Annotated in this window: 57 protein-coding genes, 1 tRNA gene and 1 pseudogene (1 of these 59 running past the window's edge); 28 read left to right on the forward strand and 31 right to left on the reverse strand. The window is 34.1% G+C overall.

Annotated elements, in window-relative coordinates:
• Positions 1-452: 452 nt before the first annotated feature.
• The 3 genes from H4O20_RS07015 (at position 453) to H4O20_RS07025 (ending at position 1,929) form a co-directional block, all read left to right on the forward strand.
• Positions 453-701, forward strand: a complete 249-nt coding sequence (locus H4O20_RS07015; protein WP_185098740.1) for a hypothetical protein — start codon at positions 453-455, stop codon at positions 699-701.
• Between the two features lie 32 nt (positions 702-733).
• The gene (locus tag H4O20_RS07020; protein ID WP_139856838.1) at positions 734-1,324 is read left to right on the forward strand and encodes a hypothetical protein; all 591 of its coding nucleotides are present in this window, start codon (positions 734-736) and stop codon (positions 1,322-1,324) included.
• 407 nt (positions 1,325-1,731) lie between these two features.
• The gene (locus H4O20_RS07025) at positions 1,732-1,929 is read left to right on the forward strand and encodes a hypothetical protein (protein ID WP_185098741.1); all 198 of its coding nucleotides are present in this window, start codon (positions 1,732-1,734) and stop codon (positions 1,927-1,929) included.
• Between the two features lie 51 nt (positions 1,930-1,980).
• Here the strand turns inward: H4O20_RS07025 and H4O20_RS07030 are convergent, their stop codons facing one another.
• Both H4O20_RS07030 and H4O20_RS07035 read right to left on the reverse strand, forming a co-directional pair.
• A complete protein-coding gene (locus H4O20_RS07030; RefSeq protein WP_139856526.1) occupies positions 1,981-2,703 on the reverse strand; it encodes a LytTR family DNA-binding domain-containing protein in 723 nt (240 codons plus the stop codon).
• Complete coding sequence (locus H4O20_RS07035) at positions 2,696-5,488, reverse strand: histidine kinase (protein ID WP_139856527.1); 2,793 nt, start codon at positions 5,486-5,488, stop codon at positions 2,696-2,698. The genes H4O20_RS07030 and H4O20_RS07035 overlap by 8 nt, the downstream gene beginning before the upstream one ends.
• 134 nt (positions 5,489-5,622) lie before the next feature.
• Between H4O20_RS07035 and H4O20_RS07040 the strand changes: the two genes are divergently transcribed.
• The 13 genes from H4O20_RS07040 to H4O20_RS07100 all read left to right on the forward strand — a co-directional run bounded on the left by H4O20_RS07040 (position 5,623) and on the right by H4O20_RS07100 (position 17,839).
• A complete protein-coding gene (locus H4O20_RS07040) occupies positions 5,623-6,714 on the forward strand; it encodes a hypothetical protein (RefSeq protein WP_139856528.1) in 1,092 nt (363 codons plus the stop codon).
• Between the two features lie 643 nt (positions 6,715-7,357).
• Complete coding sequence (locus tag H4O20_RS07045; protein ID WP_221442765.1) at positions 7,358-8,029, forward strand: hypothetical protein; 672 nt, start codon at positions 7,358-7,360, stop codon at positions 8,027-8,029.
• Between the two features lie 785 nt (positions 8,030-8,814).
• Complete coding sequence (locus H4O20_RS07050) at positions 8,815-9,291, forward strand: hypothetical protein (protein ID WP_139856530.1); 477 nt, start codon at positions 8,815-8,817, stop codon at positions 9,289-9,291.
• A complete protein-coding gene (locus H4O20_RS07055; protein ID WP_139856531.1) occupies positions 9,288-9,752 on the forward strand; it encodes a hypothetical protein in 465 nt (154 codons plus the stop codon). Before H4O20_RS07050 ends, H4O20_RS07055 begins: the two co-directional genes overlap by 4 nt.
• 161 nt (positions 9,753-9,913) lie before the next feature.
• Positions 9,914-10,345, forward strand: coding sequence for a hypothetical protein (locus tag H4O20_RS07060; RefSeq protein WP_139856532.1), 432 nt, complete (start codon positions 9,914-9,916; stop codon positions 10,343-10,345).
• Between the two features lie 304 nt (positions 10,346-10,649).
• Positions 10,650-11,087, forward strand: coding sequence for a hypothetical protein (locus H4O20_RS07065; protein ID WP_185098742.1), 438 nt, complete (start codon positions 10,650-10,652; stop codon positions 11,085-11,087).
• 176 nt (positions 11,088-11,263) lie between these two features.
• The gene (locus H4O20_RS07070; RefSeq protein WP_185098743.1) at positions 11,264-13,192 is read left to right on the forward strand and encodes an ATP-dependent RecD-like DNA helicase; all 1,929 of its coding nucleotides are present in this window, start codon (positions 11,264-11,266) and stop codon (positions 13,190-13,192) included.
• A gap of 158 nt (positions 13,193-13,350) precedes the next feature.
• Entirely contained in the window at positions 13,351-13,725 is a 375-nt protein-coding gene (locus tag H4O20_RS07075; protein WP_185098744.1) for a hypothetical protein, read from the forward strand.
• Between the two features lie 375 nt (positions 13,726-14,100).
• Positions 14,101-14,349, forward strand: coding sequence for a hypothetical protein (locus H4O20_RS07080; RefSeq protein WP_185098745.1), 249 nt, complete (start codon positions 14,101-14,103; stop codon positions 14,347-14,349).
• 61 nt (positions 14,350-14,410) lie between these two features.
• Positions 14,411-15,517, forward strand: coding sequence for a hypothetical protein (locus tag H4O20_RS07085; protein WP_185098746.1), 1,107 nt, complete (start codon positions 14,411-14,413; stop codon positions 15,515-15,517).
• Between the two features lie 357 nt (positions 15,518-15,874).
• A complete protein-coding gene (locus H4O20_RS07090) occupies positions 15,875-16,555 on the forward strand; it encodes a hypothetical protein (RefSeq protein WP_185098747.1) in 681 nt (226 codons plus the stop codon).
• A gap of 463 nt (positions 16,556-17,018) precedes the next feature.
• On the forward strand, positions 17,019-17,315 hold the full coding sequence (locus H4O20_RS07095) for a hypothetical protein (RefSeq protein ID WP_185098748.1): 297 nt from the start codon (positions 17,019-17,021) through the stop codon (positions 17,313-17,315).
• Positions 17,312-17,839 carry a hypothetical protein gene (locus H4O20_RS07100; protein ID WP_185098749.1) on the forward strand — a complete coding sequence of 176 codons (528 nt, stop codon included), beginning with the start codon at positions 17,312-17,314 and terminating at the stop codon, positions 17,837-17,839. The genes H4O20_RS07095 and H4O20_RS07100 overlap by 4 nt, the downstream gene beginning before the upstream one ends.
• Before the next feature lie 556 nt (positions 17,840-18,395).
• Here the strand turns inward: H4O20_RS07100 and H4O20_RS07105 are convergent.
• Entirely contained in the window at positions 18,396-18,773 is a 378-nt protein-coding gene (locus tag H4O20_RS07105; protein ID WP_185098750.1) for a hypothetical protein, read from the reverse strand.
• 435 nt (positions 18,774-19,208) lie between these two features.
• Here H4O20_RS07105 and H4O20_RS07110 point away from each other — a divergent pair, with 435 nt between their 5' ends.
• From H4O20_RS07110 to H4O20_RS07125, 4 genes are all read left to right on the forward strand, one after another.
• Positions 19,209-20,720 carry a class I SAM-dependent DNA methyltransferase gene (locus H4O20_RS07110; protein WP_185098751.1) on the forward strand — a complete coding sequence of 504 codons (1,512 nt, stop codon included), beginning with the start codon at positions 19,209-19,211 and terminating at the stop codon, positions 20,718-20,720.
• Positions 20,717-21,910: a restriction endonuclease subunit S gene (locus tag H4O20_RS07115; protein WP_185098752.1), complete on the forward strand. Its 1,194-nt coding sequence runs from the start codon at positions 20,717-20,719 to the stop codon at positions 21,908-21,910. The genes H4O20_RS07110 and H4O20_RS07115 overlap by 4 nt, the downstream gene beginning before the upstream one ends.
• 94 nt (positions 21,911-22,004) lie before the next feature.
• Complete coding sequence (locus H4O20_RS07120) at positions 22,005-22,256, forward strand: hypothetical protein (RefSeq protein ID WP_185098753.1); 252 nt, start codon at positions 22,005-22,007, stop codon at positions 22,254-22,256.
• Between the two features lie 114 nt (positions 22,257-22,370).
• The gene (locus tag H4O20_RS07125) at positions 22,371-25,490 is read left to right on the forward strand and encodes a type I restriction endonuclease subunit R (RefSeq protein ID WP_185098754.1); all 3,120 of its coding nucleotides are present in this window, start codon (positions 22,371-22,373) and stop codon (positions 25,488-25,490) included.
• A gap of 180 nt (positions 25,491-25,670) precedes the next feature.
• Here the strand turns inward: H4O20_RS07125 and H4O20_RS07130 are convergent.
• The 7 genes and pseudogenes from H4O20_RS07130 to H4O20_RS07160 all read right to left on the reverse strand — a co-directional run.
• A pseudogene (locus H4O20_RS07130) lies at positions 25,671-25,799 on the reverse strand (ATPase); the annotation flags it as partial.
• 146 nt (positions 25,800-25,945) lie between these two features.
• The gene (locus tag H4O20_RS07135; RefSeq protein ID WP_185098811.1) at positions 25,946-27,238 is read right to left on the reverse strand and encodes a HipA domain-containing protein; all 1,293 of its coding nucleotides are present in this window, start codon (positions 27,236-27,238) and stop codon (positions 25,946-25,948) included.
• A 1-nt stretch (position 27,239) separates the two neighbouring features.
• Positions 27,240-27,557 (reverse strand): helix-turn-helix domain-containing protein, encoded by a 318-nt coding sequence (locus H4O20_RS07140; protein ID WP_185098755.1) that lies wholly within the window; start codon positions 27,555-27,557, stop codon positions 27,240-27,242.
• A gap of 504 nt (positions 27,558-28,061) precedes the next feature.
• Positions 28,062-28,799, reverse strand: a complete 738-nt coding sequence (locus H4O20_RS07145) for an ATPase (protein ID WP_185098756.1) — start codon at positions 28,797-28,799, stop codon at positions 28,062-28,064.
• A gap of 75 nt (positions 28,800-28,874) precedes the next feature.
• The gene (locus H4O20_RS07150) at positions 28,875-29,495 is read right to left on the reverse strand and encodes a hypothetical protein (protein WP_260402652.1); all 621 of its coding nucleotides are present in this window, start codon (positions 29,493-29,495) and stop codon (positions 28,875-28,877) included.
• 76 nt (positions 29,496-29,571) lie between these two features.
• Entirely contained in the window at positions 29,572-29,847 is a 276-nt protein-coding gene (locus H4O20_RS07155) for a helix-turn-helix domain-containing protein (protein ID WP_185098758.1), read from the reverse strand.
• A gap of 324 nt (positions 29,848-30,171) precedes the next feature.
• Positions 30,172-31,008, reverse strand: a complete 837-nt coding sequence (locus H4O20_RS07160; protein ID WP_185098759.1) for an RteC domain-containing protein — start codon at positions 31,006-31,008, stop codon at positions 30,172-30,174.
• 203 nt (positions 31,009-31,211) lie between these two features.
• On the opposite strand from H4O20_RS07160, the gene H4O20_RS07165 reads away from it, so the two are divergent.
• Positions 31,212-31,895, forward strand: a complete 684-nt coding sequence (locus H4O20_RS07165) for a response regulator transcription factor (RefSeq protein ID WP_185098760.1) — start codon at positions 31,212-31,214, stop codon at positions 31,893-31,895.
• On the opposite strand, the gene H4O20_RS07170 is transcribed toward H4O20_RS07165, so the two are convergent.
• Both H4O20_RS07170 and H4O20_RS07175 read right to left on the reverse strand, forming a co-directional pair.
• Positions 31,892-33,139, reverse strand: coding sequence for a site-specific integrase (locus H4O20_RS07170; protein ID WP_185098761.1), 1,248 nt, complete (start codon positions 33,137-33,139; stop codon positions 31,892-31,894). The two genes, H4O20_RS07165 and H4O20_RS07170, sit on opposite strands and share 4 nt — an antisense overlap.
• A 215-nt stretch (positions 33,140-33,354) precedes the next feature.
• Positions 33,355-33,428 (reverse strand) — tRNA-Pro (locus tag H4O20_RS07175).
• A gap of 236 nt (positions 33,429-33,664) precedes the next feature.
• On the opposite strand from H4O20_RS07175, the gene trxB reads away from it, so the two are divergent.
• Complete coding sequence (trxB, locus tag H4O20_RS07180) at positions 33,665-34,636, forward strand: thioredoxin-disulfide reductase (RefSeq protein ID WP_185098762.1); 972 nt, start codon at positions 33,665-33,667, stop codon at positions 34,634-34,636.
• A gap of 72 nt (positions 34,637-34,708) precedes the next feature.
• Here trxB and H4O20_RS07185 read toward each other — a convergent pair whose 3' ends face one another.
• From H4O20_RS07185 to H4O20_RS07205, 5 genes are all read right to left on the reverse strand, one after another.
• A complete protein-coding gene (locus tag H4O20_RS07185) occupies positions 34,709-35,140 on the reverse strand; it encodes a hypothetical protein (RefSeq protein WP_185098763.1) in 432 nt (143 codons plus the stop codon).
• 127 nt (positions 35,141-35,267) lie between these two features.
• Positions 35,268-35,987 carry a head GIN domain-containing protein gene (locus tag H4O20_RS07190; protein ID WP_139855727.1) on the reverse strand — a complete coding sequence of 240 codons (720 nt, stop codon included), beginning with the start codon at positions 35,985-35,987 and terminating at the stop codon, positions 35,268-35,270.
• A 50-nt stretch (positions 35,988-36,037) separates the two neighbouring features.
• Positions 36,038-37,732, reverse strand: a complete 1,695-nt coding sequence (locus H4O20_RS07195; protein ID WP_185098764.1) for a PspC domain-containing protein — start codon at positions 37,730-37,732, stop codon at positions 36,038-36,040.
• Positions 37,729-38,067, reverse strand: a complete 339-nt coding sequence (locus H4O20_RS07200) for a PadR family transcriptional regulator (RefSeq protein ID WP_139855725.1) — start codon at positions 38,065-38,067, stop codon at positions 37,729-37,731. The genes H4O20_RS07195 and H4O20_RS07200 overlap by 4 nt, the downstream gene beginning before the upstream one ends.
• A 166-nt stretch (positions 38,068-38,233) precedes the next feature.
• Positions 38,234-38,734, reverse strand: coding sequence for a DUF4870 domain-containing protein (locus H4O20_RS07205; RefSeq protein ID WP_139855724.1), 501 nt, complete (start codon positions 38,732-38,734; stop codon positions 38,234-38,236).
• Between the two features lie 362 nt (positions 38,735-39,096).
• Here H4O20_RS07205 and H4O20_RS07210 point away from each other — a divergent pair, with 362 nt between their 5' ends.
• Together H4O20_RS07210 and H4O20_RS07215 are read left to right on the forward strand one after the other, a co-directional pair.
• Positions 39,097-39,549: a DUF4442 domain-containing protein gene (locus H4O20_RS07210; protein WP_185098765.1), complete on the forward strand. Its 453-nt coding sequence runs from the start codon at positions 39,097-39,099 to the stop codon at positions 39,547-39,549.
• Between the two features lie 188 nt (positions 39,550-39,737).
• Positions 39,738-39,935 (forward strand): hypothetical protein, encoded by a 198-nt coding sequence (locus H4O20_RS07215; protein ID WP_165149786.1) that lies wholly within the window; start codon positions 39,738-39,740, stop codon positions 39,933-39,935.
• A gap of 55 nt (positions 39,936-39,990) precedes the next feature.
• Here the strand turns inward: H4O20_RS07215 and H4O20_RS07220 are convergent, their stop codons facing one another.
• Complete coding sequence (locus H4O20_RS07220) at positions 39,991-41,385, reverse strand: S41 family peptidase (RefSeq protein WP_185098766.1); 1,395 nt, start codon at positions 41,383-41,385, stop codon at positions 39,991-39,993.
• A 192-nt stretch (positions 41,386-41,577) separates the two neighbouring features.
• Between H4O20_RS07220 and H4O20_RS07225 the strand changes: the two genes are divergently transcribed.
• The 4 genes from H4O20_RS07225 to H4O20_RS07240 are packed head-to-tail and all read left to right on the forward strand — an operon-like array spanning position 41,578 to position 43,633.
• Positions 41,578-42,084 carry an RNA polymerase sigma factor gene (locus tag H4O20_RS07225; protein WP_185098767.1) on the forward strand — a complete coding sequence of 169 codons (507 nt, stop codon included), beginning with the start codon at positions 41,578-41,580 and terminating at the stop codon, positions 42,082-42,084.
• Complete coding sequence (locus tag H4O20_RS07230; protein WP_185098768.1) at positions 42,071-42,511, forward strand: hypothetical protein; 441 nt, start codon at positions 42,071-42,073, stop codon at positions 42,509-42,511. The genes H4O20_RS07225 and H4O20_RS07230 overlap by 14 nt, the downstream gene beginning before the upstream one ends.
• 41 nt (positions 42,512-42,552) lie before the next feature.
• Positions 42,553-43,092, forward strand: a complete 540-nt coding sequence (locus H4O20_RS07235; RefSeq protein ID WP_165149778.1) for a DUF4252 domain-containing protein — start codon at positions 42,553-42,555, stop codon at positions 43,090-43,092.
• Position 43,093: 1 nt separating this feature from the next.
• Positions 43,094-43,633, forward strand: a complete 540-nt coding sequence (locus H4O20_RS07240) for a DUF4252 domain-containing protein (RefSeq protein ID WP_185098769.1) — start codon at positions 43,094-43,096, stop codon at positions 43,631-43,633.
• 75 nt (positions 43,634-43,708) lie between these two features.
• Here H4O20_RS07240 and purB read toward each other — a convergent pair whose 3' ends face one another.
• From purB to H4O20_RS07305, 13 genes are all read right to left on the reverse strand, one after another.
• Positions 43,709-45,052, reverse strand: a complete 1,344-nt coding sequence (gene purB / locus H4O20_RS07245) for an adenylosuccinate lyase (protein ID WP_185098770.1) — start codon at positions 45,050-45,052, stop codon at positions 43,709-43,711.
• A 197-nt stretch (positions 45,053-45,249) separates the two neighbouring features.
• Positions 45,250-46,893, reverse strand: coding sequence for an acyl-CoA carboxylase subunit beta (locus H4O20_RS07250; RefSeq protein ID WP_185098771.1), 1,644 nt, complete (start codon positions 46,891-46,893; stop codon positions 45,250-45,252).
• A 150-nt stretch (positions 46,894-47,043) separates the two neighbouring features.
• The gene (ribB, locus tag H4O20_RS07255; protein WP_139855714.1) at positions 47,044-48,192 is read right to left on the reverse strand and encodes a 3,4-dihydroxy-2-butanone-4-phosphate synthase; all 1,149 of its coding nucleotides are present in this window, start codon (positions 48,190-48,192) and stop codon (positions 47,044-47,046) included.
• A gap of 114 nt (positions 48,193-48,306) precedes the next feature.
• Positions 48,307-49,746: an LptF/LptG family permease gene (locus tag H4O20_RS07260; RefSeq protein WP_139855713.1), complete on the reverse strand. Its 1,440-nt coding sequence runs from the start codon at positions 49,744-49,746 to the stop codon at positions 48,307-48,309.
• Positions 49,747-49,756: 10 nt separating this feature from the next.
• The gene (locus H4O20_RS07265) at positions 49,757-50,395 is read right to left on the reverse strand and encodes an outer membrane lipoprotein carrier protein LolA (RefSeq protein ID WP_185098772.1); all 639 of its coding nucleotides are present in this window, start codon (positions 50,393-50,395) and stop codon (positions 49,757-49,759) included.
• Position 50,396: 1 nt separating this feature from the next.
• Positions 50,397-52,778, reverse strand: coding sequence for a DNA translocase FtsK (locus H4O20_RS07270; RefSeq protein ID WP_185098773.1), 2,382 nt, complete (start codon positions 52,776-52,778; stop codon positions 50,397-50,399).
• Between the two features lie 167 nt (positions 52,779-52,945).
• A complete protein-coding gene (locus tag H4O20_RS07275) occupies positions 52,946-53,305 on the reverse strand; it encodes a diacylglycerol kinase family protein (protein WP_185098774.1) in 360 nt (119 codons plus the stop codon).
• A complete protein-coding gene (gene tpx / locus H4O20_RS07280; RefSeq protein WP_139855709.1) occupies positions 53,305-53,805 on the reverse strand; it encodes a thiol peroxidase in 501 nt (166 codons plus the stop codon). Before tpx ends, H4O20_RS07275 begins: the two co-directional genes overlap by 1 nt.
• Positions 53,806-53,985: 180 nt before the next feature.
• Entirely contained in the window at positions 53,986-54,234 is a 249-nt protein-coding gene (locus tag H4O20_RS07285) for a hypothetical protein (protein ID WP_139855708.1), read from the reverse strand.
• The gene (locus H4O20_RS07290) at positions 54,215-54,529 is read right to left on the reverse strand and encodes a co-chaperone YbbN (protein ID WP_139855707.1); all 315 of its coding nucleotides are present in this window, start codon (positions 54,527-54,529) and stop codon (positions 54,215-54,217) included. The genes H4O20_RS07285 and H4O20_RS07290 overlap by 20 nt, the downstream gene beginning before the upstream one ends.
• Before the next feature lie 3 nt (positions 54,530-54,532).
• Positions 54,533-55,168, reverse strand: a complete 636-nt coding sequence (locus H4O20_RS07295; protein ID WP_139855706.1) for a peroxiredoxin — start codon at positions 55,166-55,168, stop codon at positions 54,533-54,535.
• A gap of 151 nt (positions 55,169-55,319) precedes the next feature.
• Complete coding sequence (nhaC, locus tag H4O20_RS07300; RefSeq protein ID WP_185098775.1) at positions 55,320-56,813, reverse strand: Na+/H+ antiporter NhaC; 1,494 nt, start codon at positions 56,811-56,813, stop codon at positions 55,320-55,322.
• 110 nt (positions 56,814-56,923) lie between these two features.
• Positions 56,924-57,671, reverse strand: partial view of an aminotransferase class I/II-fold pyridoxal phosphate-dependent enzyme gene (locus tag H4O20_RS07305; protein ID WP_185098776.1) — the 3' portion only. 455 nt of this gene lie beyond the right edge of the window; 748 of the gene's 1,203 nt are visible here — the last part of the coding sequence; the start codon falls outside the window, past its right edge; its stop codon occupies positions 56,924-56,926.

Here is a 57,671-nt window from a genome sequence, read left to right on the forward strand (position 1 = left end):
AATCAGTTCACGCAGGACAATTTCTGTCGTATTTAAGAGCAATGAAAATTGATAGACCAAACATATGGGATTGAAAAAAACACTACAGCCAATAACTAAGCATTCGTGTGGTCGGTACGACCCAACATGAATGCAGTGTTGACTGAACCGGTGTATGTCGGTTTGTCCTTATGGGGATTGGTCTAGTTTGGGATGGGTTTTCAGGAGTCGGTTTTCCCTGATTTGGGATCGTTTACCTCAATTTTTGCTAAGGACTTAAAGCACACTGTACATTTTGTAGTTTCTCTCCACTGTTTTTCAGGTTTGTTTGGTCGTTTACTTTCATTTTGGCCATAGGAGTCCCGTTACGTCGGGATTCACGTTTTTTTATATAGGTCTGTTTAACTGTTTTTTGATTTGCTCTTGCCAGTGTAGCGGTGGCCCACGGGCTGTAAAAGTCGCAAAAGATAGCCGTGGCTTCGGCAGATGCCGGCTTGTTGACCCTTGCCTACAACCTTAAACGACTCTTTAATCTCGGTGTAAAGTTCGATATAACGGCCGTTTGCGCTGCGCTCAATTCGTTTTTAGGGGTTATGTTGCTTGCTATAACCCAATTATCCACTCAGCAAGCTTTAAAAATCGCATTCCCGAGAAATTTCATAAAATTCATGAAATACGGAAATCTTAACCCTGAAACTGAATTTAAAAGAAAATTAGTGTAGTTTTGAGACAGACTGCCGTTAGCTTTAATTTTATGAAAATCAAAACTCTATTATTGTTTCTGAATTTATCTCTTCTTGCAAGTGCTCAAGAACTAGCGACTTTTTGTGACAACGAATATGGAGGGAAAATTTTGAAAGAAACAAAATCGATTATCGATAGTTTGAAGAATAATGGAGCTCAAAATTTTATCTCACTCACTCATTATTCTGCTGGAACTGAGGCAGGATATGCTAAGATTCTTTGGAAACAAGAGAATGAGATTAGAGGGATAGAAATTAAGATTAATAAAACCGATAATGAACTTTACGAAACGACTAAATCTTCATTAATTACTGACCAAAATTTAAAAACGATTGAATTCTTGAATGGTAAAAAGTTGAATGAAAATAAAGAATTAAATGATATGTGTGAAGGTTGGATTTCACACCAACCATATTTTTTGCTTTATTACAATAATAGCGAAAATGAGGAATGTCTGAGTATTCCACAATCCAATACAGAATGTAATATTGAAGATTATCGTATAAAAATAATAGAGGAACTAAGTTTAGGTGCTTTGGAATTTCTTAAATTGAGAATAACAGAAGAAGAGTTTCAAAAACTTGAAATTAGAAAAAACTAAAGCTAACACCGGCTATAGTTCATTGCTTCTGACTTTCTTCTCGGAAAGTCCTCGCAAATTTGCTATCTTCGGTTTACGGCGGAAAATCCTAGCGGATTTTAACGCAACGAAACCATAGCCAACACGTTGTGCGCCAGCTAAAAATAATAAGAGCTATCTTGGTATTTAAAAAAAAGAACAATGGAAAAAGTAAATAATGAGAAGTGGTATAACAATTCTACAATAGTAGATACACTATTATTCATCTTACCTCCAGTCGGAATGTATGGACTATATAAAACCGAAAATTTAAAATCTAATATCAATAAGATTTTATACGGAATTCTCGGGTTTATTTCTCTTTTATTAACAAGCATCTATCTGATTAATCTCTGAAAATAAAAGGCAGACAAGAAAACTATTTTGAAATGGAAAATTCCAAATCGAAAATAATTAAAGAAATTGCGCAGGAACTGGATTGCGGTAATGACTGTTATTACAACTCTAAAACTGACGAAATTATAGCAATACCAAGTTTTACAATCATTTCGGACGATGAAGCATTTATGGAATGTTTTGGACGAGACTTGGGAAAAGTGGAGAAAAATAAATTTAACAACCAATAACAAGAAAGGTTGATAGAAATACACTGTATTCTGCGCATTAATCCCATTCAATTAACCATCCAATCCTGCTTTCAAAACCTCAATTAATTCAGCTCTGTAATTTCGTGAAACAGGATACTGTTGATGGTCATTGAGTACCACACTTTGTCCTTCTAATTTTTCAATGTGGTCAATATTGATAATATGTGAACGATGACAACGGAATAACTTATCGTGTATTTGTTCATAAACTTTTAGTGGTTTTGAGGAAAGTATCACTTTGTCTTTTAGTTGAAATTTACTGTACATTCCATCTGCGGTAATGGATAGTATTTCGTGAATATTGATGAAATAAGTTCCTTCATGTGATTTAATCACAATGACATTTTGATTCTCAATTGTTTTTAATTGCTGATAGGTGTTTTCTGTTTTCTTTTCTTTTAAAATGCGCTCCAAACATGCAGAAAGTTCAGTGTACTCTATTGGTTTTAGTAAATAATCGAAAGCTGAAAGTCTTATCGCTTGAATGGTATATTGATCATATGCGGTGACAAAAATCAATTTGAAATTGAATTCTTCTTCATTTAAAAATGATTTGATTTTTAATCCAATATGTTCGGGCATTTGAATGTCCAAAAATACAACATCAGGTTGCTCTTTTCGAATTAAATCAACCCCTTCCATCAAACTTTTAGCTTCACCAACTAATTGGTACGGAAGTCCGAGTGATTCTATTGAAAAAACCAATAATTCTCTTGGGTTAGGCTCATCATCGATAACAATGTATTTAATCATTTTCTTTCACTTTTATGGTGGTTTTTGTTCCTTGGTCAGTAGAAGAGACTTCTAAATCAACACTAATCTCATTGAGGGAGTTGATATACTTAATTCGCTTTCTAATCGCTTGCATTGCAAACGAATCAGATTTGTTGTTTTCTTGGTTAATTTGATTGGCTTTTTCTATTCCAATCCCGTTATCACTAATTTCTAGGGTGTAAGATAAATCATCAATTTTATGAAGAATAATGCTGATCTTCTTTTCGCCATGTTTATGTTTTAATCCATGATGGATTGAATTCTCTGCAATGGGTTGTGTAATTAAGGATGGAATTCTAAAGTCTTCTAAATCCATTTCTTCATTGATATTCATCTCAATATTCAGCTTATCTTCAAATCGATTTCTCTCTAATTCTAAATAGTTATTGAGAATGTCTAATTCTTGCCTTAAAGAAATCAGTTCTTTTTGTGAATAGTTTAATATTCCACGCATTAATGAAGAAAATTTCTGAACCATTTTGAAGGCTGCACCTGTTTCTTTTTTTGCAATTTTCAATTGAATAGATGAAAGGGTGTTGAAAACAAAGTGTGGATTCATCTGAGATCGAATTGCGGTTAGTTCCGATTTAAAAACCCTGGCTTTTAAACGCTCTTCTTGTATTCTTTTTAGGTTTTCCTTTCTCATGGTAGAGAGTCTCTTTTTTTGGATGCCGATTAACAAAAGAATGACGGAAATAAAAACAACGAGAATAAACCAAAACGATTTATAAAAAGGAGAATTAACATAGATTTTTACAGGATAATTTGTTGTGTTTTCATTGGTTTTTAGAATAAACGCTAATGTTGAATTTCCTTCTGGAACGAAAGCCATATTAAACTGGAAAGCATTTTGCTGATTGGCTTCCATTTTTGTCCATTCATCTTGGTTTCCTAATGTGTAATACAACTCATAATTGGTGAAAAAAGAAAGGTCTTTATTGGTTTTTAAAAACAACTCTATTCCCTTGTTTTGATGAGATAAGTTAATGGTTTCGGTGATCATTTCACCATTCTTTTGACTAATGATCAATGCTAAGTCTTTTGGAGGAGTTTGGTATATGAATTCCGAATAGTTATGAATTATATACACATCACTTAATGTTGTGATAAGTAAGTCTGTCTTATTCTTCGAAATATTAACAATGTCTTTCCCTTTTGTAAGCTGTGCTATAAAATTTATTTTTCTTACCTGATCAATATTTGCGTTGTATAAAACGACTTCATTTTTGTTATAACAAAGTACTTCTTCATCACTTATTTTTGTGATTTTCCGAATGTTTTTTAATGGAAGTTGTGTTGAATTTTTAGTCTTAAATTCAAGCACTTCTCCATTATAATCAAAAAGATAAATGAGATTTCCAAGTTTATTGACTGCAATAAGATTTCTATTTTGTTCGATTGTCTTTTCAATAGAATAGTCACTTCTATTGATGATTATTAATCCTGTTTTAGTACTTAAATAAAACTGTGAATTTATTTTGTCAAAATAAATGTTGTTATGCCACTTTCCTTTGTTAATTTTAATCCCTTTTGTCAGATTTTGAAAATCTTCAGAAGTAGCCACAAAAACATCGCTATCTACATAAATAGCTTTCGTGGAGTGAACCTTTTCTGATTCAATTACAGTATGTGTATTTAAGTCAATCACAAATAATCGATCACAGTAAACATATAAAAGGTCGTCTTTGTGTGCTATAGATTGTACTTCTCCATTTTTAGTCAAATGGATTACCTTCTTGATGTCTTGTTCGATGTTCCACGAAATAAGTGAACCGAGATTAGTTCCCAAAAATAAATTCCCATTCGTCAAATAAGACGCTACAATTTTTTCCTTTCTTTGAAGAATAGAGCTCATGTCATTTTTCATTATCTCAGTAGAAGGAATTTGAAGTACTCCTTCATATTTCGTCCCCATCCAAATATTCTCAAATTGATCAAATGAAATAGCATGAATAGGCGTTCCTTGGTAATAATGTTTCCATTTTTGTTGCTTAGGAATCCATATTGACAATCCATCATTATGACCTATTGTAATCAAACCATTTTTTTGAATTTTAATATCGTATAGTTTTACATTTAAAAGTCGAATAGGTAAATCAAATCGCATATTGATTTGACCTGATTTTTGATCAAATTCATAAACCATGTTTTCAGAAACGAGGTAATTGTTTTCTTTAGATGTGAAGACCTTGCGAACTGACTTTTTAAATTGTGTTGGAATTTTACATTGTTTTTGTAGGTTATATAAGTCAATTGTATTATGGCTTTGTCGGATTAAGAAATAACCCTTTTCTGTTTTTATAAACCCATGATGATACTGATCAATTCCAAAATCTATTTTCTTGAAATTAGTATTCTGACCAATAAAAAGTGAGTTCGGTGTAGTTACAAAAATTGAATCTTTGATGACCACTAAGTCTTTGATGTTTTCCTCAAAATGTTGGATGAGTAAAAGACTATCATTTTTTAATTGATAAATACTGTTGTTGAAACTTAAGGCGAAAATATTGTTTTCTTGCAAGTATATTTTATGAAAAGTTTCTTCTGATTCACTATGAAGTGGTGATAGCACTTTTCCTGTATATCTGAATAGCCCTTTTTCTGAGGCAATCAATATTTCATTCTTGGCTTTATATTCGACAATATCATATACAGTTCCGAAATGTTCATAGTCAATAGGAATAGTCATTGGTTCATTTTCCTGACTAAATAGAGGGAAACAAAGTAAAAATGTGATGAATGCTATTATGTTATGTTTAAACATATTCAAAATTAATATAAAAAAAATCGATGGTTTTGTCGTTTAGCAATTATATCTGTTGTTCAGCAATTGCTTACAAATAATTTGACCTCTTCTTGTTTAATTTGCTCTGAATTTAAAATAAAAATCTAAGAAAAATGAACAAGTTAACCCTGATTATCGCATTACTTTGCCTTGGTAACAGCACTATGGCTCAGCTAGGTGCGTTAAACAAAATGAAAAATAAAATCGAGAGTTCTAAAGCGAGTGTAAAGTCTGCATCAATGCCTGTTATTGGTGAAAAAGAATTAGATGAGCAAACTTATGCGGACCATGATCGATTGTTTGTGGCAGAAAACGGTCAAATGATTATTAAAGGGGTACACACCGCAGATTATACAGATGATATCAATTTCTCAGGTAATTATTATATCAACACTTTTGCCATTGAAGCACCAGCCAATCAATTCAGCAAGGATACTACAAAAGCTTATTTAGGGTTTGCAATTGAATACGACCAAGAAAAACACACTATGCAAATTCATTGGGATGAAGGAAACTCAAATTATGCAATGGTGCCAGATCGATATAAGTCATCTGCTGACAAAGGAAATGTAATGTTTCAAATGGGAATGACAGGTGGACCATCTTCTTGGTATAATGCAGAATGTTTATTGTTAGAACCAGGTGTAATTTTAATAGGTGCTAATGTATACCATAAAAATGATGAGATTGGACACCAGTGGATGAACAATATTACACCAGAATCTTTCATCATCGCTGCCAAAGACACTACGAAGTTTAAAGAGTACCAAAAAAATGTAGAATACACATCGAAAGTTGTATTTGAAAAATTTGATGCTTTGCGTGCCATGTGGAAAAACGATGAAATTAAAGATGCGAAGCCATTGCCTGCAGAAGGAATGAAAGACGCGGCTTTGAAATCTGACGCTTTGGCTTTGATTCAAAGAACTGCAAAAGGGTACAAATGGAAAGAAGAAGTAATCTATGCTTATGTGACTTCAACAGATTGGGAAATTAAAAAACATCCTTTTACTGGAGCAACATTAAAACGAGTAGCCAAAGCTATTGTGGTAATGAAAACACCTCAAGGTAATTATAAACGCGAAGGTTTTTACATCGCTCAAGATTATGTTGGAGGAGGAAACTTTGGAAAAACGTATATGCTGTATAACGACCAAAGAATCTACTATGTGAATCCAAATGACGCAATGAAATATAAAAACTAATCAACATATAAAGAATATGATGAGAAGGGACAGATAGTGTTGCGTGATCCTAAGAATATAAATATTATAAAATGATTCGATTTTTCATTATCGTAAAATAAAAACTCTTCTAACCTTTCACCAGCAATTGCTATTTAAAGGTTGAGAGCCTTTTGGATTCGATATCTTCATATTTTCTAAATAACCAAAATAGAGTTAGGTGACTGCAATGAAACCGTTAAACTTTGCAGAATATAATAACTCATTTTATGCTAAGAATTATAGTCCCTTTTAGTGACAATCGAGTCCGAGCTGGGATTCGATGAGGAAAGAACGCGTGGGGACTCGCACATTAGCAGGGGGCTTTTAAAGGAACTTATACGACAAATTACAATCAATTTATAGATGAAGATACTCGATTAAAAAGTAAAGATATGAACGATTTAAAAGTTGTTTGGACACCTGAAAAAATAATCTTTGCTGATGGAACAACTTTTGAATAAAATCTATGACAACAGTGGCGATAAGCAAAGTTAAGAGCTAACCCATTCAACTACTCATAGCCGAGGTCTTTATAGGCAAGCTAAATTATTTGCCGGTCCTAAAATGAACAAACTATTATACACAGAAATCGATGATATTATTAAAATCCTTGTACGCTTTGTTGTCTAAATCAAAAGCTAGTGATAATAGAAAAGCTAGCGATTTAACAGACAAAACCGAAAATTATATTGGGTTGGACTCAAATAAAATTAAGTTATTACAAAAAAAATATAACTGTGATGACCAAGAAGAATTAGTTATTAAATTGCAGGAAAAGGAATTGTATAATGAGGAATTTACGGAAGAAGAAAAAATTTTTTATGACAATCCTGAATGGGAATTTATAAAAAGTATTGCGGAACTGGGTTTCATTCTATATAGAGAACATCAATACGGTAAGTCGGTAGCTATAAACGAATTAATAGAGGGCTATTACCAAATTCACTTAGATGAACATCAAAATCCTTTCAAAGAATTAATAAATTTTACTCTGAAGTATTTTGATAGGTTTTTTGTTGAAAACCCAATAGAGGCTGAGAAATTATTAAAACATTCATTTCCAACTATGCACTTATATATTAAGCGACAAATTTCCACCCAGAAAAGCGAAATAACAAGTAGGGTTCCCATTGATGAGCAAAGAGCATTTGATGAGTTTTTAATCTTTTGCAAAAACGCTTTTTGTTCGCATTATCCAGATAAAACTATTCGGGACGAACGAATAAAATATAATTTCAAAATTTTTCATAACAGCTTAATTCAATTTATCGATGCTGAAGAAGCAAACTTATAAAATGTCAGCCCACAACATATGTGTATAAACTTTAGCATTCAAATGTCGCATAAAATTTGCTTCTTTTTAGCCCATTTGTTGTCATAAAATATAAACATAGACACAGCTATGCTTAGTTTTTCTTCCTAAACTGAACTAAAAATAATTCAAATTTTTCATACAACTTTTAAAAGTTAAATTGGTATAAGTGCCGGAGGGGGTGTGTTTGATTATTAGTTTATCTTGTATTTGTTGTTTTGGAATGGCAATTATATGTTTTGGGTGACATTTTAACTGTCCTCCCGAACTTTGATGTATTCACTACATGTTGTTATAAAGTCCCTAATTTCTTTTCTTATTACGATTATTTGTTCTTAATGATTTTGGGGTTTATGGTGTTAGAATCATATTATTTAGGTGTAATTGTTGACAATTATTTGACAAGATATTACTTCCCGAAATAAAATTTTAATTATTCGTGCTATGTTTGAATGTGATGGTGTAGTTAGGGTGTATATGCTGATAATGAGAATTTAAGTTCTATGAGAACCAACGCGAGGGGACTCGCGCACTAGCGGTGTAAAGTTCGATATAACGGCCGTTTGCGCTGCGCTCAATTCGTTTTTAGGGGTTATATTGCTTGCTATAACACAATTATCCACTCAGCAAGCTTTAAAAATCGAATTCCCGAGAAATTTCATAAAATTCATGAAATACGGAAATCTTAACCCTAAAACTGAATTTAAAAGAAAATTAGTGTAGTTTTGAGACAGACTGCCGTTGTAGGGCATTAAAAAACTGACTAATTGAGAATAGAAATAATCAACAGTGAAATCATTGACTTGAAGGAGTTCGAGTTGAATTGGAGATGGGAAAAGACTCATAACCCAGATATTTCTGATTTAGAAAAAGCTCAAATTGAACCAGTAAGTGAAATAGAATCAAAACGGTTAAATAAGGTAATTGACTATTTTGAAATTGAAGATAATTTAAGCAATGACTTTATTGAAACTGATTGGATAAGTGCAAGCAGTGAAAATGACGAAAAAATAGACACATTTCGCAATAAACTCACCTCAATTCTTGATACTTGGGACGAAAATGTGATTGTTACTTGGAATCGAACTACGGCACTGAAGACAACTAAAGAAATTTTTTTAAAATATTGGGACGACTTCTGTTATCCGAGCTCAGATGATGTGACTATAATTTCAGAAGAAACCAATTGGGTAATGTTTTATAGGCATTTTGAAGTTGCGAATATTTGGACAAGAAAAAAATGAAGTACAAGAATTATAAATCGGCTATCCACAATTTTACTCACTCTTTTATGAGCATTGACTACTTGAAAAGTGGTCGACTTGCAGTAAATGTGCTTATTGACTTGTACAACCTCGGACTTGAGCCCAAGACGACTTTTGACTTTATCAACAAGACCATTCAACCAATTGACGCAGAGTCAAAAGAGAGTAAGCAATTAATGAACGACTATTTAGATTGGTTACCAGACCACTTTGACAGCCATAATTGCGACCTGACAAAATTGGAAAGATTAGAGACAACAACTTGGATTGACTTTGATAAGGCATTTAGTCCACCGAGAATGAATAACGCAATTGAATTTACAGTCAATGCTATAACAAAATGGAAAGCCGACGGTAGAAACGATGAAATTATCGAAATGTCACAAAATGAGTTGATCAAGAAGAATTATTTGAAATTGAGAATACCTGAATGGAAATAAAAACGCCCTACAACAGCACCTAAGAAAACATGGGGCGGGCGGTGGTTTTAGCTAAGTTCGTTCTTCGTGGCTATCTTTGTCGCGGGCGGACAGGAAAATGCTTCAAAAAGCCCCACGTCTCTTAGCTGCGACACGTTGTACACAATTAAAAAAACTGAAACATGAAAAGAACAAGTATGGCAATCGCTTTATCATTTATGAGTCTTGGCTTATTTGCTCAAGAAAAGTATATGAAAGACATAAATGAGACTATAGAGCTTTCTAAAAAGGTTGTTTCATTGTTTAATGACAATAAAATCTCTGAATCCTTTGACCAGTTAACTCCTTATTGGCCAATGCCACAAAATGAACTTGAGTCGATTGAGGAAAAAACCATTAAATATCTAAATATAATTGAACAACGATTCGGAAAATCCATTGGAACAATAAAAGTAAAAAATGAGACTATCTCTGATATAGCAATTAGAGAGACCTATTTAATAAGATATGAAAATACTGCAATACGATTGATTTTCACTTACTATAGAAACAATAATGGTTGGATTGTAAATGCGTTTAAATGGGACGACTCATTTACTGAAGAATTTAAATAAAAACTGTGTACAATAACTAAGCATTCGTGTGGTCGGTACGACCCAACATGAATGCAGTGTTGACTGAACCGGAGCTAGTTGGTTTGCCTTTATGGGGATTGGTCTAGTTTGAAATGGATTTTTAGATATTGATTTTTCTAATTTTCATTTTGGCACATCTAATTTATTAATAAAAATTATATTGCTTGCTATAACCCAATTAACCACTCAGCAAGCTTTAAAAATCGCATTCCCGAGAAATTTCATAAAATTCATGAAATACGGAAATCTTAACCCTGCAAGCTGAACAAAACAAAATTTAAATATGAAAAAAACTATCTTATTACTAAGTCTATTGCTACTGACTTCAATAATGTTTGCTCAAAATTCGACTGACGAGTTAACTTCAAACTTTTTCGAAAAATATAAATCAAATACAGATGAGGCGTTTGACTACATTTTCGGAACTAATAAGTGGATGGGAGAAAACAAAGACGGAACGGAAAAAGTAAAATTTCAATTAAGGGAATATGCAAACCTTATGGGTGAATACATTGGATTCGAAAAGCTGACTGAAAAGTCACTTGGCGAGAGTCTAAAAGTATCGGTTTACTTAGTGAAATATGACAGACAACCTTTAAGGTTTATTTTCAAGTATTATAAAGGGAAAAAGGATTGGATGCTTTACAATTTGAAATTTGATGAAGATATTGATGATGAACTTGAGGAAATTATGAAATATGATTATTTGAATGGGAATTAAAGCCAGCAGGTAACACCGGCTATAATTCATTGCTTCTGACTTTCCTCGCGGAAAGTCCTCGCAAATTTACTATCTTCGGTTTACGGCGGACAAATCCTGCGGATTTATCCGCAACGAAACCATAGCCAAACACGTTAGTGGCAAGCATAAAAGAACCACAGTGCAAATAATAAACTATGCCGATAATAATTGATAACATAGAATTAGACGAAACAAATGTTGAATTCAATTATGCTTCTGACTTTGTAAAGCATACAGATAAGCTTGTTTATTTGACTGGTAAAGCAGGTACAGGTAAAACTACATTTCTAAAATACCTACGAGAGACAACTAAAAAAAATACTGTAATTCTTGCTCCTACAGGAGTAGCAGCAGTAAATGCAGGTGGACAAACAATACATTCTTTTTTTCAAATCAGACCAAGTGTTTATGTTCCAAATGATAAAAGGTTGAGGACTATAGCAGATTTGAATGACTCTGACCGTAGTACCATATTTGACCATTTTAAATATTTTAAAGAGAAATTGGAGATTATTAGAGGTATGGAACTTCTGATAATTGACGAAATCTCAATGGTTCGGTGTGATTTAATTGATGTGGTAGATAAGTTACTTCGTGTTTTCAGGAGAAAGGAAAATTTACCTTTTGGAGGTGTTCAAGTTATTTTAATTGGAGACACTTTTCAATTAGCACCCATTGCAAGACCTGACGAATGGAACATTCTGAAAGAGTTTTATTCAACTGAATTTTTCTTTGGTTCGAAAGTAATTGAGAATAATAAGCCTGTTTACATCGAATTAAAGAAAATCTATCGACAAAATGAGCAAGAATTCATAGACCTTTTAAACAGAGTTCGCGTAAATCAGGTTACCGCAAATGAATTAGGAATTTTAAACTCTAAGTTTAATCCAACGTTCTCGCCTGAAAATGGCTCTAATTACATTACGCTCGCAACTCATAATAAGATAGTAGATAGTACAAACCTTACCAAATTAGCCAAATTAGAAACAGAGTTAAAACTTTTTGAAGCTACAGTTACAGGAACTTTCCCTGAAAACATAATGCCAACTGAAAGAATCTTACAACTCAAGCAAGGCGCTCAAATTATGTTCATCAAGAATGACAGAGCGAAAAGATACTTTAATGGAAAGATTGCAAAAATAAAATCAATAGAAGACAATGCCATAATTGTTGAGTTTTCCGAAGGAAATGAAATAACAGTCGAAAAACAGGAATGGGAAAACATAAGATACAAATGGAATGACGAGGAAAAGAAAATTGAAGAAGAAATAATTGGAACATTTACTCAGTTTCCAATCAAATTAGCCTGGGCGATTACTGTTCATAAAAGCCAAGGACTGACATTTGAAAAAGTCATTGCAGACTTAGGTGCTGCGTTTGCATCAGGGCAAGTTTATGTTGCTTTAAGCCGTTGCACAACTTTTAATGGACTGGTTTTAAAGACTAAAATCCATAACAATGCTATAAAAACTGACCCTAATGTTTTATGCTTTGCACAAAACGAAACTCCAAGTACATTGATTGTTCAAGAATTAAATGCAGGTAAAGCTGACTTTTATTATAAAAAGTCAAGAGAAGCTGTGCAGAACTATGATTTCAATGCAGCTTACGAAAACTTTATTCAAGCAATAAAATATAGGAATGACGTTGAAACAAGAGGATTTAAAAAATATTTTATCACAATTGCTTCAAGAATTTCTTCATTTAAAAACAAATATCAAGGACTTAAAGACACACATGAAGAATTAGCTAAAATCAAGACGGAAATTGAAAACACAAATAATGAATTGTTAAAGGAAAATTCTGAAAACTTTGCCAAAATTAGCAAGCAGAATGATTCAATAAAACTATTACTTGATAAAACAAAGGAGTTTGAAAAGTTGACGAATCAGCAAGAGGGTGAATTAAAGGATTTAGTTGATAAAGTAAACAACCAAGAAAAGACAATTGAGGACAAAGAATCAATTATTCAACAACAGAAAAAAGCGATTACGGAATTAGAACAAATACTAAGGGTTAAAGAGAATGAAATAATTAGATTAAAGAATTTAAAATGGCATCAAAAATTACTTGGGAAGAAATAATGCCAGCCACTAAGCCGTGTAAAAATAATTGCTTGGTACGAGCCTATTCGGAAAATCCTCGCGGATTTTCCAGTTAGTTTTGTACTTGCTATGCTTCGTGCCAGCCCACGCAACTATTCTTACACAAACACGTTGTAGCCAATTTAAAAATCACGATTATGAAGAAAATTGCGAAGATTATTTTAATTAGTTTCAGCTTAATTATTTTAATAATTGCTGTCCTAATTTTTAGACCTGTCCCAATCGTATCTGAAGATAGAACTATTTCGGAAAGCGGAATTGTAACGGAAATTTATAGCAATAAAGGTAATGACGTTATTTTCGTAATGGAAAATACTGAACGTAGATTTTACATTAATAGAGGATTGGAAAATGGATTAGAATTAAACAATCTGAAAGAAAAATTAATCGGAAATCCAATCGTTGTGAAATATCCTAAATATTGGACACCACTCGACTGGAATAATAGCGTTAGACATATTTCTAAAGTTGAGTTTAACGATGAAATAGTATTTAACGAACTGAAAAAATAAAAAAACTGGCTACAATAACTAAGCATTCGTGTGGTGGGTACGACCCAACATGAATGCAGTGTTGACTAAACTGGTGTATGTCGGTTTGCCCTTATGGGGATTGGTCTAGTTTGGGATGGGTTTTCAGGAGTCGGTTTTCCCTGATTTGGGATCGTTGACCTCTTTTTTTGCTAAGGAATTATAGCGCACTGTACATTTTGTAGTTTTTCTCCACTGTTTTTCAGGTTTGTTTGGTCGTTTACTTTCATTTTGGCCATAGGAGTCCCGTTACGTCGGGATTCACGTTTTTTTATATAGGTCTGTTTAACTGTTTTTTGATTTGCTCTTGCCAGTGTAGCGGTGGTCCACGGGCAGTAAAGGTCGCAAAAGATAGCCGTGGCTTCGGCAGATGCCGGCTTGATGACCCTTGCCTACAACCTTAAACGACTCTTTAATCTCGGTGTAAAGTTCGATATAACGGCCGTTTGCGCTGCGCTCAATTCGTTTTTAGGGGTTATATTGCTTGCTATAACCCAATTATCCACTCAGCAAGCTTTAAAAATCGCATTCCCGAGAAATTTTATAAAATTCATGAAATACGGAAATCTTAACCCTGCAACTGAATTTAAAAGAAAATTAGTGTAGTTTTGAGACAGACTGCCGTTGGCTGTAATTATAAAAACTCGCTTTAAGAATAAAATAATCTATGAGAAATTATATAACGAAAATAAATGATAGAAATCTACAAAGAAAAAAAGCTAGTGGAATTACAAATTATGTTTTATACTCTATACTAATTATAGTAATCTTTAAGTTAATTGATTTACTTCCTAAAATAAGTGAAGATTTTAGTTCTTTAACTTTTGTTGAAATAATTATGTATTCATTAAATTCCTCATTAGCTATTTATATGATTTATGAAAGTTTTTTATCTTCTATAGGTAATTCTTCTTCTTTAAGAGTACTTAAGAATTCTAAAGAATCCGAAAGTTATTTCAAACCTCTTATAGAGTCATTATTATTTGTAACTCCTACAATACCTACAATATATATAGCTTTCAATAATTTTAATGATGACGTTAAATTCTCTCCATATTTAATTTTTATGTCTATACTATCATTATTCAATATAATTCTAGCGATAGCAGTGCTTTTTACTAAAGATAAGGATCGGTATAAAATATATAAAGGAACGAATGATAGTAAAAGCAATACTTTATCAATAATAATCCTAATAATTTCAGTTATAGTAATAACTTATTCTATAAACTTATTATTTAATCTAAATTCTGATTTAGACAAATTGAATCTTTTCATATTTGGATTTTTAGCATTTTCTATTCTAGTTATTTTACAACGAATTATTGATAATTACAGTAGTGATATTTTTACCAAAGATTTAGAGAATTTAGAATATGAAATATATGTCAAAAATCTTTCAGATAATCAAATAAGGCATATACTCCAGCATAAATATATGGGGTTTTTAATAAATGATTGGATAACAAATAAGGAAGATGAAATATCCTCAGAATTAGATTTAATTAATACTACCAAAGTTAATCTAACTAAAGAAAGAAATGAATTATCAAAAGTTGATAAGGAAAAATACCCTATAGAATATAATGGTAGGCTAGAAAAAATTGAAAACGAAGAATTCAATCTAAAAATGAAAATTTCAACCTTCTTTCTGGATAGTATTGCAGAGGTTGATGAGATTGTTAAAAAAGACAATAATATTAGTAAATCTGAAAAAGAAAAATTAATAAAACTCAAGAAAGATTTAGAAAAAAACTTAAAAAAACTAACATAAATAACTACTGGCAATAATAACTAAGCATTCGTGTGGTCGGTACGACCCAACATGAATGCAGTGTTGACTGAACCGGTGTATGTCGGTTTGCCCTTATGGGGATTGGTCTAGTTTGGGATGGGTTTTTAGAAATTGATTTTTCTAATTTTCATTTTGGCACATCTTATATATTTTTAAAAATTATGTTGCTTGCTATAGCCTAATTATCCACTCAGGAAGCTTTAAAAATCGCATTCCCGAAGAAATTTCATAAAATTCATTAAATACAGAAATCTTAACCCTGCAACTGAATTTAAAAGAAAATTAGTGTAGTTTTGAGACAGACTGCCGTTGTAAGTAATTTTAAACACTTCACATTTGAAAAATATTTATTGGATTTTAATACTGATTTCTTTTCAATCATTCGCTCAAAACGGACAATGGTTTGATTTTGAATTAGACAAAAACGTTCGATTTAAATTGCCAGCTGAAAATGCCAATCTTTTCGATTCTGAACAGGACGGAATTAAAATGTACGAACTATCAGCTGAAAAAAATGACATAGTTTACAGCGGGAATAAAATGCTGATTGATGAACAAAATCTACCGAATTCTAAAAAGGAATTAATTAGTCTTTATGATGAAGCTGTACCCAACATTTCAAAAAGCTATCCGAATACAACTGTTTCGAAACAAGAAATTAACAAGAATGGGCTTATCGGACAGAAATTGACCTTGACTGACAGCAGTGGAAATCGACTTTATGAATCGGAAGTTTATTTAATGAGCAATCAATTATTCTTGTTTAATTGTATTTCAAAAAATGATACGGGAATTACAGACTCTGACTATTTTTTTAATCATATTTCGTTACCAAAAATCTCTGAAATAAAACAAATAACTGGAAAATCTGACTTTTGGAAATTGATTTCCGTTTTTAAAACTGAATTGCTGATTTTATTGGGAATTGTCGGATTGATAGTTGGAATAACACTAATAAGAAAAAAAAAACTACACACAATAACTAAGCATTCGTGTGGTCGGTACGACCCAACATGAATGCAGTGTTGACTGAACCGGTGTATGTCGGTTTGCCCTTATGGGGATTGGTCTGGTTTGGGATGGATTTTCAGGAGTCGGTTTTCCCTGATTTGGGATCGTTGACCTCTTTTTTTGTTAAGGACTTTTACCAGCGAGTTCAACAGATCGTTTGAGTTTGTGGTAGAGTGTTGCAAACTCTGGAACCGAAATAATAGCCCTTTGGATAAGGGTGTCACTTTTTTTTCATAACTTTAAATATTAGAATTAAACATTACTTAAAGGTAGTGAATCGTGATGTAACTGTCCCGTGAAGCTACCTTTAGGTTTAGTTCAACACCGGCTATAGCAAATGCGGGGTAAAGTGCTAAAATGAAAGTAATTACACAAAATAAACTAATCGCTAATCGGATAAGTAAGTGCCTTGAAACCCGCACTTGCCATAGCCGAGAACCGTTGTGAGTAATTTAAAAAGACAAAATATATGGCAACATTTATTGAAATCGCTAATCGACTAGCAAAAAACTTCGTAACAAGTTCTGATAAAGCATCCGCTGTAAGACATATAATTTCCGAGATTAACGGCCTTATTTATACAGAAAGTAAAAAACCATTAGATTATTCGGATAAAAAATTAATAGTACAATATATTGGGGAATTTATATCTCGAAAAAGACCATTTCAATATAGAGATGGTGGACAAGTTATAATCTCAGAACAAAAAGATAACACTCAATATCTTGATATGGTTGACTATATATTAAACGAATTAGACAAATGACAGATAACGAAAAACTGACCTTAATAATCGCTGGAATTTCTGCATTATTTGCATTAGGCTCGTTAATTGTAGCAGTTATCTCGTTAGTAAAATCAAATAGCTATTCTAAAAATTCTCTTGATAAATCTGAAATTCAAAATATGATTTCTCTTGGAAATTTAGAACTCTCAATAAGTGAAAGGATTTCAAATTCTAAAGATAAAGTTGGAGATATTACTCTTATTATATCGCCGTTATTAGCAAAAAAGTCCAGTAATTCATTGACAACTGACGAGGAAGCAACTCTAAATGCTCAGAAAAAGGTACTTGAATCAGCAATAGAAAACAATATCAATGCTTACGAAGATGCTTGTAGTAAATATTTAGATAAAAGAATTGATAAGAAAAGATTCAAAAAATCGTATCATACAGAAATCAGACAACTTGTAGAAAGTAAAAAATTAGAAAGATACTTTAATCCTTTGACTTCAAAATTTAAAGCTTTACTAAAAGTCTATGATGAATGGAATAATTTGGAAAAATAAAAAAACTGGCTACAATAACTAAGCATTCGTGTGGTGGGTACGACCCAACATGAATGCAGTGTTGACTGAACCGGGATTGGTTTTCCCTTAATTGGGATTGTTAACTGCAATTTTTGATGTGGCCGCTTACCTTTCTATATTAAATTGAGTAACCGAAAATATTATGTTATTTCCTGCAGTGCGCGCAAAGTCAAATAGCATTGGCAATAAATTGATATTGCTTTAATGGAAAGAGTTTCTGTTTATTCAATTATTGCTTATGTTTCGTCTTTCGACTTCGCTCAAGATAAATTACACCGTAGGCTCTTACGATCAAAGGATTGTAGCCTGCGGAACGAAAGAATGAGTACGTGCTGAAGGTAGGGTGTTTAAATCGATCTTGAGAATTTAAGTTCAATGAGGAAAGAACGCGAGGGGACTCGCGCACTAGCGGGGGGCACTAGCGGGGTGGATGGATTTCGGCTTTTGTAATTAGAAAAATTTACGGCGATCCAACAAGGTAATATAAAATTAATTATCGATTCCTTAAAACACCCTCCTTGAGGATAGTTTTATTTTATTTCCAACTTATATAATAGGATTTTGACTGGTAACCGTGATTTTTTTGTGCCGCTCTGATTTCAACCTTGAATCCTCTTGCAGCTAAATATTTTGGATAATTAAATGTATTCATTAAAGCATTACCACCGCTGAAAGGATAAATTCGTCGATAATTATATTCCACCTCGGAAATAGATTTTTCTTTAAATCCTTTCATGTCAGTGTCAATAAAATCAAAGCTGATATATGTTTCTTCATTCTTAGCTTTTTCAATTATTGCTAAATTTAATACTTCGTAGTTTGGATGGTAATTGAAAGTTTGCATTAGAAAATCTTTATTCTCGGGAATTTTATCTGACAAACATAATTTTTCCAATATTTCTACATAATTCATATCCTCAATTATTTATAGATTCAACGATTTTTAAACTTAAACATATAAAGAAACTAAATCTCACGCAGATGTTTTGACTATTTTTTCAAAGAATTTTTCAAAGGTTGATTTTAAAAGATATAGTCTAATCGCTTTTTCAAGTTATTTGCCAGCAATAATTTCTAAAACGGTATTATTTGTTTAGTATCATTTTTCGTTCAAAAATCTCAACTTTAGTTTGTTTTTATTTCAACTCAACAATAACACTTTTACAACTGTTTTAAACTGTTAAAACTCTTCTTAATTAAATCTTAAAATAAATGTTATATTTGAAATTATCTCCCCTTGAAATTTATTGATAGTAATTTTTTCCTAAGAGGGAATGATATGTAATGTTTTAATTTAGGAGAAAAATTTTATTAAATAATTAATCACAAAAAGAGTATCATCTTATAAATGGCAAAAACAAAAAATAATTTTGAGCAGGACCTGTTCAAAGCAGCAGATAAATTGCGTAAAAACATAGACGCTGCAGAGTATAAACACGTAGTTTTAGGGCTTGTATTCTTAAAATACATTTCGGAATCTTTTAAAGAATTGTACGATAAATTAGAGGCAGACGAATGGTCCGATCCTGAAGACCGCGATGAATATTTGGCCGAGAATGTCTTCTTTGTTCCTAAAATGGCACGCTGGAGTCATATTCATGCACAAGCCAAGCTTCCTTCTATTGGTCAAACCTTGGATGAAGCTATGGAAGCTATAGAAAAGGAAAACAAAGAACTTAAAAACGTGCTGCCGCAGGTGTACGGAAAAGCCAATCTAGACAAAACTGCTTTGGGTGAGCTGATCGATTTGATTTCTAATACAGAATTACAAGCCGAAAATGAAAACTCTAAAGATCTCTTTGGTCGAGTGTATGAGTATTTCTTAGGCGAATTTGCCAATGCCGAAGGGAAAAAAGGCGGACAGTTCTATACTCCTAAAGCTATTGTGAGATTAATGGTGGAAATGATTGAGCCATACAAAGGTAGGGTATATGACCCAGCAAGTGGTTCTGGGGGAATGTTTGTGATGAGTGAAAAATTTGTTACGGAACACCAAGGAAACATAAAAGATATTACGGTTTATGGGCAAGAGAGTAACCAAACGACTTGGAAGCTTTCTAAGATGAACTTGGCTATTCGCAATATCAACTCTAAGTTTGTGGCTTGGAATACCGAAGGTTCTTTTTTAAAAGACGCACACCCTGACTTAAAAGCCGATTTTGTTATTGCCAATCCACCGTTTAATCAAAGCGATTGGGGTGTGGATATTTTGCAAGAGGATGCACGTTGGAAATACGGAATCCCACCCAAAGGGAATGCTAATTACGGTTGGTTACAGCATATGCTTTATCACTTAGCGCCTACGGGTGTTATGGCAACGGTATTGGCAAATGGTTCGTTGAGTTCTAACACCTCAGGCGAGGGCGATATCCGTAAAAACTTTGTAGATGAAAACTTAGTAGAATGTATTGTGGCTTTACCAAAACAATTATTCTATAACACTGGTATTCCTGCTTGTATTTGGTTTATGCGTAGGAATAAAACTAGCGACAAAACCTTATTTATTGATGCCTCTGAACTGGGCTTTATGAAATCTCGTGTGCATAGAGACTTCTCTGAAGAAGACATTGCTAAGATTTGTGATACTTACCATAATTGGCGTGCTTCGACAAGCTCAGCATCTAAATACGAAGATGAAAAAGGCTTTTGCAAAAGCGCATCGCTTAAAGACATACAAAAACACAGCTACGTATTAACTCCTGGCCGCTATGTAGGTATTCCAGACGAAGAGGACGATGGTATCCCCTTTGAAGATAAAATGGCAGAGCTAACCGCAACTTTAAAACAACAAATGCAAGAAGAGGAAGCGCTGAACCAAGAGATTAAAACACAACTGGCTAAAATTGGGTTTTCGTTATGAGTAGTGTTGTAGATAAAATTCCTGAGGGTTGGGTTGAAAAAACTTTGGGTGAAGTTGTAACCTTTCAAAGAGGTTTTGATTTGCCTAAAAAAGACAGAAAGGAGGGATTGTTTCCATTACTGGTTTCAAATGGTCAAGATGGGACACATATCGAGTACAAAGTTAAAGGGCCGGGTATTGTAACTGGACGAAGTGGTTCTTTAGGGAATGTTTTTCTTTCTGAACTAGACTTTTGGCCACTAAACACAACATTATGGATTAAGAATTTCCACAAAAATAATGTGAAGTATTGTTATTATTTTTTGAAAACTTTTCCATTTGAAAGATATAATTCAGGTTCTGGGGTACCAACGTTAAACAGGAATCATATTCATCCAATACTAGTCAAAATTCCAAAAGACCTCCAAGAACAAAAAGCCATAGCCCAAGTATTAACAGCTTTCGATGATAAAATAGAAAACCTACAAGCCCAAAACCAAACCCTAGAAACCCTAGCACAAACCATTTTTGCAGCGTGGTTCCTGCCTAGCCGGCAGGCAGGTGGGAAGTATCAAGTGGGCGATGAATTGCCAGAGGGGTGGCGTGTTGGGAAGTTGTCAGAGGTTGCAAAATTAAAATCTGGATATGCATTTAAATCCAAAGACTTTGTTGAAGAATCAAATTTTAAAGCAATAAAAATAAAAGATTTAAAAGGGAATGGAAAAATTAGTTTGAATGATATCTCAAGCGTTTCACAAGAAATTACAAAACTTGAAAGAGTACAATATTTTAAATTAAATGAAGGGGATATTTTGTTGGCAATGTCTGGTAACACAACAGGCAAAATAGGTATTATGCCATCTTCAGAAAATGAAATTTACTTAAATCAAAGAGTAGGTAAGTTTTTTATGAAACAAAGTAAATACAATAGCTTCTTGTATAATTTTTTGATGTCAGGTTCTTTCGAAGAAAAGATATTAGCAATGGGATACGGAAGTGCTCAGCCAAACATTAGCCCAAGCCAAATTGAAAATATCGATGTTGTTTATCCTGATGACCATAAAATGATGGAGTTTTCAAATATTTCAGGTCCTATATTTAAAAAAGTGCTAAAAAACACCACACAAATCCAATCCCTAGCCAAAACCAGAGACACTTTATTGCCTAAACTCATGAGTGGGGAGTTGCGGGTTGAGGGGTTTGGGGGGTAAATCTTATTTGATGTAAATATAAAATAGAATGTAAAAAGAAGTATATATAGCTGGTTATTAAGTTTTTTTTATTTGATGGTTATTTGATAAGGGTATGACAGAAACACAATTACATAAATTATTAGAAGAAGTAGTAAAACAACCTAGAGAAAGTGAATGGGTACAATTTAAACATAATTTTCACTCAGCAGAAGAAATAGGGCAAAGACTTTCTGCACTTGAGGAACATAACGCAGCTACGGCTTCGAGAATTATTCGAGACACATTAGCTTCTGGACTAATTAAAGATGATGACCCAACCACAAAATCGAGAAAGTATGCAAAATATATTCCTTTTTGGGCTTAATTCTTATTTGATGGATAAGCTTATATATGAATATGGACCCAAGCTAATGCCTTGTAAAATCAAGGTAATCTTATTTGATGGTTATTTGATAACAGTACTAAATAACACTAGAATATGGTAACTGAAAATACAATTGAACAATCCTTAATTGCGCAATTGATTGCACAAGGCTACACCTATCATTACGGCCCAGACATTGCCCCTTTTGGTGACAATCCACAAAGAGAAAATTTTGTTTCTGTTTTATTAGAAAATCATTTTAAAGATTCGCTTGAACGACTAAACCCTAATATTCCAGCATCAGCACTAGCGGAAGCTTACCAAAAAGTCATAAACCTAGGGACAGAAGATATTATGGAAAACAACGAGCGTTTTCATTCTTATCTAACTAACGGTGTTACGGTTGAATTTAATAAAGAGGGACGAACGGTTGGGGTAAATGCAAGGTTGATGGATGTTGAAGAGCCAAATAACAACTCTTTTTGGGTTGTCAATCAGTTGGTGGTAAAAGAAAACAATAGTGAAAAACGATTTGATGTCGTTTTGTTTATCAATGGTTTACCACTAGTCTTTATAGAGTTAAAGAGTGCTTTAAACGAAAAAGCCACGTTGCGTAGAGCTCACCAACAAATTGGTAACTACAAAACTGCGACTCCTAGTATTTTCTATTATAATTCTATTTGTGTTATTAGCGATGGTATAGAAGCAAAGACCTCTAGTTTATCTGCTCCCTTTTCTCGTTTTCTAAGCTGGCGTGCGCCTGAGCTTATAGAAAATGATCCACGTACAGAATTGCAGATTCTCACAGAACATATGTTGGATAAAATGGTGCTTGTAAGGCTAATCAGGTACTGTACTGTTTTTGAGCAAGAAGAGAAAAAAGATGAAAAAACAGGTTTAATATTTCAAGTTAAAATCAAGAAGGTTGCTGCATATCATCAGTATTACGCAGTACAGAAAGCTGTAGAACAAACCATTCGTGCTACCCATAGCGAGGATGGCGACCGTAAGGTTGGCGTAGTTTGGCATACGCAAGGAAGCGGAAAGTCATTGTCTATGGTTTTTTATAGCGGGCAAATTATTGTGCAACCAGAGATGGAAAATCCAACCCTGGTAATTCTAACCGATAGAAATGATTTAGACGATCAGTTATTTAGCACCTTTGGAAATTGTAAAGATTTACTGCGTCAAACTCCCAAACAAGCCACAAGCCGAGATCATATTAAAGAACTTCTTAAGGTATCAGGTGGTGGCGTAATTTTTACAACTATTCAAAAGTTTGCACCTGCGGAGGGCAATGTTTTCGATACACTATCAGAACGCACCAATATTGTGGTTGTTGCAGACGAAGCACACCGTAGCCAATACGGTTTTAAAGCACGTGAGGTAGAAACAGACGATGGTTCAGAAATCCGTTATGGAAATGCCAAGTATTTGCGTGATGCGTTGCCTAATGCTTCTTATCTTGGATTCACAGGAACGCCAATTGAAAAAGAGGACAAAAGTACCCCTGCAGTATTTGGAAACTATATTGATGTATACGATATAAAACGAGCTGTTGATGATGGCGCTACTGTTCCTATTAGCTATGAGTCTCGATTGGTTAAAATTAAATTGGATGAAAAGACAACTGAATCTATCGATTCTGAAATAGAAGAAATAGCAGGAGTATCTGAGGAGCAATTAGAATATGCTAAAAAAAGAACGGCCAATATTGATGCTATAATTGGTCACCCAGAGCGCGTTAGAGATATAGCTGCCGATATCGTTTCGCATTTTGAAGCAAGACAGGAAGTATTTGAAGGAAAGGCGATGATTGTGGGTATGACACGAAGGATATGTGTTTTGCTATATAATGAAATCGTCAGGTTACGCCCCGAATGGCACCATGACGATATGGACAAAGGGGTTATTAAAGTAATAATGACCAGTTCTTCAGACGATGAAGCTATTTTACAACCTCATCACACCACTAAAAGTCAGCGGAAAGATCTTGCCATTAGAATGAAGGACACCACCGACGAATTAAAATTGGTGATTGTACGTGATATGTGGCTTACAGGATTTGATGCACCAAGTTTACACACCCTTTACGTGGATAAGAAAATGCAAGGGGCCAACTTAATGCAGGCGATTGCTCGGGTAAATAGAGTTTATAAAGATAAGCCTGGTGGGCTCATCGTAGATTATATTGGAATAGGTCAAGATCTTAGGAATGCTATGGCGGTTTATATGCAAAGTGGAGGTGAAGGCGCTCCTGTTGTAGATATTCGAGAAGCTATTGCTGGTATGTTAGAGAAGTTCGAAATTGTAGAGCAGATGTTCCATGGTTTCGACTATAAAGAATACTTCGAGGCTGAAACAAGCAGAAGGCTGCAAATTATTTTGGCGGGTCAGAACTTTATTCTATCCAGTGAGAAACTAAAAGATAGGTTTTTAAAAGAGGTAACGCTGCTTTCAAAACTTTATGCGATGTCTATACCAAGCCCAGAAGCGAATGCTATTAAGGATGTGGTTGCCTTCTTTCAAGCTATAAAAAGTAGGATTAATAAATTTACAGGCAGTAGTGGGAAGTCGGATTATGAAGTAGAAACAGCTATCAAGCAAATTATTGATGATAAACTAGCTAGTGATGGAATTGTTGATGTATTTGAAGCTGCTGGTATTGAGAGTCCGAAGGTTAGTATTCTCTCGGATGAGTTTTTACTTGAGGTAAAAAATATGCAACAAAAGAATGTTGCATTCGAGTTATTGAAGAAATTATTATGTGATGAGGTTCGGATTCGTAAGACCCGAAATATAGCCCAAGGGAAGCGTTTTTCTGAATTGTTGGAATCTGTTGTGAAGCGTTATCACAATAATCAGATAGATTCGGCTCAAGTTCTTCAGGAGCTATCAGAAATTGCCAAAGAGATGCGATTGGAAGATCACAAGAGTGAGGAGTTGGGATTGAGTCCAGAGGAGTATGCGTTTTATAGTGTTCTTTCTCAGAATGATTCGACTAAGATGTTGGATGATGAAAAAATGAAAGAGTTAATTCACACCATTGTCGATGTTGTTAGAAACAATGCTACCGTTGATTGGAGTAAACGTGATGATGTTCGTGCAAAGTTGAGATTAACGGTTAGAAAGATTTTAATGCGTTATGGCTACCCTCCTGATTTGGCTCGAATAGAAGCGGATCGTGTTATTGCTCAGAGTGAGAATTTGGCGGAGTTTTTTAGTGGGGTTTAGGAGAGAGGCTTTCTGATTTTACTTGATGATGAAGGAAGGTCACTCGAGTGGACTCGGACATTAGCGAGGGACCAACCAAGAGGAAAGCGATAGAACTCGAGGATTAGTGGGGAGTTGGGTATTCAATGGGGGCGGTAGATTTTCACATGTTCCGTCGAGCCTGAAAACCAGCACAGATTTTCATTTTCTTTTGTCTTTTGTGTTTTTATCAAAGCCTATAACGTTTACCATTTCGCGTAGTCGACTGCGGACGCGGTTGCCGTAACGGTCTTCGATTTCTTCGGCATTGAGGTTGGTGGTTATGTGGGTCATATTATTAGCAATTGAAGCTCTTCGACTGCCCTTCGGCCCTTCGACAAGCTCAGGACAGGCAGCTCAGGACAGGCTGCTCAGGAAAGGCGTGCCTAGGGCAGACTCAGGAAAGACAAGTTCAATAATCATAGAGAGTTTTGGTTTTAATTTATTTGGTTTTGATCTTTTGTGTTTTTAAAAGCTATTGATTTTAATTCTTGTTCAGCTCTTGATATTCCATATTTTGTCGCTATTTCTTTCCAGTGTCCTACAGCATTCAATACCTCTTCCATTATTTGTGTTGCTCTTTTTTTTGAAAGTCTGAAAAATTCAGCTACTTCCAGGGCTAAGTTTAAATCTAAGGAGTTATCTTCATCAGAAATGTTCAGTTTTAAACCTGTGCCAGTTTCGATTGGATTAATATCGTATGCTGGGGATAAGATCCATCCTTGGTTTGTTAATAAAAACCCATGGTTTCTAAGATGATCGTCTGTGTTTGTGACGCAAATACTAAATACAATTCTTCGCCAAAGTTGCTCTAGGTCTTGATCTACATTGGCTCCATTATTCTGTATAAACTCAACAAGTTCTAAATAACTGGCACCATCGGCGTGGTCTTGACCATCGGTATATCCAAGCATTGTCATGGCAGAAGCAAAATGTATTCGCTCTCCATTGGTTCCACGATCAAATCTCTTGGTGAGAAAAGTATAATAATTAGAAGAGAATTTTTGTGCTTTAGACTCTGCCATATTAATTCCTGCAGCAATGGCTAGTTCATAGGTTACAATTTCCCAACCTCCGATATCTCCCTGATCGTTTCGGCTAGGGAATTTGGCTATCCACAGGCCACCCTCATTGTCTACTATGCTCGCTTTAGGTCTTGCTCCACCTAAGGAAGCTCCAGGAGCGATTAACATACTTAACCATTTTACATAATCGGGATCGTCTATTACATTATCGTCTTCTAATCTCAAACTTATTTGTTCTAATTCTCTAAGAGAGGCCCAAGGTGGACTGGCCATTTTTTTATTGTCGTTTAAAAATGGACCATCTTCTTCCAATTTATATCTTAGTGCGCCCATTCTGTGGCCATCATATACTCCGAGAAGATAATCTGTTTCGAATAATTTTTTTTCTTCTCTCTCTTCCATTCGGGCAAGGGCAGCTTCTCTTCTTCGCATTAAAATACGGCCCCAACGATCTGGTGAGGAGTCAAGGAATATTCCAAAATTATCTTTATCATCGTTTAGATAATGTAATCCGGAATATAATTGCAAGCTAGGATCTAATAACTGCGCAGGTCCATTTTGTAGCCATTCTTCGAAATACTCGAAAGAAAACACTTCTTTACCTTTTAATCTGTCTGTATATAGGGTGCCCATTAGCGAAGGCTTATTCATCCCTGCCCAATGTGCATAAACACGTATTGTCTTTTTAAAGTTTTGTTTAGCCATTTTATTCTTTTCGTTTTGGCGCTCTCTCATTTGTACTGATACGAGCATCTTGTAATTTTCTACCTAATTCATCATCCTTGGCGAGAAGGAGAAAGTCCTTTTCTAAACCCAACACTTGTAAAACTAGGAGGTATGAACCAATACTTACCGTAGGTTTTCCTTTTTCAATTGCGGATAAAGTGGGTCTGCTAATATTTGCCCGTTCCGCTACTTGTTGGGAACTAAATTTTCTTCTCAAGCGTGCGAGCTTAATATTTTCTCCCAATTCGTCGAGAATCCTTCTAGTTTTCGGTAAAATCACCAATTTCTTTTTAGTCATAACGTAAATTATATTTTACAAATATAGTGTAATTTGTAAAATATATTTAACATTAATTGGAAAATTTCTTTAGATTATTGAATGTATAGACAGATAATGATTTTCTGGAATTGGATTAAAGCCCTCCAAATATAATTTAAGCACGTAGGTCTGAAAGGGTTTTATGTTCTCTGGAATGTGTGCGTGGATGTTAAATTGATGTGTATATCACTTGGATAAAAATTCTCTCAATGTGTCAATTATCAAACTGTTTACGATTTGTTGTAATATATCAGGAGTAGTTGAGGTAATAGGGAAGTCGGGTATGATTCCTTAGGTGAGCTTTTCTGTTTTTTAATCGCGATTCGCGATATGCAAATCACGTTAAGTTAATTGCGATGAGGTCTTCGAAACATATTGAAAGGAATGAAATTTTGAAGCGCTATTGCATTATCTTTTCAGCTTTTAAAACACTCAAGCACATGGCACTGGGTTAATTTGAAAATAAAATAGGATTCAGAGTTTTTATTTTCTTTTGTCTTTAGTGTTTTTGTCGAAGCCAATAACATTAACCATTTCACGGAGGCGACTGCGGACGCGGTTGCCGTAGCGGTCTTCTATTTCTTCGGCGTTGAGGTTGGTGGTTATGTGGGTCATATTATTAGCAATTGAAGCTCTTCGACTACTCTTCGACAAGCTCAGGACAGGCTGCTCAGGGAGACATTGTGTGTATCTTTCATATCTGGAGAGTAGGATTTCTCCCATTACGTTGCAATCGTTTCCGAAGTGTTTGCCTTCGGGTTCTACGCCTAAATCATCAAAACAGAAAAAGTGACTGTTACCGTATTGCTCAATGATGGAATATCCAATATTGTTAAATGCGAAAACAATATTTCTTGTGGGAATAATTTTATAGGGGCGATGGTGAGGAACTAAGTGGCGCATTAATTTCATTAATGTAGTTTTCCCACAACCTACTGGGCCGCTGAGTAAAATACCTTTGTTGATGTCGATATTGTACTTTTCACAGCTTACTTTGTCTTTGATAAAGTAAAGGCAGAGCTGGTAGATGATTGGATGATCTTCTTCGTGAATTTTAAAGTGTTTGCCGAATAGTATTTTTCCTTTTGCTGATAGATAGTTGAGCATTTTGGGAAAATCATACTGGATTGCGTTTCCTTTTATCTTTCCTAGCGTGAATTGTACACCGCCTTCGATGAGGATGTGCGGGGTTGCAGGGTGGTATTTTGGTAGGGTTATCATTTTGTGTCGGTTATCAATTGTCGGTTTTGTTTCGGTGCTTCGACAGGCTCAGCATGACTTTAAAAAGATTGAATACTACAGAGGTTCTTTGTAGTTTTTAACCTTGGTAGTCTTAAGGTTGTCTTGATTTTGGGACACTGGTGTTGACCGTTTTAATTTGAGTTCACTGGCTTTAAGCATCCAGCTTTTAGCTGATGCTTGCCAATCGGTCATTTTTATTTTTCCTCCAACTTTCCAACCGATGGCTGAGTAGTGTGCGAAGAATTTTTGAGCTTCGATTTTTGGCCATTTATTTTCAGAAAAAAAAGAAACTACTTCATTTTCGGTTTTCGGGAGTTCTCGTTTAAATCTGTTTTCTATAGGTTTATTATAGTTTATATATGATACCAACGGTTGTCCTGAATTTGGGACAGTTGAGTCCAAGGGTTGTCCAAAGGTTGTCCCAAAAATGAACAACCTAATTCTACTTCCTTTAAATGAATTGTGGGATGGGATATATTGGATGTACTTCCAATTATCGAGTTGTTTTAGACAACGATGATAGGTTGATTTGGAGCCAATTTTTGAGAGTTTCATTACCTCATCACGAATGATAATGAAGTCTTTTGGAAATCGGTTAATATTCCAATAATTGAACAGTGCCATGTATAAGCTTATATGGGTAGGGTTCAGCCTAGTGTCTTTTGCTATGGTCATAAAGAAAGCGTTTAGATGTGCTATGTAATTTACATTGGACATAGTATGAGATTCATATAGGAGCTTATGCGCGATTTTATCGTATTGAGTATTTATTCTCTTCTAGCACACGTTCGATTTCTTTTTCTTCATACAGGATGATTCCGCCTATCTTGGAATAGGGGAGGGTTCCGTTAAGTCGTAGGTTTTGTAGTGTACCAGGACTGATGGATAGCAATTCCATAACTTCAGAAGATTTTAGATACTTCTTTGGTTCTTGTGGTTTTAGACTTTGGATTACTTTTTTCATTTCCTCTAGAAGTTCTAGTTTAAACTCGTAGAGATCATCGGTGGTAAGAATTTCTACTGCCATAATTAAAGAATTTAGATTGTTAAAATAATCCCCGTGGGGAGGCGGGGATTATAAAAACTACCAAAGGGTTACGTTTTTTTAGATTGGTAGTTTTTAGCACGATTTGACCTTCGTGCTACAAAGGTTTGAAGAATGAAGAATTAAATTTCACAAGGTGTACCCAAGGTGGGTGTTTTTTTTGAGATCTGAGATTTGAGACGTTAGATGTGAGAGTAGATTTTTGGGCGTATAAATGGAATTTTACTAGAGAAAGAAGTTAACTGATTTTACTTTTTTTATTCCTATTTTGCTGAGGCTATTGAGGGCATAGGCTGAGTATGGAGTTTATTCGTCGGCTTGGAGGATTCTGTTTGTTAGACTTTGCTTTAAATTATCTAGGAATTTTGTTGGATGTATTTTTCTTGAACGGATTTCGATGAACGTGCGGTAGTAGTCTCCAAGCTCTATATTGAATGCTTCTTGAACTATTGAAGCAATATCTTTAATTTCTACTTGACCGTTATTAATTGATTTTACTGCGTGTAATGCGTAAATCAGTTCGATTAAATCCACTTTGTTTGCGGTCCATTGTAAAGAAGAGGTTGTGGTTAGAAATGTGTTTAGACGCGATGTGTTTTTTAATTTAAATAATTCCTTTCGCAGTCGGCTAATAAGCAGTTTGTGTGCAAATATTTTTGCAGTAATATAATCGTGGGAGGTGGAAAAGTTTTGGTCTATACAATAGTGTACCGCATCGAGATGAAATTTGACTTTGCCATTGCTGCGCAGGAAGTATTCTGAATCGCGATCTGTCCTTCGACGCTCTAGGTATTTATAAAATGTTCTGTGTTCGACAAAGTATTCTTGATAGGAAGCTATTTTCTCTTGAATATATTTTTTTATTTTTCTATTGCTGGTTTGTGGTCTGTTTAATTCAAAATCTGCTAGTGATATAAAATATATCATATATCCAGCAGGGATTGGTTTGATAGTTTTAAAAAAATAACATTCTTGATCTGGTGATAATAGTTCGATAGAAAGGAACCTTTTTCTTAACTTGTTTATGGCTTTTCTACAAAAATACATTCCCGTTTCGACTTCCTCGAATACCGAAGTTGACCCAGAGTTTAAAGTGACAATTTTCTGCTCTAGGTCGGCAACAATTTTCCTGCAATTTTTCATGGTAGATCAATTGTTGAGGTTTTGGAAAATGTAGGGGAGTGTACTGAACTAACCAATATAAGAAATTGCTTGAGGAAATACTAAAGTACTACCGTACTTAATTTACGGTTTAACCGTACAAAATATATGCTGTTTTACTTATATGTTTGTTCTGTTGCCTAGTGTTCATAGGTTTTTGTTTTGTTATAGATTTTTTTTTGAGAATGAAATTTAATGATTTGACCATCGTTCTAATTAAAAGCTTCCCATTAGTAGTAGAGTTTTATCGAGAGTTATTTAAAGAGATTAGTGAGGCTGATTCGAGATATCAATTTAATATTGAAACTTGTTTTAATTATGATGATGCCGTTGTTTTGTTTGAACGATTGAGAATGGCTAGGAAACGAATTGATCTTGTTGTTCTAGGTTTAAATGTTCCGGATTGTTCTGTTGATAGGCTTTTATTTGGAGAGGATATAGGTGTATTAGTTCGTAAGAATCATCCAGAGGCAAAGATTGTAATCACTACTGCTTTTAAGAATAATTATAGGATCAGCTCTATTTTAAAGAACATAGATCCAGAAGGGATCTTAGTGAAGTCTGACGTTAATACAGCCACATTTAAGTATGCGATATTGGAAGTTTTGAATGATTCTATTTTTTATAGTAGAAGCGTTTCAAGGTGGATAAATAATTCAAGGAATTGTGACTTCGCGCTTGATAATTGGGATCACAAATTACTATATGCGTTATCTCAAAATGTAAAAACTAAGGAGCTTACCCAATACCTGCCTTTTTCCCTTTCAGCTATAGAGAAACGAAAAAAACGCATCAAGCTTTTATTTGGTATTGATGATGGAGATAATCGTCAATTAATATCTCTGGCTCGTCAATATGGTTTTATTTAATTGACATTTTTTAATAACTCTTTTTGATGGTTCAATACGATTCTTAAATTATTTATGTCTGAGCTAATTCTACTCTCTAATACCTTAGCATAAATCTGAGTGGTGGATAGCTTTGTGTGGCCGAGTAGTTTTGATACGGTTTCTATTGGCACCCCGTTGCTTAAGGTTACAGTTGTAGCAAAGGTGTGTCTTGCACTATGAAAAGTTAGATACTTGTTTATTTTTAGTTCCTTAGCTATTTCTTTTAAATATATATTGAGTTTTTGATTTGAGTAGACTGGCAAAAGCTTATCGCTATTTGTCATTTCATCTTTATATTTATGGATGATATTTTCTGCAACATCTAGTAGCGGGATTTTAATGGGATGGTCTGTTTTCTGTCTTTTTGTGAAGATCCAATCTTTACCGTCTATACCTTTTACGATGTCATTTTTCATAAGGTTTTTCACGTCTATATATGAGAGGCCGGTATAACAACTGAAGATGAAAATATCTTTAGTTCTATTTTGATAAGTATGAATGAGTTCGGTGTTGATTAACAAGTCTAGTTCTTTTTGGGAAAGGTAATGTCTTTCATTTTTGACAAATTTGAGTGAGAAATTTGCGAATGGATCGCGTTCCACCCATTCTAATTTTACTGCTAGATTGAGTAGCTTCTTTAATCGCTCCAGGTGTTTCATTACGCCATTGTTTGTTAGGGGTCTTGATTTTTGTATTTGTGCAACATTCCGTCGTAGAAAATTTTCAAAGTCGATTATAAAAGCATAATCGAGGTGCTCTAGATATATGTCATCGGTATTTCTTTGAATCTCTAGAAATCTCTTAATATAGGTTTCTGTTGTGTAATAGTTTTTTAGGGTTCCTGGTTTTAATACAGACTTCATATTGAATTTGTGGTATTCTGACAACTGGATGAGTGTTTTCCTTATTTGATCTTCCCCTCGATATCTTGCTATTACGGTTTGGGGGGTAATTAATTTTCGTTCTTTTTTAAGCTCTCTGTATGCCTCATCGATTTGGATTAGAACCTGATTTATGTGATTGTTGATTTGACGGGCCTCCGCGCTGTTTCCCTTGAGCCTAGAAACAGAAGGTTCCCACAAGTCTGTAGTAAATTTTATTTGAATACTAAACCTCTTAAACTTGCCATTGACTGTTATTCTTGCATATAGAGGTGTTTTTCCTTTAGATTCTTTTTCAAATCTTGGTAGGAGCATTACAGAAAAGGTGTCCGATTTCCTCATAATATTTTACGTTTTCTAATTAATAAATCTTTGAAAACGAAGGTCAAATCAGAGGTTTTGCGAAATAATCCTTTTTAAAAAGGGTGTCCGATTAGGGTACATTTTATATGATTTCGAACCAAATTTAATGGTTTTTTGCTATGAATTCGAAAACGAAAAAACCCTGTAAATCATATGATATACAGGGTTTTAGTGTTGTTTGGTGGTTTTTCTTGTCGAGATGAGAGGATTTGAACCTGCGACCCCACGCCCCCCAGACGTGTACGCTACCAGACTGCGCTACATCTCGATTATAAGAGCACAAAAATACCCAAAATCCAAATCTTTACAATAGGTGAGGTTTAAATTCCGTAAAACACTCAACCTAATTCAACCTTTTTAAATTGAAAAGGAGTTTTGATGTCATTTTATTTCAGGCACAATAGTAGTTTCCAATACTCAGATAACAAATCTTAATAAAAATTAAACGTCTTTTCCTTTAAAAGTTGCTATTTTTACCGTTCGAAAATTATTGAAGAGAATATCATGAGCGAAACTATTGAAAGAATTAAATGCCTTATCATTGGGTCTGGGCCGGCAGGTTATACGGCAGCGATTTATGCTGCACGCGCAGACTTGAAACCTGTTGTTTATACTGGGATGGAACCAGGTGGACAGTTAACTACAACTACAGAAGTTGATAACTTCCCTGGATATCCTGAAGGTGTTGATGGACCTACTATGATGGTGCAGCTACAACAACAAGCTGAGCGTTTTGGAACTGAAGTTAGAATAGGAATGGTTACTAATGTAGAGTTTAGTGATAAAGTTGGAGGAATTCATAAAATTACTGTAGATAATAGCACTCAATTAGAAGCAGAAACAGTTATTATTTCAACTGGTGCTACAGCTAAATATCTAGGTCTTCCAAGTGAACAAAAATTACGCGGGGGTGGAGTATCTGCTTGCGCAGTTTGTGATGGATTTTTCTACAAAGGACAAGACGTTGCTATTGTAGGAGCTGGCGATACTGCTGCTGAAGAAGCTACTTATTTATCTAATATTTGTAATAAAGTTACAATGCTTGTTCGTAAGGACTATATGCGTGCTTCAAAAGCGATGCAACACAGAGTAAACAACACTAAAAACCTTGAAGTTCTATATAATACTGAAGTAGACGAGGTACTAGGAGATTCTGTGGTTGAGGGATTAAGAGTAGTAAATAATCAAACTGGAGAGAAATCTGATATAGAAATCACAGGTTTGTTTATTGCAATCGGACATAAACCTAACACTGACATATTCAAAGGACAAATTGATATGGATGAGACAGGTTACATCATCACTAAAGGAAAAACTACTAAGACAAATATCCCTGGAGTTTTTGCGAGTGGAGATGTTCAAGATAAAGATTATCGCCAAGCAGTAACAGCTGCTGGAACTGGTTGTATGGCGGCGCTAGATGCAGAGCGTTACCTTGCAACAATTGAAACAGAATCTGAAGTTACTGCAGAGTAATTTACAAACTATATAAACATAAAAATGCCGCAATTGTTGCGGCATTTTTATTTATAATGATAAGCAAACTATTTAAATTTTAGTAAAAGTTAAGAGTTCAGTGTCTCCATCTCCACCACTTATATCTGAAAGTTCTATTTTTACATTACTCACCGAAACTATATCCCAGTCGTCATTTAATTCGTCAAAAGGTTCCATTTCACTGAATTGAAGCACCAACTCTTCGCCACTGTTAGATGAGTTTTGATAAGACCAAGTTCCTGGCTCAGTTAAAATATCGTTTTTAGCGCTTACTGTACCATCTTCATTAAATGTAAATGAAAAACTTTGAAAATCGGACGTGTGATCTGATGTGCCATCAACCATTTTGGTTATTTTCCATTTTCCTTGCGGAAGCGTGGTTCTAATGTTTTCAAATTCATCTGTTTTTACGTTGCCTGCATCATCATCAGAATTGCAAGAAAATAACGTTACTACTGCTAATATTAAAAGGAGTTTTTTCATAGTTGATTTTTTACAAATTTCGGTTTTTATGAATAAAGAACGCTTAAAATTGTATTAAATTTTAAAAACCTAACAAATTCTTGTGAAAATGTTAGGTTTTTAATTATAGTATGCTGTCTTTCAATTCTTATATCTTTTTCACACTACCTGAATGACTTTTATTACTTTCTATAGAAGATGGATCGCCGTGGTAGTTAATTTCACCTCCGCTACTTACATTCGTTTTTAAATTTTCTCGAACATTAACAATTACTTCAGCGCCACTTGATGCTTCAGCTTTACAGTTAATTACTAATAGTTTTTTCGCATTCAATTCACTGCCACTAGAAGCATCGGCGTTTAAGAAGGAAGCTTTTCCGGAAACTTCCATATCTGCCCCACTACTAGTTTTAGCATTTACCTCCTGTGCAAACACTTCTACTTTCAAATCGGCGCCGCTACTGCTTTTTAAGGTGAGGTTTTGACTTTTTATAATAGAATTTCCAACTACGTCGGCACCGCTACTAGCTTCAATAGTATTTAACTCTTTAAAAGTAACGTATACTTTTTTAGCTTTAGAGCTTCTGATATTTTCTGAAGTGGTAATGTGAAGTTTTCCATTTTCAATATCGGTTTCAATATACTGATGAAGATTTTCATCGGCTTCTACTACAATTTTGTTTTCACTACCTTCAGTAAGATACACATCTAATCCAGCACTGCCGCGAACTTCTTCAAAATTTTCTGAAACACTACGTTCTTTAGTTACAATATTTCCATTTCCTTTTTCACCTATATCGATATTAAAATTACATGCGCTTAAAAGCAATGCAATTCCAAATAAGGTGATTATTTTTGATATTTTCATAATTGATTAGTTTAATTGTTTAAAAATGGAATAGTCGTTGAATTAGACTATTATATGTTTTTAAAATCTTCTTTCACCTCTTCCTCCCAGCTTTTTTGAGGTGCTGAAACAGAGTCTATTTCAATATTTATGATTTTAGTTGAATCGGTAGCATTCTTAGATTCTTCAAATGATTGACAGTCCAAGCATTGAAATGAATCTTTTAATACTCTGAAATAATGTTCATCATTACTCCATTTTTTTATCTCGTTTAACTCTGTATTGTATTTTATGTAAGAATTAATTGTTTCATCTGGATTTATTACAGTTCCTTCAGGTAGATAAATAGTTATATCAATTTCTTGATCACGAAATTTATTTGCCGTATCTGTAGTAAAATAACCATCAAGAATTAAATTGTTGTTTTCAATAGTATAATTGTATGAAATAGCTTCGGCTCGCTTTTTTGCATTCAGGTGGTTACTACCTTCTGCAGCTTTTTCGATTACTATTTTACCAATTGAATCTTTTGAAGTTTTAATGTTTAAAGAAATATCAGTCGAATAGATAATCTGCTTCTCATTCTCGTCGTACTTTAATTCCCAATCGCTATCCTGCCTAACTTCATAACTAAAAGCTTTATTAGCTCGCATTGATATCTGTAAGGTATCGTTTGATTTAATTAATAGGGCTTGCTCTTGAATAAAATTACCATCATACGCTTTTTCGGTTGCCTGCTTGATGCCGATTACTGCCAATCCAATTATCGACAATGCCCAAACTACAATAAGTAGTATTTTAACTGTTGAATTCATTGATTTCAAGTTGCTTATCAACAACTTTAATCCCAAAACAAAGAGTGCAAAAAACGGTATCCCAATAGTGAGTAATGATAATAGTGCTACTAGCCACATTAATCCATTTGTAGTGTCGACCATAGTAATGTATTCTGCTATTTCATTATTCCCCCAATAATCGATAGACCCGAAGGTAAAAAATCCAATTATTAAGCTGATAAGTGTGAATAATGAAACTATGATTATCATAATTCCGATAAACTTTACGAATACTTTAAAAAGACCGACGAATACGTTTCCCAAGGAATCGAAAAAACCTGTGGTACCCGTTTTTATTTTATTTCCATATTTGTCATAATCGACGTTTTTTACGCGATCTGCCACATTATCGAAACCCTCTTTAAACTTTCTTTCGATATTTGAAATGTTTACCGGCTCGCCTTTCATCTTCAGTTTATCAGAAGTTGTAACTGCCGCAGGAACTAATATCCACAATAAAATATATACTAATATTGGAGATCCTAAGCCTGCAACCACCAACAGAACCCAAAGCAGTCTAATCCATATAGGGTCTATTCCTATATAATGACCTATACCTGAGGATACCCCTGATATAAACTTATTGTCTATATCTCGAAATAGTTGTTTGCGTGTATTGCTATTGCTGTATGAAGCATCGGAATTTGCATCTTCAAAAATCTCATCGTCAACCTCATAATCTTCAGGCTGTCCCATAATGGCAATAACTTCATCTAGCGTTTGCTGAGTAATAACCTGAGTTGGACTCTTGGTTTTTTCAAAGAAAAGTTCTCCAATACGTGCTTCAATATCCTGCATTATTTCTTCTCTTCCATCAGCACCTTTTAGCGACTTTCTAATGGCGTCTAGGTAGCGTGAAAGCTTCTCAAAGGCATCTTCATCTATATAAAAAGAAGTGCCTGCCAAATTTATGTTTACTGTCTTGTTCATTTTTTGTTTTTTTCGCTGGTTACTATGGTTACGGCCTGTTGCAGTTCGCTCCAGGTGTTGTTCAATTCGGTTAAAAATAATTTACCTTTTTCTGTAAGGCTATAATACTTACGTGGTGGTCCGCCGGTAGATTCTTCCCAACGGTAAGCAAGTAATCCAGCATTTTTAAGCCTTGTGAGCAGCGGATATATTGTACCTTCCACGACAAGCATTTTTGCGTCTTTTAAGGTTTCAAGAATATCTGAAGTATAAGCCTCACCGTCCTTTAAGATGGATAGGATACAAAACTCCAAAACCCCTTTTCGCATCTGCGCTTTTGTGTTTTCGATTTTCATTTCTTAATTATTTGTTTTGTGTAACTCATGTTCGTTATTGATGATTATTGAATAGGGGAGTGCGCTAGTTTGTTCTTGGCATTGTTGATTAGTCAATGCACTATCATACTCCTTATGTATTGGCGTACTTATTCCCAAAAATTGAATCGTAGCAGCCAAAAGAAAATTAACTATTGTGCTCATATTGATTTATTTTTTGGCTGTCAGTTTTTATAAATGGAATGTTAAGTGGGTATTTATATAATTGGCCGCGCGATGCGTGAATAGAAGCATTTATTACAGCGTAAATTTCAAAAACAAATAATGCCAGAAATAATATTATTACAAGACTAATCAATACGAGGTATCCCGATAAATTTTGAATGTTGTTTATGGAGAACATTCCGTCATTAAGGTTGATACTTTCTGCTAACGAAATAATATCTGAAGCAAAAATTATGATAAAAGGCAAACATAACAGTCCAATTAGTATAGTATATAATAAAGTACTTAACTGAAAATTGATGGCTTGCTTTCCATGATCATCTATAAAAGCTTTTTCCTTATTAAAAGTCCATATTAATAAAGGAGCTATAAAGTTCGCAAAAGGGAAAAAGTATTTTAAGAATGTTGATAAGTGTATAAAAACACTCGTATTTTTTTGATTTTCTGTTATTGTAGTTTCCATAGCTTGATATTGTCTTATGCAAATATATGTCTAAAAGACAGTAGTGTGTTACGCATAGTACTATAATTAACATTTATTTAACATTAGTATGTTTGAGTTTTAAATGTTTAAATAAATTTATTATGTTGTTGGATATTAGGGTTTTGGAATGTTATAGTTGCCTTGAAGCTTGTGTTTCTAGGTGTTCATCAAATATTGAAGAGATAAAGTAACTTAAAAAGAATAATTGAAGTAAGATGGTAAAATTCATTGATAGCGATAAATAGATCTACCTAATATTTTAATAAAACAACAACTTGTTTTTAATTTTACTGAACTTTAAAACTATATTTATCAATATATTCGTGTAAAATATTCTTCTGATGAAACTAAGTCCGAGTAAAATCAATTCATTTTTATTATTCAAACTTCCTTCTGCTTACTTCACAGGAGTACGAGTAAAATCGATTACAGATACTACTTGTGTTACCTCTGTAAAACACAGATGGATAAATCAAAATCCTTTTAATTCAATGTTTTGGGCTGTGCAAGGTATAGCTGCCGAGTTGAGTACTGGGGCAATGGTGATGGATAAAATTAAAAAAAGCAACAAAGGGATTTCCATGTTAGTGCTAAATAATAAAGCTACTTTCACCAAGAAAGCAAAGGGTAGAATTATGTTTCATTGTAATGATGGTGATAAAATAGACGACGCAATTAAAAGAACGATTGCTACTGGTGAAGGTCAAACTATTTGGATGAAATCTGAAGGAAAAGACTCGAAAGGAGATACGGTTTCTATATTTGAATTTGAGTGGACGCTAAAAGTAAAATGATTTAATCTCCCGAACATTAAAGGGTTAGCGTTGTTAATTTTCGTTTAACAAATCTTTAACAGTGTTAATCTTCTATGAAATATTTAAAGATGACTTATAATTCTTATATTTATGTTGAATTTAAAAATAAACCCTTCGCGTATTGATTAAACTTCTACCTAATCTAATTTATAAAATTTTAATTAGCTATGGCAAGAGCAATGTTTGATTATACCAAAGCTGTACTTGCAAAAGTCAGTTTTGATGTCAATTTGTTCTGCAAAGAATTGAAAAAAGCGTTAACCCGTTTACTTCCTTATGAAATTGAGGAATTAAAATTGTGGATTGATTCGCTTATCAAGCAGAACCCCCAACTAGATAAATGTTTAATGTATTTAAATACATGAAAAATAAATCCCTCTATATTTTAGAGGGATTTATTATTTTACTACTTCTATCGTTTTAATTTCCAATCATCTTACCATAAGTAGGAGAGCTAACTTTCCCATCGGTAAATTCATTTAATTCAACCTCATTTTTTTGAAGTGGCGCTGGTCTTCCTGCTATATCTTGCAATGCTTGGGCTAATAAAGGTTCGTTCATATCACCAAGTTGCCCTAGATTGAAATAATTTTCTTTTAAATAAATATCAGGAGCCAATCCATTTATAAAGTCGGTATGACCGTTTTTATTTGCAGTTTTATACACCAATGGAAGCATGCAATAAGTATGGCTAGGGTCTGAAAGTTGTTTACTAAAGCTTGGCGCCGGAGCGTCGTAAAGTAAAAACGAAGCTTGGAATTTTCCAGTAGTGGTATCGCCAATTTGTACAGTATTTATATATGGGTCAAGTCCGTTTAAAACCAATTCACTTGCCGAAGCAGAACGTTTCGTTGTAATGATATACACTTTGTTTAGATTTAAACTATTAGTACTAGAGCCATTACTTATTTTGTTGTCGAATAAGCCATTTTCAGCTCTTTCTTCTTGTCTGTCTTCATTCCAAAACTCCTGATAAAACAATTCACCATTAAATTGACCTGTAATCATACTAGCCAGATCTGTTGCAGTTTCTACAGAACCACCGCCGTTATAACGTAAGTCTAAAACTAAATCGGTTACTCCTTCTGCTTGAAATTCACCAAAAGCATTATTAAGTTCTACATCATAATTCCTTGTAAACGAATTATACATTAAATAACCAATTTTGCGACCATTTACGTCTAAGGTTGTTGCTTTATATACTGGGTTTTCGGTGTATTGGTTTTTTGTTAATTGAACAGTTTCTCCGGTTGGTAAAAATTCGGTACCATTATAAGTTGCTAAGCCAATGGTATAGCTTTCACTTGATAATAATTCTTGGTAGTTGTTGTCGTTTAATTGTTGCCCATCAATTGTTGTGAAAATATTTCCTCTTTTTAACTCCTTGTCTTCGGCATCCGTATTAGGAAGAACATAACGTACATATCCAAATACATTGTTGCTCGCATCGGGATAATAAACTAAGCCGTATTCCATTCCATTACTCAAGGAAATTCCGTTTAAAGCATTTTCGATAACATTGTAGTCATCAAAAAGATTACTGAAACGATCTTGTGACGATTTTAAATAGGCGAATAAAGATTCAGGAGAGTCGTATGTTTTTAAAAAATTATTTCTCTCAGCATCATTTGCAAAGGCGTTATTCGCTAATTCTGGTGTATCCTCTTTGTAGAGATAGTAGTAATTAAGTCCACGATACACAAAATTTTGAATATCTAGCGTAGTAGCTGTTTGTAAAGTGTCATCCATATCTTTAAAGCAGGAAGCTAAAAGAAACGAACTCATTAGGACTGTAGCAAAATGTTTTACTTTCATAAAAATGGTTTAAATGCGTAGTGCTATAAAAACTAATAAATTAAAAATTATATTGTAACGATAAAAATAAACATTTAAGACTGATGTTTATTAGCCATATATAATGTTTTAAAAATACATTATTAAAATAAAGTAACAATTATTCATTTGGCTCGTCTTTTAAATAGAGCGCCAAAATATTAAGCTTAGATTATGAATCAGGTAGAATTTTTAGAAATCGTTTCCCCTTTTAAGGATAAGCTGTATCGCTTAGCTAAAAGAATCTTGATTTCTAATGATGAAGCTGAAGATGCGGTACAAGAAGTGTATTTAAAATTGTGGAAAGCAAAGGCAAACATTAAAAATTATGGCAATGTAGAAGCTTTCGCAATGACGATGACAAAGAATTTTTGTTTAGATAGGTTGAAGTCGAAACAAGCTTCAAATTTGAAGTTAGTGCACACTAATTTTCCTACAAGTGGAAATATTGAGCGTAACTTAGAAGCAAATGAAGGTGTAGATATGGTTTTGAAAATTTTTGAAGATTTACCAGAACAACAGCGAATTGTAATTCAGTTACGAGATGTTGAACAACTTGAATTTTCAGAAATAGCGAAGATATTGGATAGCAACGAAACAGCAATTAGGGTAGCGTTATCCCGAGCTCGAAAAACGGTTAGAAATTTGATGATTAAAAAATATAATTATGGAATTAGCTAAAATAGAACAGCTACTTAATGCCTATTTTGAAGGTGAAACAAACTTAGAAGATGAGAAAATTCTTAGAGATTATTTTCTTAATGAAAATGTGCCAACGCATTTGCTTCAATACAAACCGATTTTTGTAGGCATAGCGGCAGCTCGTATGGAGCGCCTTCAGAAGGAGATTGATTTGCCAAAATCTGAAACTGCGGCATTTACAAACTGGAAATATATAGCTGTAGCAATATTGGTTTTATCCTTTTTGGTTGGAGGAGTTTATTTTTCTCACTCCAATAAGTTAACACCTGAAGAAAAAGAAGCTTTAGCTGCTTTTGAAGAGAGTAAAAAAGCAATGTTACTGCTGTCACAAAATCTTAATAAAGGTGCAGAGCGACTTAGTTTAGTAAATCAATTTAGCAATGCAAAAGATAAAGTATTTGAATAAAGGATAAACAATTTGAAATAACAATCTAAAATAAATATACAATGAAAAAAATAGCAATATTAATAGCACTAGTTATAGCGCCTTTTATTTCGGGAGCTCAAAACGCATTCGACTTTTTAGAGGATGAGAAAAATGTTACATCTGTAATTGTAACCAAAAATATGTTCAAATTATTGAGTAAAATGGATTTAGACTCAAGCGATCCTGAAGCTCAGGCGTATTTAAAAATGGTTAACGATTTAGACTATATTAAAATCTATACTACCGAAAATCCAGCAACGGCAAAAAAGATGAATGAAACTGTTGCGAAGTACATAAGTAGCTCAAAAAACCTAGGTGAGCTTATGCGCGTAAAAGATGAAGGAACAAATGTGAAATTCTATAGCAAAGAAGGAAAAAATGAAAACTATGTTAGCGAACTTCTTATGAATCTTGACGGAATCGTAGATGGAAAACCTACTACTGTAATAATGAGTATAACTGGAAATATCGATTTAAAAAGAATTTCAAAACTTACGCAGGATTTAAAAGTTCCTGGAAGTGAATTATTGAAAGACCTTGATAAAGCTAAAAAACAATAATATGAAATATCTTAAATATTCATTATCTATAATTTTGGTTGCTTTAACTCTAGTTTCGTGCTCGGAAAAATCACTTCAGAAATACCTTGTAGAAAAGCAAGACGATGAGCATTTTGTAAAAATGGATCTTGCAGCAAGTTTATTACAAGGAAAGGAGAACACTTTTACCGATGAAGAGAAAAAGACTTTAAGTACAATTAAGAAAGTAAATATTGTAGCTTATCCATTATCTAGTGGAGATTCTGTAAATTATGAAAGTGAGCGTATTGAGGTTAAACAAATTCTTCGCCAAGACCAATATAAGGAGCTTGCGAGGTTTAATAACGATCAGTGGGATGCAACTATAAAATTTACGGGAGAAGAAGATGCTATTAATGAATTAATAGTTTTTGCAAGCGACGACAATCGTGGATTTGCGGTTTTGAGAATTCTAGGGGATGATATGCGTCCAGATGAAATTTTTAAACTTGTAAAAGGGGCTGATAAAAATGATTTAGACTTTTCGAAGTTTGGTGGTTTAGGTGAAATATTTAAAGACTAATTTTCAGTAGATTAATAAAACAAAAAGGCTTCATCGCAATAGTGATGAAGCCTTTTTACATTTATAAGTAGAATATTAAATTCCAGTATAGTTACTTGGAGTAATTTGTCTCATCTCTTCTTTAACGCTTTCAGGAACATCTAAAGTTTCTATAAAGTTGGCCATAGAATCTTTATTTATTTGTTCGTTGGTACGTGTCAATCCTTTTAATGCCTCATAAGGATTTGGGTACCCTTCACGTCTTAAAATTGTTTGAATCGCTTCAGCTACTACAGCCCAATTGTTTTCTAAGTCTTGTTTAAACTTAGGTTCGTTTAGTAATAATTTGTTCAGACCCTTAAGTGTAGATTTAAATGCGATAAAAGTATGTCCTAAGGGAACACCAACATTGCGCAACACAGTGCTATCGGTTAAGTCACGCTGAAGTCTACTAACAGGTAGCTTAGCTGAAAGGTGTTCAAAAATTGCGTTTGCAATTCCTAAGTTTCCTTCGCTATTTTCAAAATCGATTGGGTTTACTTTATGTGGCATTGCGCTACTTCCTACTTCACCTTCTTTAATTTTTTGCTTGAAATAATCCATAGATACATAAGTCCAGATATCTCTGTCCAAATCGATAATTATCGTATTAATTCGCTTTAAACAATCAAATAGCCCAGCCATATGGTCGTAGTGCTCAATTTGAGTGGTTGGGAAAGAATGGTGTAGACCAAGAGTATCTTGAACCAATTTTTTTCCAAAAGAAAGCCAATCTGTATTTGGGTATGCTACTTTATGAGCATTGAAGTTTCCTGTAGCACCACCAAATTTAGCGGCATTTTTAATATTCTTTAGAATTTCAAACTGCTCTTCAATTCGAACAACAAAAACATCTAGTTCTTTTCCTAAGCGAGTAGGTGACGCTGGTTGTCCGTGAGTACGGGCAAGCATAGGGACATCTGCCCATTCTTTAGCTAGTTTTTTAAGCTTGTCTAATAATTCGTTTAAAAGTGGAGTATATGCCTCTACAATAGCATCTTTAATAGAAAGCGGAATAGCAGTGTTGTTTATATCTTGAGAGGTTAGTCCAAAGTGAATAAACTCCTTATATTTTTGAAGGTTGAGGTTATCAAATTTTTCTTTTATAAAATATTCAACAGCTTTTACATCGTGGTTTGTTACTTTCTCTGTCTCCTTGATTTTTTGGGCATCTTCAACCGAAAAATCTTTATAAAGCGCACGAAGTTCATTAAAAAGAGATTTATCAAAATCTTTAAGTTGCGGAAGATCTAATTCAACTAACGCGATAAAATATTCAATTTCAATAAGAACGCGATAACGAATTAGCGCCTCTTCAGAGAAATAAGGAATAAGACTAGATGTTTGATTGGTATACCTACCGTCTATAGGTGAAATAGCTTGTAGTGCCTTGATATTCATAGGTTCAAAAAATTTAAGTTGCAAATATACAAAATGCAAGAATGTTTTTGGTGTGAGTTTATCTATTAAGATTCTTTAAATCAAAGGATAAAAGCTCACTTTGCTGTTATTAATTTAAATAGAAGACTCCGATTCAATTTTATGCGAATCGGAGCCAATGTGTTTATAAAGTTTATTGCTATAGTTAAACCAGATTCTTACACTTGAAGTACTCCAAGATTAAATGGTTTTGTAATAGGTGAGTGGTCTGCTGCTTCAATTCCCATAGAAATCCATTTTCTTGTGTCTAAAGGATCGATTACAGCATCTGTCCACAATCTTGCAGCTGCGTAATAAGGAGAAATTTGCTTGTCGTAACGCGCTTTAATTTTATCGTAAAGCTCTTTTTCTACTTCTTCAGTAATTTCTTTTCCTTGTTTTTTTAGTGAAGCGGTTTCAATTTGTAAAAGTACTTTTGCTGCACTATTACCACTCATTACTGCTAATTCAGCACTTGGCCAAGCAACAATTAATCGAGGGTCGTAAGCTTTGCCACACATAGCGTAGTTTCCTGCACCGTAACTATTTCCTATTACTATGGTAAACTTAGGAACAACACTGTTACTTACAGCATTAACCATTTTGGCGCCATCTTTAATAATTCCGCCATGCTCGCTTTTACTACCAACCATAAATCCTGTTACGTCCTGTAGGAAAACTAATGGAATTTTCTTTTGGTTGCAGTTAGCAATAAATCGAGTTGCTTTATCTGCACTATCACTATATATAACTCCACCAAACTGCATTTCGCTGGGTTTAGTTTTGGCTTTTGTAGTTTTTACCAAGGTTCGTTGGTTAGCCACTATACCTACTGCCCAGCCATCAATTCTTGCGTATCCGGTTAAGATAGTTTGTCCGTAGCCTTCTTTATATTCTTGAAATTCACTATCGTCTACAAGACGTTTAATGATTTCACGCATATCGTATTGCTCACTTCTAGACTTAGGTAAAATACCGTATATATCTTGAGGGTTTTCTTTTGGTTTTACAGCTTTTTCGCGATTAAAACCAGCTTTTTCAAAAGAACCAATTTTAGACATAATATTTTTAATAGTGTCTAAAGCTTCTTTATCATCCTTCATCTTGTAATCTGTAACTCCACTAACTTCACAGTGAGTAGTAGCACCTCCAAGAGTTTCATTGTCGATGCTTTCGCCTATTGCAGCTTTTACAAGATAACTTCCTGCTAAGAAGATACTTCCAGTTTTATCCACGATTAAAGCTTCATCGCTCATAATTGGAAGATAAGCACCACCAGCAACGCAACTTCCCATAACAGCAGAAATTTGAGTAATACCCATACTGCTCATTACTGCATTGTTTCTAAATATACGGCCGAAATGCTCTTTGTCTGGGAAAATTTCATCTTGCATTGGTAAGAATACTCCTGCGCTATCCACTAAATAAATGATAGGAAGTCTGTTTTCTATTGCAATTTCCTGTGCCCGTAAGTTTTTCTTAGCTGTAATAGGAAACCAAGCTCCAGCTTTTACAGTAGCATCATTGGCAACAACTATACATTGTTTTTTCTTTACATAACCAATTTTTACAACTACACCAGCACTTGGAGCACCGCCGTATTCTTCATACATTTCATCACCGACAAATGCACCAATTTCAATACTTGGGCTGTTTGGGTCTAAGAGGTAGTCAATACGTTCGCGGGCGGTCAACTTACCTTGGGCGTGTTGTTTTTCTATTCTTTTTTTACCACCACCAAGCTTTACTTTGGCAAGTTTATTTTTTAAATCTGAAACCAGTAATTTATTGTGGTCTTCGTTTTTATTGAAGTCTAAATCCATTTTTTAATTGGTGTTTTGGCTAAAATACAAAATGCCTTTAAAATGTTTTGAATACTCTGAAAACTTTATTTTGAAGTGATTTAATTTAATGAAATCGAACTTTAAAATAGGTGGACAGCTCTATTTGTTGGTTTTATGTAAATGAAGGGTTTAGTATGAAACGTATTCTTTGATTTCTAAACCGTAACCAATCATTCCTACACGTTTAGTTTGTTCGCTATTTGAAATCAAACGAATTTTATGAATACCTAAATCGTGAAGAATCTGTGCGCCAATTCCGAAATCTTTGTTGTCCATTTCAATTCTTGGAGCTTTAGCAATTTCATTTGGTTTTTGCTTTTCTTTTAAATCTTTCAAACGGCTTAAAAGGTTTAAAGATTGGCTTTGCTGATTAATAAACACAATAGCACCTTTCCCTTCCTTATTAATTACATTGAACATGTCATCCAATTTTTGCTCTGCATTGTTGGTTAAGGTTCCTAAAATATCACTGTTTACTAAAGTAGCATTTACTCTAACCAAAACAGGTTCGTTTTCTTTCCAGTTTCCTTTGGTAAGTGCAATATGTATTTGATCGTTTGTTGTTTGTTTGTAGGCTCTAAGTCTAAATTCTCCAAACCTAGTATTGATTTTAAAATCTTCTTTTTTCTCAATTAAAGAATCGTGCTCCATTCTGTACTTCACTAAATCTTCAATAGAAATAAGTTTTAAATCAAACTTTTTAGCAACTTCCATAAGTTGTGGAAGTCTTGCCATTGTGCCGTCTTCATTTAAGATTTCAACTAAAATTCCTGCAGGTTTCAAGCCAGCAAGTCTAGCTAAATCTATAGCAGCTTCAGTATGTCCAGTTCTTCTTAATACACCACCTTCTTTAGCGCGCAAAGGGAAAATATGCCCTGGTCTGCCTAAATCGTGACTCTTAGTATTTTCATCTACTAAAGCTTTGATAGTTTTTGCTCTGTCGTGTACCGAAATTCCTGTAGTACAACCGTGACCAATTAAATCTACAGATACTGTAAATTGAGTATGATGTAAAACAGTGTTGTTTTCAACCATCATATTCAATTCAAGTTCGTTACATCTTTCTTCAGTTAAAGATGCACAAATGAGCCCTCTACCGTGAGTGGCCATAAAATTTATCATTTCTGGCGATACCATTTCGGCAGCGGCAATAAAATCACCTTCATTTTCTCTGTTCTCATCATCAACAACAATAATTATTTTACCCATGCGGATATCCTCAATGGCTTCTTCTATAGTGTTGAGTTGAATTGAATTTTCTTTATTTGTAGAAATCATAGCTTAAAATTGTGAGTGCAAAGATAATGGAAACGCCCATAAATAAACATGAGAATGAGGTATTCTTTATTAGGTTTAAAAAAGATGTGAATCCTAATGGAATTTGTAAAAAATCTACTTCTTTTTCTTAATAAAATTGAACAAACGTCCAATTCGTTGGATGAATGAATCGAAGTCGAATATCCCTTGATCGGTAGTGGCTCTATAGGTTAGCCAAATGCTCAATGGGAACATAATTGCGGTACTTAACCAAGTAGCAATAAATGGGTGCATCGTTCCATCTTCGGCACTGTTTTTAGCAAAAATACCTATAAAATGATAGGTTAAAAACAGTAGAATAGCCACTACCATCGGCAGTCCCATTCCACCTTTTCGGATAATAGCACCAAGCGGGGCACCTACAAAAAAGAGAATGATACAAGCGAATCCTAAAACATATTTTTCGTGTAAGGCTATTTCCGTTTTATTAAGTCGCTTTGTTTTGTTTCTGAATTCAACCTTCTTAGCATCTATCGCTTGAACAGTACCTTTGGCATTGTTTAAAGCTAATTTTATAATTTGATGTTGATGAGTAGGATTGTAAATTTCTAATATGCTATTAATGGCAGGAGGTACAGAAGAGTCGTCAACCTTGATATCATTGAATTTTTCAATTCCACTCCGGTAGTACATATTTTTGGTGTACGATTCAATATCTTTTGAATAACTCTTAGAAAGCGAATCTATTTCAACTCTTAATTCGCTACTGTTATACATATTCTGATTGTCGATATTATTGTCCTTATCAATATCTTTTTCATTCAACTCGGTAAGGTCAATATTTATTGAGTATTCTTCAAAGTAGCTTTTAGCAAAAGGTTCTCTCTTTTTGGTAGCAGGTTTTTTTGATTGAATTTCTTCGTAATAGTTTCCTTCTTTCAGAATTAAGGAAAGTGTGTTACTACCTTCTTCACTTGCTAACTCACCCTTATTCGCAATAATAACAGTAAAGTTACCCGTAGGTCTATCTTCATTCTTCTTATGAATTACAACGTCTTCTAAAAATTGGCCACGGTCACCAGTTTTCTTTTCCACCTTTATGTTAAACAAATCTCCAATCTGACTAAATTGTCCTTCAGCAATAACCATAGAAGGTTTAAACTGAGAAATATTTCGTCTTAGATTTTGCCATTTATATTCAGAATATGGAATAACATTGTTAGCGAAGAAAAATGCAGTAATAGCAAGAATTCCTATAAAACCTATTACACTTCCCATAGCTCGCTGCAGAGAAATCCCAGTAGATTTCATGGCGGCAAACTCATACTTTTCGGCAAAACTCCCAAAAACCATTAAGGAAGTTACCAAAACAGTAAGTGGGAGCACTAAGGGTATTAATCGTGGAGATACAAACCAAAGAAACTTCATTACAATCCAAAAGTCAAGGTCTTTACCTGCAAGTTCGGAAATGTAGAGCCAAATGGTTTGTAGTACAAATATGAACATTAAAATAATGAAGACGCTTATAAACGTCTTCAAAAATGTTACTAATATGTACCTGTCAAGTATCTTCACTTATAAGGGCTTATAGGTTGTTAATGTAGTAGCCGTCTTTTTTGTATTTAGCCTCGTCAAAAGTAAATAAGGTTTTTGAAACAGGTAGGTTTGTCTTAAAAGAATTTACTGTAAGGGTGTATTTTGTTCCTTGATTGTCTGTTTGTATCAATTTATATATGTGTTTTGTCTGTACATCAATCCCCAACAGAATATTTTTAATTTCCGCATTAGAGTCGATTGGCATCAACTTTACATATTGAATTTTTCTTCCTTTTACATTTTGAACAATATCCATTTTATAAGTGTAACCGTTTTCGTAAAAAGTCAACATTTTTGAAGGAGTAACTTCCTTGTCATCTTTTGGATTATAAGAAGAAATAGTTACTTCTTCATCTTCAGGAACGATAGTGTATATTTTCTTACCGTCGAAAATTCGAGTTGTCCCCAACATATTCAAAACGTATTTATCTCCTTGAAGTGTTACGTCACCACGAGTATCTTGATTTACATTTTCTTTTGAATTGTTTAAGTTGTATTTGAAGTCTATCGCTATGTTATCATAGCTTTTCACTTTTTCAGAAACCTCTTTAAGTAAAGATTTAGCGTCCTGTGCTTGTGTGAATGTAGTGATAAAAAGAGCTATTAGAATAATGCTTAATTTTTTCATTTTAGATATTTTTTGTTTCGTTTTCTAATAATTGATTTAATGCGTCAATAGTTGGAACTAAAACTGATCGTGCTTTGCTGCCTTCAAAAGGGCCAACAATTCCAGCCGCTTCTAATTGATCTATAATTCTACCAGCTCTGTTGTACCCTAACTTTAGCTTTCGCTGTAGTAATGAGGCGGAACCTTGCTGTGCAATTACAAGAACTTCGGCTGCTTCACGGAACAGTTTATCGCGATCCTTTATGTCATTATCAAGAGTTGTGCCACCTTCCTCTCCCACGTACTCAGGAAGTAGGTGTGCATCTGGAAATGCTTTTTGCGAACCGATAAAATCTGTAATATCATCTACTTCTGGTGTATCAACAAATGCACACTGTAAACGAGTTAGCTCATTACCTTGAGTGTACAACATATCGCCACGCCCAATAAGCTGATCGGCTCCAGAATTATCTAGAATGGTACGGGAGTCAATTTTACTTGTTACTCTAAAAGCAATTCTCGCAGGGAAGTTTGCTTTAATAATACCAGTAATAACATTTACAGATGGTCGTTGTGTAGCTACAATTAAGTGAATTCCAACGGCACGAGCTAATTGGGCAAGTCGAGCGATAGGTGTTTCAACTTCTTTTCCTGCAGTCATAATCAAATCTGCAAACTCATCGATTACTAAAACGATATACGGTAAAAATCTATGCCCGTCATTAGGGTTTAGTTTTCTGTTTTTGAATTTAGTATTGTACTCTTTAATGTTACGCACCATTGCATCCTTCAGCAAATCGTAACGAGTATCCATTTCAATACAAAGTGAATTTAATGTATTGATAACCTTAGTTGTATCGGTAATAATTGCATCTTCTGAATCTGGAAGCTTCGCTAAAAAGTGACGTTCAATTTTGTTGAATAGGGTAAGCTCAACCTTTTTTGGATCTACTAATACAAATTTTACTTCAGCTGGATGCTTCTTATATAAAAGGGAGGTAAGAATTGCGTTAAGTCCAACCGATTTACCTTGCCCTGTAGCCCCTGCCATAAGCAAGTGAGGCATTTTTGCTAAGTCAACTACAAAAGTTTCGTTGCTAATTGTCTTTCCGAAAGCAATTGGCAATTCCATTTCAGCATTTTGAAATTTTGCCGATCCAATTACAGAACGCATTGAAACTATTTTCGGGTTTTTATTAGGAACTTCAATACCTATAGTACCGCGTCCTGGAATAGGAGCAATAATTCTAATTCCTAAGGCAGAAAGTGAAAGAGCAATATCGTCCTCTAAGTTTTTAATTTTAGAAATTCGAACTCCAGCATCAGGTACAATTTCATAAAGCGTTACAGTTGGTCCAACAGTAGCTTTAATATTTGCAATACCTATTTTATAATTATTTAGCGTTTCTACAATTCTATTCTTGTTTTCTTCAAGTTCTTCTTGGTCTATGGTAATTGCTCCGCCTATAGTATGGTCGCGTAATAACTCAAGCGTTGGAAACCTGTATTTGCTCAATTCCAATCTTGGGTCGAATTCCCCATAGTCTTTTACAAGCTTTTCACTTAAAGTGTCTACCTCTTCCTCTTCAGCTGCTTGTTCGACCTCCATTTCAACATCTCCTTCTGTTTCAGATTTTAAAATAAGTTTTTCTTTAGAAGGTGAGGGTGGAGTAGGAGTTGGCTTTTCCACAACCTCAAAAGATTTTTCTTCTGTTGGTTTTGACACTTCTTCTGTATTAGAAGTGTTTGTGTTTATACCTTCTTCAGAAATCTTAGCTTTTGGCGTAGTTTCGGTTGATTTGAATTCTGAAATTATCTCATTTTTAGATTTTTTAATCGCGCCAATTACTGTCTCAGGAGTAAGTTTAAGGCGGACAACTAGATAGATGATAAGGATAAATGTCATCACCAATATAGTTCCGATTAACCCTAAGTAATCTTGCATATAATCATTGGCCTCGTAACCAATGATTCCGCTTAAAAGTGTTGTTTTTTCATTGAAGAATCCGAAGAAAATGGAGAACCATAGCATTAATAATAATCCCCAGAACCAGAATCTTAACAATTGTTTTTTGGCAAAATCAAAGAAGTAATACACTCCTGTAAGACCAATGAGAATGGCTAGAAAATAGGCAGCTATTCCAAAACCGTCATATATAAAAAAGTGAGCTATATTAGCTCCAAACTTATTTAATAAGTTTTCTGTTTGAAGTTCACGTTCGTTAAAAATACCAATTTCGCTTTGATCGATTTTCCAAGTAAAAAAATACGAGGTAAATGAAATTAAAAGAGCAGCCCCTAACAAAAATAAAAAGCTACCTAAAATTATTTTTTGTTGTTTAGATAACTTAAAACTTATTTTTTTACGCGGTGTCTTGGCGGTTTTTTTCTTTTTCTTGGCCATTAATGGAACAGTTGTCTTTTTTGCAAAAATACAAATATAGAACTTGTATTTTTCAAAATGTAAACTTCAAATTTTTAAATCGTTTTTAAATATTAAATATTAAATGTTAGAAGTTTATACTTTTTGCGAGTATAAACTTCTAAAATAAAGGAAATTAATCTGAATTTTTAAAATTTCGGGATATAAATAATGCATCCTATAATTACTGCTGTAATTGCAGCAAAGAATACTGCACCTGCAGCAATGTCTTTTATAAAGCCAATTTTAGTGTGAAAATTAGGATGAATAAAATCGGCTATTCCTTCAACTGCCGAATTTAGCCCCTCTAAACCTAAAACTAACCCTATCGCAAAAACCTGAAACATCCACTCCGTAGTGGAAATTTCAAAATAGAAACCTGCAATAGTCATTAATACACCTATTATAGCTTGAACTTGAATGCTTGGTTCAGTGCGAAGCAATAAATAAGCACCTTTTATAGCATAGCCAGCTCCTTTAAGGCGTTTACCTAAAAAGGTTTCCCACATTATAAAAGTGTTTTTAGTGCAGAAAGATAATCTGGTTCTTCTCCAATCTCTGGAACTAGTTGACTATGGATTACTTTTCCTTCTTCATCTAAAACAACAACTGCTCTTGAATGAAGACCTTTTAAAGCACCAGTAGTCATCTCCACTCCATAATTTTTTCCAAACTCTCCAGTGCGAAAGTCTGATAGGTTATTTACGTTTCTCAATTCTTCTTCACTTACAAAACGCTTATGAGCGAAAGGAAGGTCTTTTGAAATGCACAACACTTTTGTGTTGTCTAAGCCTGTAGCTTTTTCGTTGAACTTTCTTACTGAGGTAGCACAAACGTTAGTGTCAATACTCGGGAAGATGTTCATTACAACTCGGGATCCTTTGTAGTCTGATAACTTCTTAGCGCTTAAATCTTCTGAAGTTAATTCAAAATCTGGAGCCGAATCTCCAACTTGTGGTAGACTTCCAATTGTTTCGATGTCTTTTCCACCTAATTTTATATGTGCCATAGTATTTCTTTTTAAATGAGGGATAAAGATAAGAATTCGTTTTTTGTTAATCTATCAACAAGTTCTTAAAGAAAAGAGTTTTTTGCTCGATTGTTAAAATAGATGTGTTTAGTATACTATATACAAAAGAAAAGGCCGTCTAAATTTAGACGGCCTTTATTGTAATTATAAAATGTAAAATTATCGGTCTATAGAGCCTATTACTTTTTGTGCAAATGCATTAGCAGCATCGCGCTCAGGCATTCCATCTTCAATCATTTTATGAACTTCTACTGCACCACAAAGGTTAGTGATAAGCTCTCCAATAACGTCCAATTCTTCATCTGTAATCCTATTGTATTCGCTAAACGATTCTAAAACTTCAATACAGCTTTCTATCTGTTCTGATGAATTGTTTCGCTGAATATGTCTAATTACCGGTAACTTCATCTATAAGACTCTTTAAAGGTTCAACTTTATTCGTTTGAACTTGGTTTACTAATTCGCCATTTTTGAAAGTTGCGAAAGTTGGTAAATTATTCACATTAGCCATCTTTCTGCTTTCAGGAAACTTCTCAGCATCTACCATAACGAATTTGTAACCTTCAGTTTCTGTCGCCAATTTTTTAAATTTTGGCTTCATCAATCTACAATTGCCACACCATCCTGCAGAATATTGAACTATTACGTTCTTTTCTTCAGATACAAATTGCTGCAGGCTATCATCTTTTAGCTCTACTACCATATCTTAATTTCTTAAATATGTAGCAACTCCTTCGCGGTTAGCAACCATTGCTTCTTTACCTTCTTCCCAGTTTGCTGGACATACTTCACCGTTTTTCTGAACGTGAGTATAAGCATCAACTAATCTTAGGTATTCGTTTACGTTTCTACCAAGTGGCATATCGTTTACACTTTCGTGGAAAACTTTTCCCTCCTCATCAATTAGGTACGTTGCACGGTAAGTTACGTTATCACCTTCTACTGTGTAAAGACCAGTTTCTTCATCGTACTTTTCATTTTTAATATCAAGGATACCTAAAGCGTTAGATAAGTTACGGTTAGTATCTGCAAGTAATGGGTAAGTAACACCTTCAATTCCACCTTCATCTTTTGGAGTGTTTAACCAAGCAAAGTGAACTTCTGGAGTATCACAAGATGCACCTATTACCATTGTGTTTCTATCTTCAAATTGTGAAAGTACTTCTTGGAAAGAATGAATTTCAGTTGGGCAAACAAAAGTAAAGTCTTTTGGATACCAGAAAAGCAATACTTTTTTGTTGTTCTTTTTTGCTTCTTCTAGTACATTTAACTTAAAAGTATCTCCCATTTCGTTCATTGCGTCTACTGCGATGTTTGGGAAATTTTTTCCTACTAATGACATAATTTTATTGTTTATTAAGGTTAATAATTTTCTTGTACAAAGATAAGAACTACCTTAATAATTAATAGAAATACTCAATGGATTAATTTATAATCCGATAGGTTTTGTCGATAGGTTAAAATTTTAACAATAAGAAAAAGCTATAAGTGAATTATGCGGTTTCGGTTGTAGCTAACTGTCTGATTTTAATTCTGAATGCTGCAAAAAGCAAAGTAGTAAATGGACTCAGCCAATTGAAAATAGCATAACCTGCATAATGAAGCGTGTCAACACCTAAAACGCCACTATGGTAAGCACCACAAGTATTCCAAGGGATTAATACTGAAGTTACAGTACCACTATCCTCGAGAGTTCTTGATAGGTTTTCTGGTGCCAGACCTTTATCCTTAAACGCCTGTGCATACATTTTTCCAGGAACAACAATAGCTAAATATTGATCGCTTGCTGTTAGGTTTATAGCTAAACAGCTTGCAACAGTACTTGCAAAAAGTCCGAAGGTAGTGTGAAACAATTTCAACAACGCTCTACTAATTGCGGATAACGCACCAATTGCATCCATAATTCCTCCAAAAGTCATAGCACATATAATTAACCATACTGTATTTAACATGCCAGACATTCCTCCCGCTGAAAACAAGTCCTTTAATGATTCATTGTCTGTCGCAATAGAACTGTCAACGGTTATTGCGTTCATTATCCCTTTATAGCCAGATTCAAAAGTTAAAGAAGTTCCTCCTCCAACAGAGGCTACAATGTCTGGTTGAAAAATTAATGCGGCTACACCTCCAAGCAAGGAACCAAATAATAAGGCAATAAGTGGAGATGTTTTTTTAACAATCATAATAATCACTGCGATTGGAACTACAAACAACCACGGACTTACATTTATAGATTTTTCTACAGAAGCCAAAATAGCTTGTGTGTCTGCTGTTCCTGAAGTATCAATATTAAAGCCTAATATTATAAATACAATTAAAGTTACAGTTAATGTAGGAACGGTAGTATAGAGCATATATCTAATATGAGTAAACAAATCTGTTCCTGCCATAGCAGGAGCCAGGTTGGTGGTATCACTTAAAGGTGAAATTTTATCGCCAAAATAAGCTCCAGAAAGAATTGCTCCAGCCGTCATTCCAAGTGGAATGTTCATAGCATCTGCAATACCTATCAAGGCAATACCTACCGTTGCAGACGTTGTCCAACTACTTCCAGTTGCCACCGAAATAATAGCACATATGATAACACAAGAAGCTAGAAATATTGTCGGGTTTAATATCTGTAGTCCATAATAAATCATTGTTGGTATAATCCCGCTAATTAGCCAAGTTCCTGCCAATGCTCCAACCATTAATAAAATTAAAATAGCCCCAGCAGTCGATTTAATGTTGGAGGCCACTTCTTCTATCATTTGGTCGAACTTAACTTTGTTGAAGAAGCCAACAATAGCAGCTACGGCACCTCCCATTAAGAGTATAAACTGGTTACTTCCACTTAATGCATCATCACCATAAGCTACAAATACATTGTAAAAAAGCATTATTATTAATGCAAATACAGGTATTAAAGCCTCCCATATATTTAATTCAAAATTTTCAACAACGTCATCGTTTTTTGGGTCGGTAGGCTTAATGTCTTGGCTTTGCATAGTGTAATTTATTTTTAGGAATGTAATGTTACGATTTTGAAAAAACTTACGCAAATTAAAAAAGGGAACAGATTATCTGTTCCCTTCCAAAATTATAAACAAATAAGAATTTATTTTAATATTCCAACTTTAACCATACACTCACGCATCATAGTGTAGGTGCGTTCAATGTGGTTATCTAAACCTATGCTAAAACGAATTAATCCATCGCTTAATCCCATTTCTTTTTGTTCGTCTTCTGGAATTTCAGAAGAAGTAGAAGATCCTGGAGCGCTAAACAATGTTTTATAAAATCCTAAACTTACAGCTAAATAACCAAGATTGCGTTCTTGCATTAACTCCATCAATTCATTAGCCTTATCAATGCTGCCAGCATCAACAGTTAGCATTCCACCAAAGCCGTATTCTTTGTTCATCATTTTTTTATAAATCTCGTGTCCTGAATGCGATTTTAATCCTGGATATACGGTTTTTAAGCCGTCAGCCTCAAATTTTTCAGCCAAATACAAAGCGTTTTCGCTATGTTGCTTGATTCTTATATGAAGTGTTCTAAGGTTTTTTAAAATTGAAGCGGCACGCAAACTATCCATTGCAGGACCTAGAAGCATATTTGCACCGTCGTTTACATTTCGTAAACTATCAATAAATTCTTGGGTACCACAAGTAACGCCACCCATGGTATCACTACTTCCATTTATGAATTTTGTTAAACTGTGAAGTACAACATCGGCCCCTAGTTTTGCTGGAGAAAGGCTTAACGGTGAAAAAGTGTTATCTACTAATAATTGAAGGTTGTGTTTTTTTGCAATTTTTGAAAGTCCTTCAATATCGGCAACTTCCAAAAGTGGATTGCTCACT

It is taken from the genome of Aequorivita sp. 609, assembly GCF_014212065.1.
Taxonomy (GTDB): Bacteria; Bacteroidota; Bacteroidia; order Flavobacteriales; family Flavobacteriaceae; genus Aequorivita; species Aequorivita sinensis.

Bases quoted from the DNA above. Each gene is read 5' to 3' on its own strand.
- H4O20_RS07085 (WP_185098746.1), top strand. From the start codon at position 14,411: ATGAGAAATTATATAACGAAAATAAATGATAGAAATCTACAAAGAAAA.
- H4O20_RS07150 (WP_260402652.1), bottom strand. From the start codon at position 29,495: ATGACCATAGCAAAAGACACTAGGCTGAACCCTACCCATATAAGCTTA.
- H4O20_RS07100 (WP_185098749.1), top strand. From the start codon at position 17,312: ATGACAGATAACGAAAAACTGACCTTAATAATCGCTGGAATTTCTGCA.
- H4O20_RS07075 (WP_185098744.1), top strand. From the start codon at position 13,351: ATGAAGAAAATTGCGAAGATTATTTTAATTAGTTTCAGCTTAATTATT.
- H4O20_RS07135 (WP_185098811.1), bottom strand. From the start codon at position 27,238: ATGGCTAAACAAAACTTTAAAAAGACAATACGTGTTTATGCACATTGG.
- H4O20_RS07230 (WP_185098768.1), top strand. From the start codon at position 42,071: ATGGAATTAGCTAAAATAGAACAGCTACTTAATGCCTATTTTGAAGGT.
- H4O20_RS07235 (WP_165149778.1), top strand. From the start codon at position 42,553: ATGAAAAAAATAGCAATATTAATAGCACTAGTTATAGCGCCTTTTATT.
- H4O20_RS07065 (WP_185098742.1), top strand. From the start codon at position 10,650: ATGAAAAAAACTATCTTATTACTAAGTCTATTGCTACTGACTTCAATA.
- H4O20_RS07155 (WP_185098758.1), bottom strand. From the start codon at position 29,847: ATGGCAGTAGAAATTCTTACCACCGATGATCTCTACGAGTTTAAACTA.
- H4O20_RS07125 (WP_185098754.1), top strand. From the start codon at position 22,371: ATGGTAACTGAAAATACAATTGAACAATCCTTAATTGCGCAATTGATT.
- H4O20_RS07040 (WP_139856528.1), top strand. From the start codon at position 5,623: ATGAACAAGTTAACCCTGATTATCGCATTACTTTGCCTTGGTAACAGC.
- H4O20_RS07115 (WP_185098752.1), top strand. From the start codon at position 20,717: ATGAGTAGTGTTGTAGATAAAATTCCTGAGGGTTGGGTTGAAAAAACT.
- purB (WP_185098770.1), bottom strand. From the start codon at position 45,052: ATGAATATCAAGGCACTACAAGCTATTTCACCTATAGACGGTAGGTAT.
- H4O20_RS07210 (WP_185098765.1), top strand. From the start codon at position 39,097: ATGAAACTAAGTCCGAGTAAAATCAATTCATTTTTATTATTCAAACTT.
- H4O20_RS07240 (WP_185098769.1), top strand. From the start codon at position 43,094: ATGAAATATCTTAAATATTCATTATCTATAATTTTGGTTGCTTTAACT.
- H4O20_RS07275 (WP_185098774.1), bottom strand. From the start codon at position 53,305: ATGTGGGAAACCTTTTTAGGTAAACGCCTTAAAGGAGCTGGCTATGCT.
- H4O20_RS07120 (WP_185098753.1), top strand. From the start codon at position 22,005: ATGACAGAAACACAATTACATAAATTATTAGAAGAAGTAGTAAAACAA.
- H4O20_RS07030 (WP_139856526.1), bottom strand. From the start codon at position 2,703: ATGATTAAATACATTGTTATCGATGATGAGCCTAACCCAAGAGAATTA.
- H4O20_RS07290 (WP_139855707.1), bottom strand. From the start codon at position 54,529: ATGGTAGTAGAGCTAAAAGATGATAGCCTGCAGCAATTTGTATCTGAA.
- H4O20_RS07095 (WP_185098748.1), top strand. From the start codon at position 17,019: ATGGCAACATTTATTGAAATCGCTAATCGACTAGCAAAAAACTTCGTA.
- trxB (WP_185098762.1), top strand. From the start codon at position 33,665: ATGAGCGAAACTATTGAAAGAATTAAATGCCTTATCATTGGGTCTGGG.
- H4O20_RS07160 (WP_185098759.1), bottom strand. From the start codon at position 31,008: ATGAAAAATTGCAGGAAAATTGTTGCCGACCTAGAGCAGAAAATTGTC.
- H4O20_RS07070 (WP_185098743.1), top strand. From the start codon at position 11,264: ATGCCGATAATAATTGATAACATAGAATTAGACGAAACAAATGTTGAA.
- H4O20_RS07215 (WP_165149786.1), top strand. From the start codon at position 39,738: ATGGCAAGAGCAATGTTTGATTATACCAAAGCTGTACTTGCAAAAGTC.
- H4O20_RS07165 (WP_185098760.1), top strand. From the start codon at position 31,212: ATGAAATTTAATGATTTGACCATCGTTCTAATTAAAAGCTTCCCATTA.
- H4O20_RS07200 (WP_139855725.1), bottom strand. From the start codon at position 38,067: ATGAAAATCGAAAACACAAAAGCGCAGATGCGAAAAGGGGTTTTGGAG.
- H4O20_RS07020 (WP_139856838.1), top strand. From the start codon at position 734: ATGAAAATCAAAACTCTATTATTGTTTCTGAATTTATCTCTTCTTGCA.
- H4O20_RS07140 (WP_185098755.1), bottom strand. From the start codon at position 27,557: ATGACTAAAAAGAAATTGGTGATTTTACCGAAAACTAGAAGGATTCTC.
- tpx (WP_139855709.1), bottom strand. From the start codon at position 53,805: ATGGCACATATAAAATTAGGTGGAAAAGACATCGAAACAATTGGAAGT.
- nhaC (WP_185098775.1), bottom strand. From the start codon at position 56,813: ATGCAAAGCCAAGACATTAAGCCTACCGACCCAAAAAACGATGACGTT.
- H4O20_RS07285 (WP_139855708.1), bottom strand. From the start codon at position 54,234: ATGAAGTTACCGGTAATTAGACATATTCAGCGAAACAATTCATCAGAA.
- H4O20_RS07060 (WP_139856532.1), top strand. From the start codon at position 9,914: ATGAAAAGAACAAGTATGGCAATCGCTTTATCATTTATGAGTCTTGGC.
- H4O20_RS07145 (WP_185098756.1), bottom strand. From the start codon at position 28,799: ATGATAACCCTACCAAAATACCACCCTGCAACCCCGCACATCCTCATC.
- H4O20_RS07105 (WP_185098750.1), bottom strand. From the start codon at position 18,773: ATGAATTATGTAGAAATATTGGAAAAATTATGTTTGTCAGATAAAATT.
- H4O20_RS07035 (WP_139856527.1), bottom strand. From the start codon at position 5,488: ATGTTTAAACATAACATAATAGCATTCATCACATTTTTACTTTGTTTC.
- H4O20_RS07250 (WP_185098771.1), bottom strand. From the start codon at position 46,893: ATGGATTTAGACTTCAATAAAAACGAAGACCACAATAAATTACTGGTT.
- H4O20_RS07270 (WP_185098773.1), bottom strand. From the start codon at position 52,778: ATGGCCAAGAAAAAGAAAAAAACCGCCAAGACACCGCGTAAAAAAATA.
- ribB (WP_139855714.1), bottom strand. From the start codon at position 48,192: ATGATTTCTACAAATAAAGAAAATTCAATTCAACTCAACACTATAGAA.
- H4O20_RS07025 (WP_185098741.1), top strand. From the start codon at position 1,732: ATGGAAAATTCCAAATCGAAAATAATTAAAGAAATTGCGCAGGAACTG.
- H4O20_RS07195 (WP_185098764.1), bottom strand. From the start codon at position 37,732: ATGAACAAGACAGTAAACATAAATTTGGCAGGCACTTCTTTTTATATA.
- H4O20_RS07265 (WP_185098772.1), bottom strand. From the start codon at position 50,395: ATGAAAAAATTAAGCATTATTCTAATAGCTCTTTTTATCACTACATTC.
- H4O20_RS07055 (WP_139856531.1), top strand. From the start codon at position 9,288: ATGAAGTACAAGAATTATAAATCGGCTATCCACAATTTTACTCACTCT.
- H4O20_RS07205 (WP_139855724.1), bottom strand. From the start codon at position 38,734: ATGGAAACTACAATAACAGAAAATCAAAAAAATACGAGTGTTTTTATA.
- H4O20_RS07295 (WP_139855706.1), bottom strand. From the start codon at position 55,168: ATGTCATTAGTAGGAAAAAATTTCCCAAACATCGCAGTAGACGCAATG.
- H4O20_RS07220 (WP_185098766.1), bottom strand. From the start codon at position 41,385: ATGAAAGTAAAACATTTTGCTACAGTCCTAATGAGTTCGTTTCTTTTA.
- H4O20_RS07185 (WP_185098763.1), bottom strand. From the start codon at position 35,140: ATGAAAAAACTCCTTTTAATATTAGCAGTAGTAACGTTATTTTCTTGC.
- H4O20_RS07190 (WP_139855727.1), bottom strand. From the start codon at position 35,987: ATGAAAATATCAAAAATAATCACCTTATTTGGAATTGCATTGCTTTTA.
- H4O20_RS07170 (WP_185098761.1), bottom strand. From the start codon at position 33,139: ATGAGGAAATCGGACACCTTTTCTGTAATGCTCCTACCAAGATTTGAA.
- H4O20_RS07225 (WP_185098767.1), top strand. From the start codon at position 41,578: ATGAATCAGGTAGAATTTTTAGAAATCGTTTCCCCTTTTAAGGATAAG.
- H4O20_RS07110 (WP_185098751.1), top strand. From the start codon at position 19,209: ATGGCAAAAACAAAAAATAATTTTGAGCAGGACCTGTTCAAAGCAGCA.